The organism is Enterocloster aldenensis, assembly GCF_003434055.1.
Classification (GTDB): Bacteria; Bacillota; Clostridia; order Lachnospirales; family Lachnospiraceae; genus Enterocloster; species Enterocloster aldenensis.
Genome location: NZ_QVEX01000015.1, coordinates 57672 through 115342, shown reverse-complemented (window position 1 = coordinate 115342; position 57671 = coordinate 57672). Strand labels below are relative to the sequence as shown.

Below are 57671 nucleotides of genomic sequence, written 5' to 3'. Positions count from 1 at the left end.
ATGAAAGCTACAGGAATAGTAAGAAGAATTGACGATCTTGGACGTGTGGTCATCCCGAAGGAAATCCGCCGTACCCTGAGACTCAGAGAAGGTACGCCATTAGAAATATTCACGGACAGGGAAGGGGAGATCATCCTCAAAAAATATTCGCCCATGATGGAACTGACCACCTTCGCGGTACAGTATGCGGAAGCCATGGCCCAGTCAACCGGGCTGCTTGTCTGCATTACGGACAGGGACCAGGTCATTGCGGTTGCCGGCGGTGCAAAAAAAGATCTGTTGCAGCGCAACATCAGCCGTCAGTTGGAACAGGCCATCAATGAGCGCAACACGGTAATGGCCGGCAGGGAGGACAAGGCATTCATCCAGCTGGTGGATGAGGAGCTGGAAGGCGTTTCAGCCCAGGTGGTGGCTCCGATCATCTGCGAGGGAGATGCAATCGGCGCCGTGGCGCTGATGAGCAGGGAGCCAAGGGCCAAGTTTGGCGATATGGAAACAAAGCTGGCATTGACGGCAGCCGGGTTTCTGGGACGCCAGATGGAAGGCTAAAGGCTTATATAATCATGATAGGCAGGGGGATTCCCGGTACAGGAACATATGTGTCTGACCTGTACCGGGATTTTTCTGCCTGGTTTTTTGGGGCTTTTTTCCTGGTTACGTTTATGCTATACTGGCATTATCGGTATCTGGAATGTAATTTAAGGGCCAAGGGGTATACATAAGATTGAGATGAAAGTAAAGACACACTGGGGCAGGAGATGGATATGCCTTCTATGGGCAGGGGTTATGCTGCAGGCAGCCGCGCCTGTGGGACAGGCATGGGCATCACCGGTGACACAGGCGGAGCAGGAAAGGGAATCGGCCCGGGCAGAGGAGGAAAAGGCCAGGGAAGAGGCAAAGGCGCTGGAACAGAAACAGGGAGACGCAGAGTCCCAGGCCAGGAAACTGGACGATGAGCTGACAGGACTTCTCACCTTAAGCGACCTCCTTAAGTCCGATATGAAGGAATTGGAACAGCAGATAGGGACAGCGGACCAGGAGTATGAGGCGGCTAAAAAGGACCAGGAACACCGGTATGGGATGCTGAAAAGGAGAATCCGTTTTCTCTACGAGGAGGGCAATGTCACATACCTGGATATTCTGTTAAAGGCAGGGAGCATCGGGGAATTAGTGGACCAGACGGAGTATTTTGACCAGCTTTACCGCTATGACCAGAACCAGCTGATCCAGTATGAGAAGGTTAAGGCAGAAGTACTGGAAAGGAAGCGGCGGCTGGAGGAAAAGCGGTCTGAGATGGAAACCATGGAGCAGGAATATAAGGTCCAGCAGGCAGATATCCGCGCACTGATACAAACAAAGGAACAGGAGACAGCGGACTTTGGCGCCCAGCTGGCTGCTGCCAGGGAACGGGCTGCAAAGGCAGCCGATCAGGTAAGGAAGAAGAATGAGGAAATCCGCCGCCTGCGGGCGGAGGAGGCCAGGCGCAGAGAGGCAGCCAGGCGCAGCGCGGAAGCCGGGCGCAGGGAAGAGGCAGGGCGCGGCGCGGGATCCGGGAAAAAGGAGTCCATGTACGATCGGGAAACGGGGCCAGGCATCCCTCAGCCGCTTAAAAGCACCGGAGGCACTGCCTTTGGGCGCAGCGTAGCGGATTACGGCCTGCAGTTTGTGGGCAATCCCTATGTATGGGGAGGCACAAGCCTGACCTCGGGCGCGGACTGCTCCGGATTCACCCAGTCGGTCTACCGGCACTTTGGGGTGGATATCCCAAGGACATCCGCGGAGCAGGCCTGGTTTGGAAGGGAGGTTTCCTATGAGGACATGGAACCCGGGGATCTGGTCTGCTATTCCGGCCACGTGGCCATGTACATAGGCAATGGACAGATTGTCCATGCCAGTTCCAGAAAAGAAGGAATCAAGGTGGGCAATGACCCGGCCTACCGGACCATCGTGTCCATCCGCAGGCCGTGGCAGTGAACATACAATACGGACAGATGGGGTGAATGACAGTGATATCAGATAATAAGCGTACGGCAGGATGGCTGAAGGCCGTTGCTGCGGCAGTGATCATATTGGGGACATGGCTGGCCATGACCACGGCGGCATATGCAGATGAGGCCATCCGGTCCGTAACAGTGACGGTAACTTCCTCTGTCACTGCCAACGGGGATGGCGGCAGCGTGTCCGCCACAGCGGACAGCACAAAATACCATGTTGTTTCCTGTGATTTCATCAATGGGAAATCCCAATGGAAGGCAGGGGACATACCCAAGGCATCCATTGAACTGGCTGCGGATGAGGGATATTATTTTGGAGACATCCGTTCATCCGGCGCCCATATCCGCGGCGCGGACTATGTTACATGCAAGAAAAGCGATGCCAAGCGCAGCCTGACCATAACGGTTAAGCTGAAGGGGGTAAAGGGTACCCTGGACCGGGTAGAGGAGGCCTACTGGGAGGAAAAGCCCCTGGGCAAGGCCAGGTGGGCCAAGGTAGAAGGCGCCGGCTCCTATGAGGTAAAGCTGTTCTGTGATGGGAGCATGGTTTATCATGTGCCCAGGACCAATTCGGTGAGTTATGACTTTTTCCCTTACATGACAGATGACGGGGATTACTATTTCAAGGTCAGGGCGGTTGCCAGGACAGAATCCGAGGCAGGTTACCTGAAGGCAGGGGACTGGGCGGAATCCGATAATCAGGAGATTACGAAAAAGGATGCCAGGGCAGCTGACAAGCGGGCAGCCTCCGCCGGAATCAAGGGCGTCAACGCCAAGGACGGGACCGGCCCCATGGGCCAGGCGCCGGGGTGGGTCCAGGACGGCAGCGGCTGGTGGTACAGGAATGAGGACGGTTCCTATCCGGTGGGCAGCTGGAAAGCCATAGGGGACAAGTGGTACCTTTTTGACATGAACGACTATATGCTTACGGGCTGGCAGTGGAAGAATGACAGGGAATATTATCTGACCACCAACGGGGACATGGTTGCAGGATGGTTTCAGTACAACAGGATATGGTATTATCTGGACCCGGAGCAGGGGAAGCTTACCGGGCAGTGGCTTCAGCAGGGGGATCAGTGGTATTACCTGAACCCGGACGGAAGCATGGCAACGGGCTGGCTTCTGTCCAAAGGAAACTGGTATTATCTGGATCCCAGGAACGGGCAGATGGTAAAGGACCAGGTGGTGGACCAGTATTATATTAACCAGGACGGGATCTGGATCCCTTAACAGGAGGAGAATCACTATGAATGTTTGGAAAAAGGCAGCGGCGGTATCCGTGTGCCTGGCGGCCATGGCAGTATGTTCCTTGTCTGCGCTGGCAGCGGTCAGGACGGAGACAAGGACGCCCATTACCAGCGTATCCATCCGGGTGCGCTCCGATGTCCAGGCGGATTATGAACTGAATGAGGCCACTGTATATGCCACAACGGACAGCAGCCTGTACACTACGGGCGCCTATAAATGGGTCACTAAAAACAAGGAATACTGGGAACCCGGCGATGAGCCCAAGGTGCAGATTGAGATACATGCAAGAAGCGGTTATTACTTTAACCGTGTGACAGGACCAAGCAAGTTCCAGATTGACGGCGCCACCTATGCCTCCGTTAAACGGACCAATAATGACGAGACGCTCCTGCTGACCGTTAAGCTGACCCCGGCCTCAGGAATCCTTGAGATTCCTGAGAGCGTGGAGTGGATGGGATATCCTCCGGGCAAGGCCACCTGGGCAGCCGTGCCCTATGCGGGCGCTTATGAATTAAAGCTTTACAGGGACGGTCAGATGGTACAGGGCGTTCCTAAGGTGATTGCCACCACCTATGATTTTTATCCGGTGATGACCGTGGCCGGCACATACCAGTTCCGGGTCAGGGCCATACCTAAGGATTCGGAGGAACTGGCCTATATAACCGGCAGCGACTGGGTGTATTCCGATGAACTGGACATTGACGCGGATGAGGTGTGTACCCTGAACGGCGGGGTGACCGGGCCGCAGGAGGACAGGCAGCAGCTGACGCCTGCCCAGATCGGGTGGGTCAAGGATGATGAGGGCTGGTGGTACAGGAACGTGGACGGCACCTATCCCGCAGGCGCCTGGAAGGAGATTGACGGGAGCTGGTACCTGTTTGATTTCAGCGGATATATGCTGACAGGCTGGCAGCTTAAAAACGGAAGATATTATTTCCTGGATATGAACGGGGTCATGCAGACGGGATGGCTTCAGGATAACCGGAAGTGGTATTATCTGGAACCCGACGGGGCCATGCACACGGGATGGCTGGAAGCAGGAGAGGCCAGGTATTTCTTTGACCAGGACGGGGCCATGCACACGGGGTGGCTTCTGGATAACGGCACATGGTATTATATGAACCCGGACAACGGAACCATGGTAAGGAATACAACCGTGGAAGGCAGGTACCTGGATCCGGCGGGAATTTGGAGGAATTAATATTGTGCGGCCGGATTGGATAAGGCTTATTCATTACCGGCAGAAATGCCAGGGGCATGGCAGGATGGAGATGCAGGTTTCTCCTTCCTGCCATTTTTATGGACGGGGTCATCATAATGCGGGGAGGGGATATGGCAGAATTACAAAATGGTTACAAAAACGTTTATTTTTGTTGACGGAGTGACCGAAGAAGGCTATACTTGAGTTAATGACGAAAAGTGTAAATATTAGGGGATTACAGGGGGATTTTATGTTTATCGTTCCGATTACCAGAATGGATGGGATCATACCTTCCGACAGCCAGAAAAGCAGCCCTGCCAAAGGGCAGACCGGTCCGGTCCCATTTAAGGAATTCCTGAAGACTGCTGTAAAAGAAGCGGACCAGGCCATGAGGGAAACACAGGAGATGGATATAAAACTGGCATCCGGCCAGGTGGATAATCTTCACACGGCACTGATACAGGCCGAGAAGAGTGCTGCTGCAATTGAGTTCACTACTCAGTTATCATCCAAGGCAGTAAATGCATATAATCAGATCATGGGTATGCAGGTTTGATATTAAAACGAAAGATAGTATCGGTGGGTCATGGGGATTAAGGAAAAGTTGAAATCAGTATCCGGGGACAAAGGCGGCGTCAGCCGCATGCTTGATACTGGCAGGAAGAAGGCGGTGGCTGCAGGGATAACCTCAGCCGTAATCATAGCACTGGCAGCCAGCGTGCTGCTGAATACTAAGAAGGGCGGGAACTATGTAGCACTGTTCCCGGGAATATCCAAAGAGGAGAATAACGAAGTTCTTACGGTGCTCAACGCAAGAGGGGTTGAGGCCAGGAGGAACAGCGAGGGAGAAGTGACGGTTCCGGAAGACCAGTTGGGCGACATCATGCTTGATATGTCCGAATTGGGGTATCCGAAAACGGCACTTCCTTTTGACATTTTTTCAGATAACATGGGTTTTACAACCACTGAATTTGAGAAGCGCCAGTATCTTCTCATGAACCTGCAGGACAGGATTGAACGTACCCTTAAGGATATGACCGGGGTCAAGAACGCCATCGTCACCCTGAATGTACCGGATGAAAGCAACTATGTGTGGGATGAAGGGGATTCCAACAGCACGGGTTCTGTGTCCCTGACCCTGATGCCCTCCTATGAGCTTTCGCCTGAAAAGGTGTCGGCCATCAAGAACCTGGTGGCGGACAGCGTGCCAAGGCTGCTGCCTGAGAATGTGACGGTGGTCAATGCGCAGACCATGCAGGAGATGGTTGCGGATGACATCGGCACCACTGCATATGGCCTGAACCGCCTGGATTTTGAGGCCAAGGTGGAGGAACGGCTGGAGAATAAGATTAAGAATGTACTTACCCTGGCATATTCCCCGGATAAGCTGAGGGTGTCGGCAACCGTGGTCATTGATTACGACAGGATGATTACCGAGGACCTGCACTATGAGCCCCAGGACAATGGCCAGGGGGTGGTGGGGCAGTACAAGGAAGGCAGGAGCCTGAACGGAGGCGCTGCCGGCGCAGGAGGAATTGCCGGTGAGGAGAACAATACGGACATACCTGCCTATGGGACCGCAGGTACCGGCGGCGGAACAGGCGGCACCGGAGACTACTACAGGGATGTGGATTACCTTGTAAGCTACATCAAGAAACAGATAGAAAAGGATAATGTAAAGCTTCAGAAGGCCACCGTGGCCATCACGGTCAATGACGATAACCTGACCGATGCCAAGAAGCAGCAGCTCATTGACGCGGCCTCCAAGGCAGCCAACATTGCGCCGGAGGATATCGTGGTATCCAGCTTCCGGGAGATACCAAAGGAAACGGTCAAGAACGACAGGCCCGCACTGCCTGTACAGGCGCCGGCGCAGACAGGACCGGATTACCGTCTCATAGCGGCTGCGGCAGGCGTGGGCATACTAATATTCCTGCTGATCCTCCTGCTTTTCATGCGCAGCAGGAAGAAGCATTTAAAAGAAGACCAGATGCTGTTTGCGCCATTTGAAGGCGAAGATACACAGGAGCCGGTTCCGGCTGAACAGCGGGCGGGGGAGGATGCGGTGCAGAACAGCCTGGGAAGGATTCGGCCGGATTCTTCCGATCCCGTGGACCAGGTCCGTTCCTTTGCCCAAATGAATCCAGAGATTATTGCATCCATGATCAGTACATGGCTGAAGGAGGATAAGAAGTAAGATGCCTGCAGAAGAGAGAAGACCGGCCCAAAAGGCTGCGGCTGTCATATCCATACTGGGGAGCGAACGGGCATCCGAGGTATTCCGTTACCTGACAGAGAATGAGGTGGAGCAGCTCTCCATGGAGATTACAAGGCTGCCAAGGCTTACCCAGGATGAGCTGGAAGACATTGCCCAGGATTTTTATAATTGCTGCGTCACAGAGAAGGTCATAACCGAAGGCGGAAGGGATTATGCCAAAGAGGTGCTGGAAAAGGCCTTTGGCCAGCAGCAGGCCAAGAACCTGATGGACCGGGTCAGCAAGGCCCTTAAGACAAAGGCCTTCAGTTTTATCCGGAAGGTGGACTATAAGACATTGATGGCAGCCATCCAGAACGAACATCCCCAGACACTGGCCCTGATTCTTTCCTATGCAACCCCGGAACAGGCCTCAAAGATAATCGCAAACCTGTCCCAGGACACGCGGGTGGATGTGGTGGAACGGATTGCCAACATGGACCGCGCCCTGCCCATGGCAATCAAGATTGCAGAGGAAGTGCTGGAGAAGAAGATTGGCGCGTCCTCCTCTGAGGAAACCATGGAGGTGGGCGGACTGACCTATGTGGCTGATGTGATGAACCATGTGGACCGCAGCACGGAGCGGGATATATTTGACGAACTGAATATGAAGAACCCGCAGTTGGCGGAGGATGTGCGCAAGCTGATGTTTGTATTTGAGGATATTGCGTATCTGGATCCATTGTCCGTACAGCGTTTCCTGCGGGAAATCGATACAAAGGACCTGTCGGTAGCCCTTAAGGTGGCCCACAAGGATGTGACCAATACCATCTTTGCCAATATGTCGGGCAGGATGAGGGAATCCATACAGAGCGATATGGAATACCTGCATAACATCCGCATGAGTGATGTGGAGGAAGCCCAGCAGAGGATTGTGGCTGTCATAAGGCGGCTGGAAGAAGAAGGCGAGATTGTTATTTCCAAGGATGGAAAGGATGAGATAATTGTCTAGGATATTAAAACCGGCCCAGACCGTTGCGGGAAGCGCCATGGTCAGGCTGTACCAGCCCGCACCGGATACCGGGGCGCAGACAGGGCCTGAATCCGGGGGCGGCGCACCGCCGGACCCGGGAGAGGACCAGGGCGGCAGACGGTACGCTCTTATATCGGAGGAAAAGCGCAAGATACTGGAACATGCCAGGAACCAGGCGGAACAGGCAGCGGCCAGGATACTGGAAGAGGCCTATGCACAGAGGGACAATATAGTCAACACGGCCAGGGATGAAGCCGGAAGGATCCGGGAGCAGGCCAGGCAGGAAGGCTATGAGCAGGGACTTAAACAGGCCCTCTGCGGCATAGGGCAGGATATTGCCGGTATCCGTTCGTCCGTGGAAAGGATTGGCGGGGAATTCGGCGAATTTGAACAGAGGCTTGGCAGCGGGATAGCAGACCTGTCCTTTATGATGGCAGAGAAAATCCTCAGGAAGAAAGTGGAATATGACGAGACAGAGCTGGCGGATATGATTGAAAAGGCGGTGCTGTCAGAGCGGGACAGGGAGAATATCACCCTTCATATGCCGGCTCAGGCCGTGAAACTGATAGAGACGCTGGAGAAACGTCTGGAACCCCTGAGGGAAAAGGGGTTAGGGGGAGGCGGCGCCATAAGGATAAAAACAGAGGAACGGCCGCTGGGGTTTGTCCAGGTGGAGACAGAGGAAGGGATTGTGGACGCATCCCTGGATGTCCAGTTAGGGAACCTGAAGAAACATCTGGAGGCCCTTGGGGGCAGGCAATAAGGCGGTAACCATATGGAATTAGGGCAGATAGAACAGGAAATACAGAATGCGGATTTATACACCTACCTGGGCAAGATAGACAAGATTGTGGGGACCACGGTGGAAGCCATGGGACCGGCCTGCAGGCTGGGGGATGTGTGTACCATTGATGTGGTGGAGGGAACCAACCCGGTCAGGGCCGAGGTGGTGGGATTCAGGGAGAACCGGGTACTGCTGATGCCCTATGAGGAGATGGAGGGAATCGGCTACGGCAGCGCGGTGCGCAATACAGGGGAACGTCTCAGGATTGCTGTTTCCAACAAACTCATAGGCAGGACCGTGGACGCCATGGGCATGCCCATTGACGGCCTGGGGCCTGTGGAGGATGTCTCTTATTATCCCATTACGGGAAAGCCCTCCAACCCCATGGAACGCCCCAGGATTGATACCGTCATACAGATGGGGGTCAAGGCCATTGACGGGCTTCTGACCGTGGGCAAGGGACAGAGGATGGGGATCTTTGCCGGCAGCGGCGTGGGAAAGAGCACGCTGATGGGCATGATAGTCAAGAATGTGAAGGCGGATGTGAACGTCATTGCACTGGTCGGGGAGCGAAGCAGGGAGGTTGTGGAGTTCATTAACAGGGATTTGGGTGAGGAAGGATTAAAACGCTCCGTGCTGGTGGTGGCAACTTCCAGCCAGTCCGCCATGATGCGCTCCAAGTGCACCATGACAGCCACTACCATTGCAGAGTATTTTAAGGATCAGGGCATGGATGTGCTGCTGATGATGGATTCCCTTACCCGGTTTGCAATGGCCCAGAGGGAAGTGGGGCTCAGCATAGGGGAACCGCCGGTGGCCAGGGGGTATACGCCTTCCATCTATTCCGAGCTTCCAAAGCTTCTGGAGCGTTCCGGTAATTTTGAGGAGGGTTCCATTACCGGGATCTATACGGTGCTGGTGGAAGGCGATGATGCCAACGAACCCATATCCGATACGGTCCGCGGAATCATAGACGGGCACATCATGCTGTCCAGGAAGGTGGCGGCCAAGAACCGGTATCCGGCAATCGACATCCTGTCCAGTGTCAGCCGTCTGATGAACGACATCGTGACACCGGAACACAAGGAGGCCGCGGGGAAGCTGCGCAGGCTTTTGGCGGTGTATGAGAGTAACAGCGACCTGGTTTCCATCGGGGCCTACAAAAAGGGCACGAACCCGGAACTGGATGAGGCCCTGGAGCGCATAGACCGTATCTACGGATTCCTTCAGCAGAAGACAGATGAGAGTTTTTCCCTGGATGAAGCGGTAATCCAGATGATTCAGGTAACGGATTAAGGGGCAGATTATGAAGAAGTTTGTATTTTCACTGGAACGTATGCTTGTATACCAGCAGCAGAACCTGGAAAAGGAAAAAGGGATTCTCGGAAAGCTTACGGCTGCCAGGGATGAACTGGAGGAAATAAAGAATGGGCAGGAAACCAGGATAGCCCATATCCAGAAGGAGATTAAAAAGAGGCAGGCCGAGGGGACTACGGTATTCATCCTGAAAGGATGCTTTGCCGTCCTGGAGGGCGCCAGGCTTCAGCTGGAGGATACACAGAAGGAGCTGTCCCAGGCACAGGCCAGGGTGGAGAAACAGCGGCGCATTGTCACGGAGGCTTCAAAGGAAGTGAAAAAACTGGAGAAGCTGAAGGAAAATCAATTGGAGGAATATCACCATGACGAAGCAAAGGAGCAGCAGGACATGATTACGGAACATGTTGCCGGGGCTTTTGTCAGGAACGGTGTTTCCTAGGGTGTGTTTGGAATTCCAAATACAGCCTGGTACTGAAGGACAGTACTTATATAAAACGGCATATGTGAAAGGAGGTGAGAAGATGAATACAGGAACATTTACACAGATAGCAGCAGACAGCAGCTATAAAACAGCCCAGGCATCCGGTTCTTTGTCAGGAAGGGGAAAGCAGGCGGCAGCAGTTTATTTTGCGGATGTATTTGCCAGAAGCCTGCGGGATGACGGCAGGACCCCGGATACTAAGACATCTGCCGGGAAACAGGAACATGGATTGGACGCAAAAGCACGGCATACGGAAAAACAGGATCCAGTCAGGTCCGATGTCAGACGGCAGACGGCAGACCAGGATGGGAAGTCCGGGGGCGGCGCAGACCGGAACCTGGAGGATGGCAGCGGCGCGGCAGCAGATGCAGTGGATAAGACGGCAGCCGGTAATGCCGGAAATGACGGGGATGCACAGAACCGTACGGATGACGGCCTGAACCTGGAAGCGGCCATGAGCCTGCAGGCCATGATGGCCTTCCTGCAATATGGGGACCCGGATATACAGGACGGGGGAGCACAGACAGCAGGGAAAACGGACGGGCAGATTACGGTGCAGGCAGGAACGGTGCTGCAGACTGTCCGTGAGGAACAGGACATAAGTCCGGTGTTGGCAGCCATGGCAGGAGCGGATGACCAGGAAAGGGTGTCCGGCCAGGATATGCGCCGGGCGGCGGTATCCGGCGCAGAGGAACCTTCGGTGGGGCAGACAGCCGGGCAGGACCGGACAGAAGCGGACAGGACCGGGAGGTTTTCCCGTACCATGAAGGCGTCGGATGAAGCCGGCACCGCAGTCTGCGGGGAAGCATCTGTTAAGGGAAGTACACAGCCGCCCCAATCCGGTATAGAAAGCCATACCTTCCTGCAGGGAAGACAGGAACTGGTTAGGGCCATGGGCCAGGAACAGGAATTGTCAGCCGCAGCGGACGGGGACACCGGGACAGCCAACCAGGTCCTTGAGGAACTGAAGCGGAATGCAGAGGCCGGAGGACTGAATCTGACAGACCGGATGAACCAGAACCGTTTGAACCCGGGGTTTGGTATGAATCAGGTGAAAGAGGGGCAGGAACAGCAGGTTCCGGTTCTGGAGCAGCTTAAGACAGGCCTGGAACAGGGAATCAAGACCGGGATGAAGGAACTGACCGTGCACCTGAAGCCGGAAGGTCTGGGTGACATTGTCATCCATCTTGTGGGTACCGGGGAGAAGATGTGGGTGCGTATAGGTGTGGCCAATCCGGAGACAGAAAAGCTTGTCACCAGCCAGATGGAGAGCCTGAAGGATATGCTGAGGCCGCTGGATACAGAGGTGGCGGAGGTATACCATGACAGCCGGGGAACCATGGATTTTGCAGGTTATGACCAGCAGATGCAGGACCACCGCGGACAGCAGTCCCAATCCCATTACCGGTATTACGGCAGGGATGACAATGCAGGGCCGGATGAGGATTTCCTCATGGAAGCCGGGCGGATGACGGCGCAAAGCCGCATGAGCAGGCTGTATGCATATGTATAAGGCCTAAAACAGGAAAGGGAGATAGAGATGCCAGTACAGATTCCAAATTATACCTCGCCGTATGCCCTGGGTATGTCAGGGACAACAGGGCCGGGAACCACTTCCAGGGCGGCGGCGTCATCGGCGGGCAGCACAACGGGACCGTCGGCAGGCAGCAGGACGACATCGTCAGCAGGCAGCAAAACGGGACCGGGCGGCACGGACAGCCAGGATAAGACAGACACGTCTGGGACAGATGGGAGTTCCGGCACAGGCAATGTGATTGACGCCGTGTTTGGGGATGCGGATGACAAGATGGTCAGCATGGAGGATTTCCTTACGCTGATGGTTGCCCAGCTTAAGAACCAGGATTTCATGAATCCTGTGGATGATACCCAGTATGTGACCCAGCTGGCCCAGATATCCAGTATGCAGCAGATGGAACAGATGGCCTACAACGCCAAGAGCACATACGTGACAAGCCTTGTGGGGAAGTACGTATCGGCAGCCAAGTTTACGGTATCAGGAGAACTGAAGAAGTCGGAGGGACTTGTGGATAAGGTATCCCTCCTGGATGAAAAGTTTGTGATATATGTGGACGGTGAAGCGTACGACATGGATGAAATCATGGAAATCAAGACGCCGCCAGTCACCACCACTCCCAATGAGGACAATAAGGATGACAAGGATCCCGGGGATGACGGGGATTCAGGCAATCAGGGGGATGGAAGCGGCAAGGTGTAGAGTCGGGCAGGTTAACAGGAGACAGGGAAACACGAAAGATAGGGAAACACAGAAGATAGGGAAACACAGAAGATAAAGAAACACGGTCCGGAACAGGAGGATGAACAGTGGATTCAATGATTTATAATAAAATGCTTCATACCCCCATCTATACGGGGACCCCAGGCGGGCCGCCGGGAAACAGGCCCCAGGAAGCAGGAAGCAATGACAGCGCATTTAAAGAACTGCTGGAGCAGAGGATTAAGGAAGAAAGCCAGGTGTCGTTTTCCAAGCACGCCATAGAGCGCGTGGTGGAGCGGGGCGTGGATGTATCCTCAGAGAACATCGGCCGCCTCAATGAAGGCATCCGCATGGCAGAGGAAAAAGGCTTAAAAGAGCCGCTGATCCTTCTGGGTTCCACTGCCTTTGTTGTCAATGTCAGGAATAATAAAGTAGTTACAGTTGTGAATGAGGACAGCCTGAAAGGCACGGTCTTCACAAATATTGACGGAACCGTTATGATATAGCCGGTCCTTTGGGAGGCTATCCTTACCCCGAATGACGGACGGGTAAGGCGGTTTAAAAAGGAGAATTGAATATGTTAAGATCACTATTTTCAGCAGTGTCGGGCATGCAGGCCCATCAGACCAAACTGGACGTCATCGGCAATAATATTGCCAACGTGAATACGTATGGCTTTAAGTCAAGCCGCGCACGTTTCCAGGATGTTTATTATCAGACACTTCAGAGTGCCACCAGCGGAGACAACAACAGGGGCGGCACCAATGCCAGCCAGGTTGGTTACGGAGCGCAGCTGGCAGGAATCGACCTGAACATGGAACGTTCAGCCCTGCAGTCCACGGGAAGACCCATGGATGTGGCCATTACCGGCGAGGGGTTCTTCCAGGTGATGGACTCTGACGGCAATATATTCTATACCAGGGCAGGAAACCTCCAGCTGGATTATAAAAGCGGCAACCTGGTGGATGCCAACGGATACACGGTGCTGGGCGTCACAGGGGACCCCTTAGGCAAGGCTGCTGCTTCAGATAAGATACATTTAAGCATCCCATCCAAGAACAATGCCCAGTCCAGCAGCACCCAGGAAATCAATGGGGTTAAATACACCATAACATCCCAGAACGCCACAGGGGATGCCAATGTATCCATTTCGTTCAAACTGGATGAGACCCTTCCGGATGGCGCGGATGTGGTGGTCAAGGCCAGTGAGTTCAACACCTCCAGCATTGTGGTGAGGATCAGCGACAAAGCATCCTTTACCAGTTTGTCTGATTTCAATGAGAAAATGAACAGCGCCATTGCCCGGGCAAATAACGGCACGCCCCACCCGGCAGGCAATTTTACCATAACGGCCCAGCCAGCCCAGACCGGCGGGTTTACAGGCAAGGAGCTGATGGGGGAGAACTTCGGGATTAAGCCCGGTGAGCAGATATTTGCCGATGCTTATAAGGACAGCGGGATTTTCGGAGGCATCAAGCCTTCCAGCACCAGTACGGAACCGGTGTTTACGGCGTCAGGGGACGTGGAGTATACAATCGTGAAGGCAGGCACCAGCCCGGATGCATGGAAGCTGACCGCGACCGTGGAAAAGGATGGCGTAAAGAGGACATTTGAGGGCCTGATTTCAGAAAACAGCACGTCGGCCAACAGCGTGTGGCTGAAGGAGACCGGAACCCCGCCAAGCGGTGAGGAAGCCGGACAGTACATTGAAGTGAAGCATCCCGGCTACACGGCCATTGAAGATTATTTCAAAATAAATCCCACGGCTGATACAACGGTTGCGGCCGGAACCATTACCGCGGCCACCAATTCCAGGGATTTAGGTCTTGGCAGCAAGGCCTTCACCCTGACAGACGGAAGCGCAGGCGGGACCGTATCCCTTTCCGACGCAGGCGTCACCATCCTGGCAAACGGTATCATAGAAGCCAACCATCCGAATCTGGGAAAAATCCAGATAGGGCGTATTGACCTGGTAACCTTTGATAACCCCTATGGACTTGAGGGCGTGGGCAATTCCTATTTTAAGGCCACAGGCAACTCCGGCGACCCCAAAGCCTGCAAGGCAGGGGAGGACGGCACAGGCGCCCTGAAAACCTCATCCCTGGAGATGTCCAATGTGGATATTTCCACGGAGTTTGCGGATATGATTGTTACACAGAGAGGCTTCCAGGCCAACTCAAGAATCATCACCGTATCAGATTCCATCCTGGAAGAGCTGGTAAACCTTAAGAGGTAACTGCATGGATTTTCAATCAGGCCCTGGTGATAAGAAAACGGATAGGGCATCAGACAGGGCCTGATGACAGAACAGGAGGGCGGTATCATGATCATACTGAAAAAACTGAACGGGGAAGCCTTTGTGCTGAACTGTGACCTGATTGAAACAATTATGGAGAATCCTGATACCACCATACTCCTGACCAATGGAAAGCACATGATTGTAAGGGAATCCAAGGAGGAAGTGGTAAGTAAGGTAGTGGAGTTCCGCAGGGAGGCATTCCGTGGGATCATTGACCAGATAAAGGGCTGAGCATACGGGCAGAGTGATAAAAGTGGAGAAAAGGAAGTAGGGTTATGGATTTCTTGTCAATTCTAGGTTTTATATTAGCGGTGGGACTTGTGGGGTTTGGTATGACCTTTGATCAGGAGGCCATGAAACTGGTCTTTACCAATATCAAGGCGTTTGTGGATGTGCCGAGTATGGCCATTACCATTGGAGGGACCATCGGGGTCATGATGATATCATTTCCGGCAGGGGCCTTCAGGAAGATTGGCAGCCATCTGAAAATCATTGTAAGGCCCTATGCCTTTAATCCGGCGCAGTCCATAAGCCAGATTGTAGGCCTGGCCACTGAGGCCCGGATGAAAGGGCTTTTATCCCTGGAGGATAAGCTGAATGAAATCGACGAGCCGTTCCTGCACAACAGCCTGATGCTGGTGGTGGATTCCGTGGACTCGGAGAAGGTGCGTAAGGCCATGGAGACAGAGCTGGAGCAGCTGGATGAGCGCCATGCCCTGGACCGCCGCTTCTATGAAAAGGCGGCCAGCTATGCGCCGGCCTTTGGTATGATAGGTACCTTGGTGGGCCTGATCCTCATGCTGGGCAACATGTCGGACGTGGACGCCCTGGCAAAAGGCATGGCCGTGGCGCTTATTACCACCCTGTACGGTTCCCTGCTGGCCAACATCATATTCCTGCCCATGGCCAGCAAGCTGAAGGCCAGGCATGAAGAGGAATTCCTGTGCAAGCAGCTGGTGATGGAAGGCGTGCTGGCCATCCAGGAAGGCGAGAATCCCAAGTTCATAGAGGAAAAGCTGTTCAAGCTTCTTCCGGCCAGCTATAAGAAGGCAGAAGAGGACAAGGAAAAGGACGGGCAGCGGAAAAAGGATAACAAGAAACGCGGCAGAAGAAATAAGAAAGAGATTATGGAATAGAAGGAGCTTAAACCATGGCGAAGGCACAGGAAGGCCGGGATATCCAGGCAATGACGGACGGGCAGATGTTTGAGGAACTGATAAAGATACATGCGCAGGCAGCAGGGGAAGCTATTTCATCTATTTTAAAGGCGGATATAACCATAGGGGAACCCCAGATCCAGGAGATGACGGTAAAGGAAGTGGAATACAGCATCCTGGAACCTGCCGTCTTTGTGAAAAGCTGTCTTACCTCCCAGGTGGCCGGAACCGTTGTATTGATCCTTCGGCAAAGGGACATGCAGGTGTTTTTAAACGAACTCATGGGCGTGGACGACCTTCCTGACCCGGATTTTGTGTTTGACGACGTGGCGATGAGCGCCGCGGGGGAGCTGATGAACCAGATGGCCCACGCTTCGGCTGCGGCCATGGCCCAGTACCTGGGCGATACCATGGATTTTGCGGACAGCCAGCTGGTCCTGTCAGACGGCCGCCAGAACCTGTCCCCTGTCATCGGCGACCAGCCTGATTCCAAAATCATGGTTGTTAATTATACCATGCGGATAAAGGATATGGTTGAGTCGGAATTCATTGAGTGCATATCCGCTGCTGCCATAGACAGCCTGGCGCAGGAGATTCAGGCCAAACAGGAGGCAGAGGCCAGGGCAAGGCAGGAGGAAGAAGAGGCTGCCAGGCAGGCCCGCGAGATGGAGAAAAACGTGATTGTGGGCCAGGGAGCCGGCCGGGGACAGGCCGCGCCAGCATCAGGACGGACAGCGGACGCCGCAGTGCCGGCGGGCCCTTCATGGGGCGGTAATGCAGCCGGAGCCAGGTCCGCGACCGGGCCGGACGCCATGTACAGGAGTCCGGCCATAAACGGCAACCTGGGGCTTATCATGGATGTGCCCCTTAACGTGTCAGTGGAAATCGGCAAGACAAGGCGCAGGCTTAAGGATGTGCTGAATTTCAACAACGGAACCGTGGTGGAGCTGGATAAACAGGCTGACGCGCCTGTGGACATCATTGTCAACGGACAGCTGATTGCCAGGGGGGAAGTGGTTGTGATTGACGATAACTTCGGGGTACGCATCACTGAGATAGTAAATACAAGAAGCATTATTGGAAATGGTGAATAAAGTTGAAACGGTTTAATATCCTTGTAACAGCGGGAATCATCGGAATCATTTTCCTGATACTGATTCCCCTGCCCACACCCATACTGGACTTTTTATTTATACTGAACATAACATTGTCCTTGCTGATCCTTGTGATGACCATGTATATAAGGGAGACCCTGGAGTTTTCCGTGTTTCCTTCCCTGCTGCTGGTTACGACCCTGTTCAGGCTGGGGCTTAATATATCATCCACCAGGAAAATCCTCTTTGACAACGGTTATGCAGGGCAGGTGGTCAAGACCTTCGGACAGTTTGTCATCCGTGGCAATGTGGTCATTGGCTTTATTATTTTCTTAATCATTGTCCTGGTGCAGTTCATTGTAATCACAAAAGGTTCGGAGCGTGTGGCAGAGGTTGCTGCAAGGTTTACCCTGGACGCCATGCCCGGTAAGCAGATGGCCATTGACGCTGACCTGAACAGCGGCCTTATTGACGAACAGCAGGCCAAGGAACGGCGTTCCAAAATCCAGAGGGAAGCGGATTTCTTCGGTTCCATGGACGGCGCCACCAAGTTTGTCAAGGGAGATGCCATCATTTCCATCATCATTACGTTCATCAACTTTGTGGGCGGCGTTATCGTCGGCATCATGAACAGCCAGGGAAGCATGCAGGACATCATGCAGATTTATACCACCTCCACCATTGGGGACGGGCTGGTATCCCAGATCCCGGCCCTGCTCATATCGGTGGCAACAGGTATGATCGTAACCCGCTCCGCGTCGGAGAACAGCCTGAGCGAGGACCTGACACAGCAGTTCCTGGCCCAGCCAAGGGTGCTGATGACAGCGGGCGGCGCTGCCGCGTGTCTATGCCTGATTCCCGGATTTCCGGTGCCGCAGATACTGATGATATCCGCAGGCCTTGCAGGCGGGGGATATTACCTGTATAAACGCCAGCAGGACATGATGGCGGACACCGTGGAAGAGTTTGTGGAAACAGAAGTCACCAGCGAGGCATCTTATTACAAAAACATTGAAAATGTATATGGGCTTTTAAATGTAGAACAGATAGAAATGGAGTTTGGCTACAGCCTGATTCCGTTGGCGGACGAGAGCAACGGCGGCAATTTCATTGACCGGGTGGTCATGTTCCGCAAGCAGATGGCGCTGGACATGGGATTTGTCATTCCCTCTGTGAGGATTAAGGACAGCGGGCAGCTTAACCCCAACCAGTACAGCATCCTGTTAAAGGGTGAGGAGGTGGCCAGAGGGGATATCCTGATGGACCATTACCTGGCCCTGCCTCCAGGGGCGGATACGGATGATGTGCCTGGAATCGACACCATTGACCCGGCCTTCCACATTCCCGCCAAATGGATCAGCGAGGACAGGAAGATACAGGCCGAGCTGGCAGGATATACCCTGATTGACCCCACCTCCGTGGTGATTACCCATCTTTCCGAGGTGGTGAAGGAGCACCTGCATGAGCTTCTTAACCGGCAGGAGGTAAACAACCTCCTGGAGACACTGAAAAAGACCAACAGCAGCATTGTGGAGGACACCATACCGTCCATCATCACGGTGGGCGGTCTCCAGAAGGTATTGGCAAATCTTTTGCGGGAGGGGATTCCCATCCGCGACATGGAGACCATTGTGGAAACGCTCAGCGATTACGCGGGCCAGGTCAAGGACACGGATATGCTGACCGAGTATGTGCGCCAGGCATTAAAGCGCACCATCTCCCGCAGGTTCTCAGAGGCAGGGCAGATGAAGGTCATCAGCCTGGACGACAAGATAGAGAACATGATCATGTCCTCGGTCAAGAAGATGGACACGGGTTCCTATCTGGCCCTGGAGCCCGCTGCAATCCAGAGCATCGTGTCATCAGCCACAGCGGAGATCAACAAGATTAAGGACCTGGTAAATGTCCCGATCATACTCACCTCCCCGGTGGTACGGATTTATTTTAAAAAGCTCATTGACCAGTTCTGCCCCAATGTGGCGGTGGTATCCTTCAGTGAGATTGACAACAACATACAGATACAGGCATTGGGAAGCATTTCCCTGAGTTAGGAATGGCAGCAGAGGTAACAGGTTATGCAGATGGAACAGACAGACCATGAGGAAATGACCCGGGTCCTGGAGGCATACAGGAAAAACGGCAGCCAGGAGCTGAGGAATAAGCTGGTCCTACATTATCTCCCCATTGTAAGGTCCGCTGCAGTACAGATGCGGACCATGGCCGGGAGCCTTCTGGAACAGGAGGACCTGACGGACCAGGGGGTGCTGGCGCTGATGGAATGTCTGGACCGCTATGACCCCGGCAAAGGGGCCAGGTTTGAGACATACGCATTTGTGCGCGTGCGCGGGGCCATGATTGATTATATACGGAGCCAGGACTGGGTACCCCACCGGGCAAGAAATTTCCAGAAAAAGGTAGAAGCGGCGTTTTCCATCCTGTCCCATGAAAAAATGGGGGAGCCGGATGTGAAGGATGTGGCCGGGTACCTTGACATGCCCGTTGAAAAGGTGGAAAACCATATAAAATACATGAACCACGCATCCGTGCTTTCTTTTGAAGCAGTGCTGCAGGATATGACTGCCATATTTGCAAAAGGGGAGCTGGAGGCAGGGGACATGGATGGCAGGCCCGAGGAAAGCCTTTTTTACAGGGAGATGATGGAAATGCTCACGGCTGCCATTGATGACCTGGGGGAAAAGGAACGGCTTGTGATTACACTGTACTATTATGAGGAACTAAAATATTCAGAGATTGCAGAGGTCATGGGCATCGGACAGTCACGTGTATGCCAGATACATACCAAGGCAATCAGGAAGCTGAAAAGCAGTCTGGAAGAATATATGAGGGGATAAGGATATGTTTTCAGGATTTTATACAGCTGCCTCCGGCATGCTGATGAACCAGCGGTCACTGGACATGGCGGCCAATAACATCGCCAATGTAAAGACCAGCGGCTATAAGCCCAAACGCCTGGTGAAAACCACGTTCAATGAACAGCTGGTGCGCCAGATGAACGGTCAGACCCAAGGGCTGGGCCAGGGTTCCACCATCTCCATCGGGACAAAGGAGATGACCACCCATGGCCAGGCGCCGGTGGTGGATACGGGGCAGACCTATGACCTGGCGATTAACGGGGACGGATTTTTCGTCATCCAGGGCACGGACGGCCAGTACCTGACACGCAACGGACATTTTACAAGGGACGAGGAAGGGAACCTGATACTTCCCGGCGTTGGCCAGGTAATGGGGGACGGCGGCCCTGTGTATGTGGATGAGGGCGGGTTCCGGGTCGGCGCGGACGGGATTATCTATGACAATGAGGACGGGGAGCTGGACCAGATACAGATTGTGGAGCCGGATGATTATGACAGCCTGATCTTTTATGACAACGGCACCTATGGGGCAGGGGGAGGCGTGGCCCTTACCCAGGTCTATCCCACGGTCTGCCAGGGAAAACTGGAGCAGTCAGGCGTGAACCTGAACAATGAGATGACCAGGGCCATGGAGGTGCAGAGGGCGTTCCAGTCATGCGGCAAGGCCCTTACCATCATAGACCAGATGAACCAGAAGACAGCCAACGATATAGGGAAGCTGTAGGGGGATATAAGATGAATATTTCATATTACACAGCGGTCTCAGCCATGAATGCGTTTCAGCAGGATCTGGATGTGACTGCCAATAACATGGCAAATGTGGGGACCAATGGATACAAGTCCATGCGCAGTGATTTTAACGACCTGCTGTACACCCAGATGGATATGAGGCCAGAGGCCCAGGTGGGACACGGCGTGAAGAACAACGGACCGGGGACCGCCTTTGGGCAGGGGATTTTCCGCAAGACCGGGCGGGCCCTGGATTTTGCCGTGTCCGGCAAGGCATTTTTTGCCATCCGGACCAGCGAGGATGAGGAGGAACCGGCTTACACAAGGGACGGGGCCTTCCAGATATCTTCCACCGAAGACGGCAATTATCTGACCACCAGCGACGGAAGTTATGTGCTGGACTGGGACGGCGAGCCCATTGAACTGGAGTACAAGGCAGCAAAAGACAGCAGGGGGGATGACACGGGGGAACTGGACCTGGATTCCATAGCGGGCCGGCTTGGCCTCTTTGTGTGCGAGAACCCGGAAGGGCTTATCCACGCAGGGTCCAACCTGTTCCGCTCCGGCCAGACCTCCGGGGAATGGATGTCCATAGAGGATCTGGACGAGGACCAGGAGAAAAGCGCGGTCATGACCAGAACCCTTGAAATGTCCAATGCGGACATGTCCACGGAAATGGTCAACCTGATGCAGACCCAGCGTGCGTTCCAGCTTAACAGCAGGATTGTAAGCACTGCGGACCAGATGGAAGAGATGATTAATAACTTAAGGTAGTGACATCAGCAGATTGTGCTAAAAGGGGGTGCCCATGAACGAAAAAAGTCTGATTTACAGCTTGTTATCTAAATTTCTTGATGATGATCAGGAGGATGGGATTCCGGAACACGCGGGAGAGGATGAACGGGAAGGATTACGGACACAGGGGCAGCCCCATGACAATAAGGACAGGGCGGAGGATGGGCTGGCAGGACCAGGCAGTACCCAGGACAGCAGGAACCGGGAAGGCTGGGAACCGGGCGGCAGGAACCTGGACAGTGACCACCGGGTGGAAACCGTGGAGGACTGGAATGAGGCTGAGGTAAGGCGGAGGGAGCAGATGGAACGGGAGCTTCTGGGAAAGGAGCAGACCGGGGCGGATGGTCAGGACGGGTATGGCCAGGATTCATATGGCCAGGGCGGATATGGCCAGGGCGGATATGGCCAGGATACGTATGGCCAGGATGGATACGGCCAGGACAGATATGGTAAGGAAATGTATGGCCGCGGTGAGGATGCGCCGGCCGAGGAAACAGACCAGGATGCCTGGGTGGAGCTGATTGTGGCGGATGACAGGATGAGCGTCTCCATGATGGTGCACGGTCCCCGGGGAGGCGGACAGGATGTATCCAGGGCAATGATACATGACGCCCTGGAACAGAAGGGCATATGTTATGGCGTGGACGAGGAGAAAATAGGGACCATTGTCAGTGAAAGGCAGTACCTGCAGATGGCGGTCATTGCAAATGGGATGCCTGCAAGGAATGGGGAAGATGGCCGGATAAAGGATTATTTCCCCAGGAAGGCCCAGATAAAGTATGCTTCCAAGGGCAATGGAGGCATTGATTTTAAAAGCATGAACCTGATACACAATGTCCAGAAAGGGGATGTGGTATGCGATATCACCATGCCCACGGAGCCAGAGGACGGCGTGGATGTGTACGGTGAGCCTGTGCGGGGAAAGAACGGCACCATGCCGCCCATCCCCCAGGGAAGGAATATCGTATATAACCCGGAGCGGGATAAACTGGTTGCGGCATGTGAGGGCAACCTGACCTTCCGTTCCGGCCGGTTCAATGTGGAGAATATATTCTCCGTGTCCGGCAATGTGGACAACAGCGTGGGCAATATTGAATTTACAGGCAGTGTTGTGATCCGCGGGGACGTGCTGGAGGGATACCGGGTGATTGCCAAGGGCGACATCACGGTGATGGGAATCGTGGAAGGCGCTTACCTGAAGGCGGGCGGGGACATCCTGCTGCACAAAGGGATGCGGGGAATGAAAAGCGGCGTCCTGGAGGCGGACGGGGATATCACGGCCAAGTTCCTGGAGGACTGCAGCATTTACGCAAAAAATAACATACAGGCAGAGTACATCATCAATTCAGAGGTGTCCTGCGGCCATGACCTGACACTGTTGGGAAAACGCGGCGCGTTCATCGGAGGGAACTGTTCGGTTTATAACTGTATGAATGTAAAGGCCGTGGGTGCGCCCAGCCATATCACGACCTCGGTTACCCTGGGCCTGACTCCCCAGCTGATGGAGGAGATGGAGGCAGTGGGAAAGGAAATGCTCCTGCTGTCCAGGAAACTGACCGGGCTTAATAAGGATATATCATATCTTAACGGCAAGCTTAAGGAGGGCAGTATCACGCCGGCCCAGCGCGACCGTCTGGCAAAGCTTAAGCTGGAAGCCCCCATCAATTCGCTGAAGGAAAAGAAGCTGAAGCAGCAGGGCGCTGAACTGTCCCGGAAACTGCGTGAGGTTGGCAGGTCGAGGCTTACGGCAAGGGAGGTTTATCCCGGAAGTGTCATCAACATTGGGGATTGTAAGATGAGCATCACTAAAAAGGAGGATAATTGCACCTTCTACTATCTTGACGGGGAAATCAGGAAAGGAATTCGCTAATGGCAGACATCTTACGGGTGACTTCTCCGGTCATCAACAAGAATATCATACAGCCGGATAAGGCGCTGAAAGACCCATCAGTCCCCTTTGACATGCAGGAAATCCGGCATATCACCAAAAATCCCGAGGGCAGCGGCCTTCTGGGAAACCATAATGTGCTGGAGAGGGAAGCCGGGGCAGCTACCCTGATGAACCTGTTAAAGGATCCGGCTGTAACGGTCAACTACCTGAAGAATATATATATGCTGGAGGAAATCATCAGCCTCCTGCCTGTGAACAACAATACGGTGACCCAGGAAATAAGACAGCTTTTTGACGCGCTTTTAATCCAGCCCGAACACATTGTAGACGAATTGGTGGACCAGGAATACGCGTCCACGCTGTTTAAGGGGGAACTGTTTGACTTCCTGAGGAATCTGCTTGGGAATAAGCCGGAGCTGCGGATGGAGACAGCGGAGCTTTTAAAGGCAATGAACGGCAGTATATCCAGGCAGGACGTGCTGGACTCCGTTGCCAACAGCCTGGAGTACCTGTCAGAGCAGCTGGCCGGCAGCCGGACGCTGTCTGACCGGTTTGCCCGGCTGGCAGTCCGGGTCAGGGATGCCCAGGGAGGACAGGGGTTCGAGGAACTTAAAACAGAAGTGCAACAGGCATTAAGGGAGCTGGAGCAAAGCGTTCTCTACTCTCCCCAGACAGCCAGGGTCCTGCCCAATATCCTCTATAATATGTCCAGGTACCAGGACAATGACGCCTATCTCCAGGAAGCCCTGCTGAACCTCCTGATCCACGTGGACAACCGGGAGGATAAGGCGCGTCTCAGGGAAATGGTCCGGGATTACATAGAAAGTTTCCGGACGCCGGAGCGTCAGATGAACCGTTCGCGGATTATGGACACCCTGGCGGAAATCATTGCCAAGCAGGACAGGGAAACGCCTATGAACAGCCTGAACGGGGATAAGATTGATAAAATCATCACCAGCCTGCTGTCCTCGCCCTGCAATTACACGCCGCTGCTGCATTTTGTGATTCCGGTGGATTATCAGGGCATGAAGGCATTTTCCGAACTGTGGATTGACCCAAAGGATGAAGGCCAAAAAGGCGGAAGGGACAGCGCCGGGGATTCCGGCAGGACAGACCATGTCCATGTGCTCATAACCTTTGATATACCTGGAATCGGGCAGATGGAGGCGGAGTTCATGATGGCGGGCAGGGAACTGGGGTTCCATCTGTATTGCCCTGAGTCATATGCGGGCATATTTGAAGCGCTGGTGCCGGAATTCAGGAGCATCATGGAGGAGCATGGATACCGTGCAATGGACATAGAGGTGGAGCGCATGGACCATGTGCGTTCCCTGATGGAGGTATTTAAGAACCTGCCATTTAAAAGGACGGGTGTGGATGTCAAAATATAAGAAGAACAAGGCGGTCGCCTTAAAATACAATGCGGAGGAAGACACGTCCCCTGTGGTGATTGCCTCAGGTTATGGGACGGTTGCCGAGCACATCATAGACATTGCCGAGAAAAAGGGGATTCCTGTGTTCAAGGATGACAGCGCGGCTTCCCTGCTCTGCATGCTGGATGTGGGAGCCAATATCCCGGTGGAACTGTACGAGGTGGTTGCGGCCATTTACTGCAGGCTGATAGAAACCTCGGCTCAGATAAAAGGGGTGGAGAAAGCAGCCGCAGCCGCAAAGCCGGCGCAGCAGGGAGCAGGGAGCGGACGGCTGAGACGGAATCTGGTGTCCGGCCGGGATAAGAATCAGGAGTAATGGAGTATCGCCGGGCATGTGGTTAAGGACATGTTGCGGATAGCGGCATGGATGTAATGGCGTAGTGGAAGCAGAATGGATGGAACAGCATAGTGGCAGCAACATGATGAAAACAGGGGGGTGGGTATATTGGTTGATTTAGCGGATGGGTATGTGGGCTCATCATGTGTAATCAAAGCAAAGAACAATGACCTGATCAGTATGGGTGTCCTGCACCGCATCGGAAAGAATTTCGTGGATGTGGGCAGTTCACGCAACGAACTGCCGGGTATTCCATATAATCTTCTGATAAAGCTGGAAATATACAATACCCAGCTTGGGTTTAAGGTGCTTATTGGACGGCTTTACCTGTCTTCGCCAAAACTGGCCAGGATAATTGATTTAAACGAGGCTACCAATGACGAGAGACGGGAGTATTTCCGTATCAGTACAAGAGATATAGGCATCATCTATAACTGTATGCGCGGGGATGATGTGCTGGACATGGAAGAGGAACCAAAGGACGTCAATGGGATTAAGGTCCAGCTGGTGGATATCAGCCTGGGCGGCCTGATGTTCAGGAGCAGGGAAGAATTCAAGGTCAATGACCGCTTTAATATCGTGATACCCGCCATGGGGGACTCCATGCTGTACACCTGCGAGGTGCGCAGACAGGTACAGCGGCCGGAAGGCGATTACGGCTATGGATGCGAGTTCATGGAGATGGCTACCAGGCAGGAGGATTTGCTGTACCGGTATATACTGCGCAGGCAGGGGGACCAGCTCAGGCGCATCCGGTAGCGGGATGAGGCGGATGGGTGACGGGGCTGGCAGGATTGGATGTGGCTGGAAAACGGATGCTGCAGGATACTGCCAGGTAATCCCGAATAATGCCAGATATTGCCAGACAATGCAGGTAACGGACATCAGCGAAGTTATGTTTAGGAGGATGCAGGGACATGGCCCAGAGAAAATCACAGGACCGGCGGATGGTCAGGAACAGGCGGGTGATGATTTATACCTTCCTGATAATCCTGACCCTGTTTTATATATCGGCACACCGGAAGCTGGAATGGGAGCGGGCGTTAGACATGGCGGAGGCGGCGGGTTCCGGAAATGTGGCTGCGGCGGATTTTGCGGGAGCAGGGGAGAATCCTGAAGCGGATGGGAAAGGTACGGTTGTGGATGACCGGGGTACTGGAAAAGGGCATGGGCCGGAAAACGGTATGGAGGGTGAGCGTGCAGATGGCAGGCTGCTTTTAAGCGGACAGACAAATGAAGAAGCGGATTACACCGGTGGAATGGCTGGCACAGAAGAACTGTTCATCAGCCAGGATGATATGTGGTGCCTGATACTTACAAACGCAGAGTACCCGGTACCTGAGGATTATGAGGTGGGGTTAAAAACCATTCCGGGAACCGAACAGTCTGTGGATGAGCGGATTTATGAACCGCTGATGCAGATGCTGGAAGATATGAAAGCACAGGGGTTGTCGCCTGTCGTGTGCTCCGGCTACAGGACATTGGACAAACAGGAGAAACTGTTTAACAGAAAGGTACAGTCTTATGTGAGAAGCGGCCATACAAAAGAAGAATCATATATTCTTGCAAGGCAGACCATATCCATCCCGGGGTCAGGAGAACACTGCCTGGGCCTGGCGGTTGATTTTTATACGAAGAAGTATCATAAGCTTGAAAAGGCATTTGAGGACACGCCGGAGGGCAGATGGCTGATGGAACACGCCCAGGATTATGGTTTTATCATGAGGTATGGGGAAAACAAGACGGATATCACCGGAATTGAATATGAGCCGTGGCATTACCGCTATGTGGGCGTGGAGGCTGCCAGGTATATAAAAGAGCATGGCCTGTCGCTGGAAGAATTTTATATTGAACAAAGTCTATATGGATAAAGTGCACAGAAATCAGCAATGATTTTTGTGCACTTTTTTGGTGAATAAACAGGAAGGGGCGTACGATATATATTACAGAGCGGAAGGGATGGTATGTTCCGGAAACTTGGTCCAGTGTCAGACAGGGCCCGTCCGGCATTGGGAAACAGTATGAAACGAGGGAAAAGGAATTCCCGGAAAATTATAATTACATGGAGGTAATTAGTATGAGGATCCAACACAATATCATGGCACTGAATTCCAGCAGACAGCTGGGCGTGAACAACAGCGCGGTATCTAAGTCACTTGAGAAACTGTCATCTGGTTACAGAATTAACCGTGCAGGTGATGATGCAGCTGGTCTGGCTATTTCTGAGAAGATGAGAGCACAGATTAAAGGTCTGACAGCAGCAAGCGATAACTCCCAGGATGCGATTTCCCTGGTACAGACGGCTGAAGGCGGACTGCAGGAAGTTCATTCCATGCTGAACCGTATGCAGGAACTGGCTACCAAGTCTGCAAATGGTACTTATACGGACGATGTGGACAGAAGAGCGTTGCAGGATGAAGTTAGTGCCTTGAAAGATGAGATTAACCGTATCGCAGATAGTACTAATTTTAATGGGATTAAGTTGTTAGATGGTTCTATGGGGAATGGTACCACAGGTGTAGAGGTAACAAGTACAAAGAATACAGCAGCGGATGCCGGTAACTTTACTGGGGCAGTTAATTTCACTGTTTCTGGGTTAGAAGCAGGAAAGACAATAACCATAAATACTGTAAAGAAAGGTGATGGTTCCAGCGTAACAGCAGACGCAAGTGGTAATATTACACTGTCTTTAGATGCAACTGCTGGTAAAAAGTATACCCAAGCCGATATTGATAAACTTATCAGGGATGCTACACTTCCTGCATCTGCAAGTGGTCTGAAAATCAGTATTGATAAAGACATTGAAATTGGTACAACTGATGGTACAACTACTGTTGAGCAAGTAGCGGCTACTGCAGTTGCTAAAGCTGAGAATGCATCTAGAAAGGCAACTACAACAGGTGGTGTTGATGTTACTATAGCTTCAGGTACGGCAGGTAACGATGGTAGGACGATTGGCTTTAATGGTACTACCAGCGGTGTGGAGATTACTGCTTCAAATGGAAATGTATTAGTAGGTTTAGACCAAACAAAGTCGTATACAGCAAATGATGTGAATGCTATTCTTGCAAAAGCTGGTGCTAATATGACGGTGGCATTCGATGGAAGTATCAGTGGTGCAGATTTAGCTACAATTACTCCGGCTGCGTTGACCGGTGGTAAAGGCCTTGCTAGTGGCGGTGGATTAAATTTGCAGATTGGTGATACGAATGACTCCTGGAATCAATTAGATTTATCAATTTCTGATATGCATGTAAACGCTCTTGGTATAGGAAGTCTTGATATCGGATCCAGAGAAGGAGCATCCGCAGCCATCAGCAAAATCACCGACGCCATCAACCAGGTATCAACCAGCCGTGGTAAACTGGGCGCTATCCAGAACCGCCTTGAGCACACCATTAACAATCTGGGTGTTACGACAGAGAACATCACAGCTGCTGAGTCCCGCATCCGTGACGTAGACATGGCAAAAGAGATGATGGAATTCACAAAGAACAGCGTTCTGATGCAGTCTGCCCAGGCTATGCTGGCACAGGCTAACCAGCAGCCACAGTCAGTATTACAGTTATTACAGTAAGCTATAGGTTGAATACGTAGGATTTGATAGAAAAGTTTTATAAGAGAGGCATTGCATAATGGCGGGTAGTGATTACCGGCCAGGAGGCAATGCCTCCTTTTTCTCCATTTTAGGTTTTTTACAACCGTGAAATTCTATATTGCTTTTCTGCCCCTTCTATTTCCAAGGCAGTGTGTTGGGGGAGGCGGTGGATTGTGCGGCGGAAGAATGTATACGCGATGGTATCCTGTCGGAGCTTTTGTCAACACACAGGGCGGAGGTGCGGGATTTGATTTGGACTGAGTATAATGAACAGGAGCATCTGGCTATGGAGCGGAAAGCGGCCAGAGAAGAAGGATGGGAAGAAGGATGGAAAGGCGGCCAGACGGAAGGCAGGATTCTAACATTAATCAACTTAATCGGAAAGATGACGGCAAAGGGCATGTCTATAGAAGAAACAGCAGATTTGCTGGAACAGGATACAACGTTTGTTAAGAGGATTCATGAGATGGTTCATAATCATCCGGAATGGGACAATCGCAGGATATATAAGGAGATGTGACTGACCCAATCAATCCAATATGACCTTTGGCTTGGGGCGCTGCGGTCGGGCTGTCGTCAGCCAGGGGGCAGCGCTTCGGTTTTGCGCCCTTATGGCTGAAAAGAAAGCAATAATAACTTAAGGTAAAGTGCAAATAGGATATTGGAAGGAAGAAAAACCCAATTGTCTCAACCCCAATTTCCTGATATAATAAAAACCATAATATAACAAATGAGGAACAATTGGGTTCCCGGGGGAGTACATTATGGCGGTAACCATTGCGTTGTCTAACCAAAAGGGCGGTGTGGGAAAGACTACATCAGCCTATGTGATTGCAACAGCGTTAAAGGAAATGGGCTACAGGGTCCTTGCAGTGGATATGGATCCGCAGGGAAACCTGAGTTTTTCATTGGGGGCGGATACGGAGAGCGCCACCATCTATGATGTCCTGAAGGGGGAGTTAAAGCCCAGATATGCGGTTCAGAAGTCCACATTGGTAGATATCATCCCGTCCAACATCCTTCTCAGCAGTATTGAACTGGAGTTTACAGGAGTCAGGAGGGAGTTCCTTCTAACAGAGGCCCTGGGTTCGCTGAAGGGTCTTTATGATTACATACTCATTGATTCGCCGCCCGCCCTTGGTATTTTGACGGTAAATGCATTTACGGCGGCTGACTATGTGCTGGTGCCCATGCTCTCGGATATTTTCAGCCTGCAGGGAATCACCCAGCTGGAGGAAACCATACGCCGTGTCAGGAATTACTGCAATCCTGATATCCGGATCCTGGGGGTGTTCCTTACCAAGCATAATCCCAGGACCAGGTTCAGCAAAGAGGTGGAGGGGACGCTCAGGATGGTGGCAGAGGATCTGCAGATGCCTGTGCTGGAAACATTCATCCGTGAGAGCGTTGCGCTCAGGGAGGCCCAGTCCCTGCAGTGTTCCGTGCTGGAGTATGCGCCTGACTGCAATGCGGTGCGGGATTACAAGAGCCTGATTCAGGAATTGATGCAAAGGGGGCTTAAGGCAAATGGCTAAGACCAGGACAGAGATTGACAAAGAAATGATGTACCGCAAAATCATGCCGTCTGCCGCAAAAAAGGATACGCCGGATCATGCAGGGGATATGGGCAAAGACGGTGGTGTTTGTGAAGCATCCGCCAAAACGCCGCAGGAAGCAGAGGGCGCTGCGTCCGGTATGTCCGGCGCGCCGGGATTTGGGTCCTTAACGCCGCCCACGGCAGCATCCATGGCAAAGGCCTTAAAGCGCAATCCGGTTACCCTGCCGTTTAAGGAAGAAAATAATATGGTGCTTGTTAACCTGATGGAGGAACTGGTCATATCGCGGCTGGATTCCACCCTGGACAGGTTTAACTGCTGTAAATGCGACAAATGCAAAAAGGATATTGCGGCCCTGGCCCTGAACCGTCTGAAACCGCGCTATGTGGTGATGAAGGAAGGGGACCAGGAAAAACGTGGTAAGGCAGAGCTTGAGAATGGTTCGGAGGTTACCGGGGCCCTTGTACAGGCCATCCTGGTGGTGAAAAAAGAACCATGGCATTAAAAAGCAGTATCTATAATGGAATTGAAAGATGAAAAGCCGTCAGGGCAGTGGCAGGAATGGCATCATTCCAGGCCGCGGTCCGGCGGCTGTTTCTTTGCAAAAAAATATTAAAAATTATTTTTGCCCTGTAAAGTTTCCATCCTGGCGTTCGATAAGTAATATAGGGTTATTAGAATCAGGATATAAGTATTACCATACAGAGAGCACCTAAAGAAAGGAAGCCGGGCTATGGATATGAAGATTACGAGAAATTACGCAGCGTACCAGAACGCTGTAAGCAGTGCAAAACACACGGAGAAAAGTGTTCCCCTGTCTCCCAAGGCAGCCGGTAAGGCCAGGGGGGACGCGGTCTGCATCAGCAGCGAAGGCGCAAAGAAAAGCGATGCTTCGTCCTTTGCCGCGGCATTGGCCAGGTCGATGCAGGAAGGCACCCCGGCAGAGCGGATATCTGACCTGAAGCAGCAGGTACAGGACGGCACATACCAGGTTTCGGCAAAACAGATTGCAAGGCGCATGATGAGCGGTCTGTAGGAAGGGGAAGCAATTGGAAGATATCATTGATTTTCTATTGGAATATACAGAGGCCCTGGAGGCCATGGAGCAGAAACAGGTTGAGAAACTGGGACTTCTGATGACCAGGAAACTGGATAAGGTGGAGCAGACCATCATGATGCAGCAGGCCATGGATAAGAAGCTTGAGAACCTGGAACGCAGGCGGCAGGAGCTGTTCACTGCCCATGGGCTGGATGGCAGGACGTTGAAACAGATTGCCGGTGAGGCAAAGGACAGTGAGCGGAAAGTGCTGCTGGAGCTGTACCGGAGGATTGACGGTTCCATCGGCAATATCCAATATTATAACAAGAAGGCGGAGACACTTGCGAAGTCTGAGCTGGAACGCATGGGCATTGATTCCAGGATGGTGGGGAACCCCACAGGAATCTATGGCCGTCCGTCCGTACAAAAGGGAAGTAAGCTGGAGAAAAAGGCCTGATATCAGGCAGGTACAGGGAGAGTGGCAGATTGAGACCGACATTTATGGGGCTGGAGACAGCTAAGAGGGGTATCATGGTGAACCAGAAAGCCATTGATATCGTTGGAAATAATATAAGTAATGTTAAGACAAAAGGATATACCAGACAGCGCCTGGATTCGGTAAGCGTCAATGTCTATGGCAGCAGCCAGTTCAACTACAGCTCCATACCCCTGGCAGGACAGGGCGTGGATGCAAAGGGAGTGGCCCAGATACGCAATCCGTACCTGGACGCCAAGTTCAGGGAGCAGTACAGCGATGTTGGGTATTTTGACCAGAAGGCAGCCATCCTGGACCAGATAGAGGGAATCATCAGTGACCCGGAAGTGGAAGGCACCGGCATTAAGTCGGCCCTTACCTCATTGTCCCAGTCCCTGGCGGATTTCAGCCAGAATCCATACCAGGAGACCAATGCCAATATTGTCATGCATGCGTTTAAGGCCGTGACCCAGGTCCTGAATGAATATGACGCCAATTTACAGACATTGATGGAGCAGACCAGGAATGATTTCTCCATTGCGGTACAGGACATCAATACCAAGCTGAACCAGCTGTCGGAGCTGAACCGGTCCATTGCCCATGAGATATTTGCAAACAGTGATTATGACGGGGTGAATTATGGACCCAATGATCTGCTGGACCAGCGCAATACCATCTTGGACGACTTATCCAGATACGGTTCTGTCCAGGTCACGGATCTGGATGGAGGCGGGGTCCAGGTTAAGTTTAACGGCAAGGTGGTGGTGGATGTGTCAGGGGCATCCTACACCAACGACCAGCTTATGATAGGCAGCGACGGCGCCAGCCTTACATGGAACAGCAACGGCAAGACGGCTAATTTGGGCAGCGGGGCCATCAAAGGCTTTACCGATATGCTTACGGGCAATGATTCCGTTACGGCAGGCATACCCTATTACCAGTACCAGCTGGATAACCTTGCAAAGACCCTTGCGGACGTGTTCAATCATAAGGTTCACGCAGATGACCCGGATTTCCCGGATAAGTATAAGGAACTTCTCAGCGGGGATGGGAACGGGAATATCACGGCCGGGAACATTTCCATCAGTGATAAGTGGGCGGCGGATTCCTCTTATATCATCAGGGATAAGAATCCGGACGGGGATTTGGACAATACGGATATCCTGGATATGAAGGCGGCCCTGGAACAGGATTTTAGTTTTGGCGGTGAGTTTTCAGGCACATTCAGCGAGTTTATCACCAAAACCACCAATACCCTGGGAAGTGAAATCAAGACCAACAGTTCCAGGATGCAGGCTTCCCTGTCCATTGCGGAAAGCGTGGAGTCGGAGCGCATGGGTGTATCCGGCGTTTCCCTTAATGAAGAGGGGATTAATATGATGACATATAATAAAGCGTATCAGGCCCTGGGGCGTCTTATGACAACCATGGATGAACAGCTGGATATGATTATTAATAAGATGGGTATTGTGGGACGTTAAGGAGGAGCATATGAGAATCACTGAAAATATGATGACAACTTCATATAATAAAAATCTACAGAGGAATATTTCTAATCTGGCGTCCTCCAATCTGAAGCTGGCATCCCAGCGGCAGTACAACCATGTATCCGAGGACCCGGCGACCGCGTCCAAGGCATTTGCAATCCGTGACCAGATTGCAAGGACCGAAGAACATATCAATGTGGTGAAGAATGCCACGGGGGAACTGGAGACAGCGGATTCCAACATACTGACCCTTAACTCCATCCTTGAGAATATTTATGAGAAGGCCACCAAGGCAGGGGGCGCCAGCAGCCAGGATTCCATGGACGCCATTGCGGAGGAACTGAGCGGTCAGATGGAGGAACTGCTTCAGACCATGAACGCCAGGTACGGGGACAAATTCCTGTTCTCCGGATCAGCCAACAGCCAGGCGCCGTTTACCCTGGACACGGATGGGAACCTGCTGTTTAACGGGAAGTCCGTGGATGCTTATGATAAGAATGATCCGGATACGTATTTTAGTGAAAATAAGCCGGTTTATCTGGACATTGGCTTTGGGACCTATGCCACGGGAACTAATACGGCTAAGACGGGAATTAAGATATCCACCTCGGGCGTGGATGTGCTGGGATATGGAAAGGACGAAAACGGGATGCCCAATAACCTGTACAGTCTCATAGGGCAGGTGAGGGACCAGCTAAAGGCCGGGGATAAGGAAGGCGCAATGGATACCCTGTCCCAGCTAAAGAAAAAACAGAGCAATATTTCCATTGCCACATCTGAGATAGGAACCAGGGAGAAGATGCTGGAGCGAACCCAGGACAGGCTGGAAACAAGTCTTGTGAACCTGCAGAAAAGCCAGAAGGACCTGGAAGCGGTTAAGGTGGAGACAGAGGCTGTGAACAACAAATCTGCGGAGACAGCCTGGATGATTACCCTGCAGCTGGGGTCCAGCATCATACCGCCGTCCATATTTGACTTTATGAAATAAGTTGAAACGAGGTGTCTGAGGATGAATGTGTTAAAAATTACAACAACTCCCATTAAGCTGTCCATGACCTCCCAGCGGGCCAGGCTTGAGAGCAGGATGCCTGACCCGGAAGTGGGTATCATACAGAATCCTGGCAGACTGAATATGAAGTCAGAGAATATCAAAGTGGATATTGACACGTCCCGCTCCAGGGGCAGCATGGGGTTCAGGACAGCCAGGGGAATCATGAGGGACGGGGCCCAGGCAGGCCTTAAGGCGGCAGCGGACGCCACGGCCCAGTATTCCAGGGTGGGCAATCAGATGATGCAGATACAGGACGGAATCACGGTGGCAGATATCATGAAGAACCAGATGATGGCCCAGACCAATATTACCACCGGGATAGCGTTCATACCATCGGTTGGGCCGGACATTTCCTGGAAACCGGCGGATTTATCCATTGATTATACACCGGCCCAGGTGGAATTCAAACCACAGGTGCAGGAACCGCCGGCCGCCTATGTGCCGGGAGAACTGAGGGTGGATGTGGAGCAGTATCCCAAAGTGGATATTGAATATATGGGCGAACCCATGTATGTGCCGCCCAGCGCCAATCCGGCCCATGAGGCGGTGGCGGAGTAGGGATTTGATGGAGGGATACATTTGAAGATTGAGACGCGGGATTTCGGAATCCTTGATATTGAAGAGAAGAACATCATAACATTTAAGCAGCCCGTTTTCGGCTTTGAGGAATATACCCAGTTCGTCCTTGTAAATGATTCCAATATGGGCAGCGGAATCTGCTGGCTCCAGTCCATTGAGCAGAAGAATATCTGCTTTATCATGCTGAACCCGTTGGAGGTAAAACGTGATTACGCCCCGGTGGTGATGCAGGATGTTTTAATCCTTCTGCAGGCAGTGCCTGAGGATGACCTGGACTGCTGGGTGCTCATGGTCATCGGGGAAACCTTCCGTGATTCCACCGTGAACCTCAAGAGCCCTGTCATCATTAACCATAAGACAAATCTGGCCGTCCAGGTGATTCTGGATCAGGATTATCCCATACGGCAGACTATATTCAGCCAGGGAGAGAGGGACGGCCTATGCTGATATTATCCAGAAAAAAGGGTGAATCCATTAAAATCGGAGATGATATCGAGATATTCGTGGCTGAAATCAAAGGCGACAAGGTGCGCCTTGGCATATCAGCCCCGGACGACATGAAGATATGCCGCACGGAACTCTACCTTACTGTGGAGAATAACAAGGAGGCGTCCGATAAGGTGGACCTTCTGAAGGTATTCCAGCTTTCCAGGAACTTAAAAGCCCTTGCGCAGGATAGCGCCCGGGAGGAAAAGGAGGGCGGGGATGGACACCATTGACCAGATGAGGATGCTGCTTCGGGAAAAGACCATCCTGCTGGGGCAATATGGGCAGGAGACCATGAGGTTAGATACGGACGATTCCGAGGCAGTGGATGAAATCGTGGCTGCCGTGGAGGCCAGGCAGGCCCTCATAGACAAGATTAACGGGCTTGACAAACAGATGGAAGGCCTGAGGGACGGCTCGGCTTATGGGAAACGCTGCTACAGCATAGGCAGGAACCGTTGTGATTACAGCAGCTTGAATGAAGGGGAACAGGGACTGTTCCGGGACGGCCAGGCTGTTTTTACCATGATAACCAGGATACAGGAGCTGGAAGCAGGGCTGCCGGAGAAGATGGCGGCGATTCAGGCACGGCTTCAGGAAAAGATAAAGCAGAACAATGTAAACGGTAGGTTTACCGGGTACTTAAAGCAGATGAATCAGGGGAGCAAAGGCGTGCTCTATGATAAAAGGAGATAGGGGGATAGGCCATGGCATCGGCATCATCAATTAATACAGTCAGCGCAGCCGGAAATAAAAACTACATATCGGGCCTTGCTTCCGGCATGGATACGGACAGCATCGTAGAAAGCCTGCTGATGGGTACCCAGACCAAGATTGATAAACAGACAGGACTAAAGCAGCAGCTGGAGTGGAAACAGGAAACTTACAGGGATTTGATTGGAAAGATCAATACCTTTGGCGATAAGTATTTCTCTTATTATGGTTCAGGACAGACCAACCTGATGAGTCCAACCACCTTTAAGACCATGACAGGACTTAGCAGCAACAGCGCCATTAAAATCAGCTCGGTTTCTTCCAATGCGGTCAGTTCCATGAAGGTGGATGCTGTTAAACAGCTGGCCACGGCCTGTACGGTGAAGACGGCGGGGACGGTGACAGGGGAACCGGTGGGGAATGTTGTGGATTTCTCCCAGTTTGCGGGCAAGATAGGAAAGACCCAGGCCTTTACTGTTACCTTAGATGGGGTTAGTAAGACGATTGAATTTGAGGTGGAAGAGGCAGCCGGACCAGGTGTTGCATCTGGTACAGTGGATGCGGATAAGACGCTTGCTAATATTAACCAGGCATTATACCGCAATTTTGGAACGGCAGTCGGCATGAAGCTGGAGCCCAACCCCGACCCTTCGTTAAACGGCACTCAGATCATGAAGCTGGTACAGCTTAAAACGGACGGGACTCCTTCAGATGAAGCGGTTAACTCTACGAGAAGGGTTATTATAGAGACAGCGGGAAGCAGCAGCGAGGCCAAGGCAGTCATTGCCAATTTAGGATTTAAGGGTGGGTTTTCTAATAAACTGGATTACGGGACCTCTCTGAAAAACATGAATTTTGCGACACCGTTACAGGGCGGCAGGTATGAATTTGAGATTAACGGGGTGACGATTAAAGGGTTGACCGAAGACTCTACCCTTAGCGATGTAATCAGTGCTATTAACAGCAGTGATGCAGGGGTGAAGGTTTCTTACTCATCAGCCTCTGATAAATTTATAATGCATTCGTCTTCCACCGGTGAAATATCCAATATTGATATGAAACAGACATATGGAAATCTGCTGACTACCATGTTTGGCGTGGAAGCCACCGGGTTCCAGTCATCTCTGTTTTCAGAAGAGCTGAAAGGTGCCTCCGTTAACCTGGAATCAATTGTAAATGATTTGAACAGCGGGAAGAACCAATCCTTAACCTTGGAAGTGGATGGGAAGGATTTTGTCATCAACCTGGAAGGGAAAACAGGAAGTGAGAAATATAAAGATACTGAAAGTGTAATTGCTGCCATAAATTCTAAACTTGATAAAGAGTATGGTTCACAAAGGATTAAATTTTCTTTGGAGCAAGATGCGTCAGCACCTCCCAATCAATTTGTTGTAATCGAATCCTCAAACCATAAAGTGGGTTTTACAGCAGACAACCTGGTCCAGGGGATTACCAATCAATTTGGTTTTACCGCTGGCCAGAATAATGTGATTGAAGGCAGCAGGAAATTAGCTGATTTAGGCATGACCGGAGAGATTTATTTAAATGGTGTTCCATTCCAGATAGATGCTTCTGCGGATTAGGACCTGGATTGGCTGGCTGGGAAATTAGGCGGGACATACGATGGCGGAAGGATTAATATAACAGGAAAGTCAAGTGGATTCAGTATCAGCGGAACAGCTGAAAGAAACGGGAATAATCTTGTCGAAAGCCTGTTTGGTAGTAAATCTGTTACATTAACAGCGGGTACGAATACAATAACGTCAAAGCAGGTGGCGGATACGGGAATCCTAAAGGGGAACCTGAAACTAACCCTGAGTGACGGAACCGCTAAGGCAATCGACCTTGGTGCAATGGCGTGGACATCAGGCAACCCCAATTTCGCTGATCTGGCTGCAAAAATAAATAGTGAATTAGGAGGGGGAAGCGGAGTCTCGGTCATTTATACTGCGGATCATAGGATACAGATACAGGGCACATCCCAGGGCTTTACCATAGAGGGAACGGATGCGGACGGAACCGCGCTGGTGAATAACCTGTTTGGCAAGGATGAGATGTTATTTTCATCCAGCCCTTCCGTCACCTCCGGCCAAAACGCCATCCTAACCGTCGATGGCACCGACATCGAGCGCAACACCAACACCTTTGAGCTGGATGGAATTACCATGGAAATCACTTCCACTTATGACGCTTTGAACGGTCCAATCAGCTTGACGACATCCCGTGATACTGATAAAATAATAGATAGTCTGAAGAGTTTTGTAGATGATTACAACACCCTGATTGAAGAGCTGAACAAGCAGCTGACAGAGACTGCCAATTACAAGAAATACGCCCCTCTCACGGATGCGCAGAAGAAAGAGATGAGTGACAAGGAGGTTGAGCTTTGGGAGGAAAAATCCAAGCAGGGACTCCTTCACAATGATTCCAATATCTCCAGCTTCCTGGGGGACATGAGGATGGCCCTCTACAGCAGCGTGGAAGGCGCCGGACTGTCATTGTACGATATCGGTATCGAGACATCGGATAACTGGCGGGATAATGGAAAACTGGTAATTGACGAGGACGCCTTAAGGTCTGCGGTGGCCACCAATGCAGATGCCATTGGAGCCCTGTTCACGGACAGGGACCAGGGACTGGGCGTTAAGATGCAGAATACCATCAAGGCAGCGGCCAATGTAAGCAGCGGAAGCCCGGGCAGCATGGTGCGGTATGCGGGTACCAAGGATGTGCTTACCACAAGCAATACCCTCTATGAGGAGATGAAGCACATTACAGAGACACTTTCCAACTTAAACACTAAGTATCAGTTGGAGAAGACAAGGTACTGGAAGCAGTTTACCGCCATGGAACAGGCAATTTCCAATATGAACAGCCAGAGTTCATGGCTTACCCAGCAGTTCTCATCATGATGAAGGAGTAATCAATATGCAGAATCCATATGCAAAGTATAAACAGCAGTCCGTTATGACCATGACCCAGGGAGATATGATTAACCTGTTGTATGACGAGATCATCAACCGTCTGAACAAGGGGCTTTTGGGGCTGGAGGTCAGGGACTTTGAAGCCAGCAATACCCATTTTAAGAAGGCTCAGGCCATTATCAGCCATCTGGAGTCCACACTGGACAGCCAGTATCCGGTTTCACGGAACCTGTCCTCTCTTTATGAGTATTTTAATCATCAGATCATCCAGGCCAATGTCAGGAAGAGTCCTGACCCGGTGCAGGAGGTACTTCCCATGATAATGGAACTGAAGGAAGCATTTGCCCAGGCGGATAAACAAGTTCGCATGAGCCATACGGGATGAGATAAGGGGGATGGGATATGCCGTTATTTGACGACAGGGCGTTAGGGGCCCTGGAACGGGGAATGGATGCCATGTGGCTGAAGCAGCAGGTTTCGAGCCACAACATAGCCAATGTGGAGACGCCCGGGTTCAAGGCCAAGAAGGTGGAATTCAGGGACGTGCTGCGTGAGACGGAGCAGGGCGCGGAGCGGATTGCAAAGCCGGTGGTGGAGGAAGACGCAGCCACCCAGGCCAGGCCGGACGGCAACAATGTCCAGGTGGAAAAGGAAGAACTGGAATTGTGGAAGGCGTATAGCCAGTATTCAGCGCTGACCATGCGGATGTCAGGCAAACTGTCCACGCTGCGGTACGTGATTAATAATACAGGTAAGTAAAGGAGCAGGCAATGGGGTATTTGGATTCACTTAATATAACAGGTTCCGCCCTGACGGCGGAACGGTTCCGCACGGACATCATCATGCAGAACCTGGCAAACCAGAACACCACCAGGACAGCTGACGGCGGGCCCTACAGAAGGAAACAGGTGGTGTTCCGCGAGAATTCACTGAATTTTAAGAATGAACTTGGCAAGGCCATGACCCGTGCAAAGGATGGCGGCGTGTATGTGGAGGAAGTGGTGGAGAGCCAGAATCCCCTGGTTCCTGTTTACGACCCGGATCATCCGGATGCGGATGAGGACGGTTATGTGATGATGCCCAATGTGAACAGTGCGGAGGAGATGGTGGACCTGATGGCTGCCAGCCGCGCCTATGAGGCCAATGTCACGGCCCTCAATATTGCAAAGAGCATGGCTTTAAAGGCCCTGGAGATCGGTAAATAAATGAAAAGGCAGATGGATGAAGAAGGAGGCCAGGAGTGGTTAAATACCTATGCGGATATGATAACCCTTGTCCTGACCTTTTTCGTATTATTATACAGTATATCAAATGTGAATATCAGCAAGCTGGAGGAGATTGCCACGGCCATGCAGCGGCAGCTGGGCATTGAGGTGCAGACGGATATTGAGGATGTGCCTCAGGATTTAAAGTATCCCGTCATAGGGGAGAACACTAAAGAAGCCATCCAGGTACCCGCCGGTTCCCAGAACACCCAGGCGTCAGCCAGGGAGATGGCCCGGATGGCCAGGGACATACAGACTTACTTTGATACCGAGAACCTGGATGCCATGGTGTCCAACAGCGAGAACGCGGTGTTCATCCGCTTTAAGAATGACCTGTTATTTGACCCTGACAGCGCGGTCTTGAGGGCGGACAGCAGGTCCATGCTGGATGCGGTGGGAATCATGTTAAAGGAAAAGCAGGATGATATCCTTGCGGTTTACATAAACGGGCACACGGCCCAGGCAGCCAACTCCCTGATCAATGACAGGCTCCTGTCCTCGGAACGGGCGGACAATGTGGCGATTTACCTGGAAGAACAGGTGGGGTTTGACCCTAAGAAACTGATATGCCGCGGCTATGGCAAGTATTATCCTATTGCGGATAATGCTACCAGGGAGGGGCGCGAACAGAACCGCCGGGTGGATATAATCATCCTTGGAAATGGATACAAGCCAGAAGATACCATAGACGGGGTGGAGACAATGGACCCTCTGTTCCCGGTAACCATGCCGGGAGATAAGGCCATGATGCAGGAAGGAACAGGCAGTGATTAAGAGTTACGATTTTAAATCACCTAAGAAATTTACAAAAGAGCGCATGAGCACGGTGGAGAATCTGTATGACAGTTTTGCCCGTGCCCTGGCGCCGTATCTCACAGGCCTTCTCCAGTCCTACTGTGAAATCAGCATCAACGGGATTGTGGAGAAGCGTTATCAGGAGTTCAGCAATTCAGTGCCGGACCGCTCCCTGTTTGGGATGATTACGCTGAGTCCGGCCAATAAGGATTACAATGAAGCGCCTCTGACCATGGAAGTGGATACCAGGCTGGCGTTTTTTATGATTGAGCGCCTTCTGGGCGGCGTTGGTTCGGAGTATGAGCTGACCAGGGATTTCACGGATATTGAAAAGGCCATCCTCCAGTATGTCCTGGGCAAGATAACCGAGTTCCTTGGGGAGTCCTGGGGGCAGTACCTGGATGTGCAGGCGTCCCTGACAGGGCTGCAGACCAATCCGCATCTTCTGCAGATGAGCGCCCAGGAGGACGTGGTCATCCAGGTGGAGCTGGAGGTGGTCATTGACAAGCTGTCTGCCCGGCTTAACATGGTCATGCCTGCGCCTAATGTGGAAGAGCTGACATCCAAGTTCGGCTATTCCTTTGCGGCCAGCCAGAAAAAGCAGGATGAGGAGAAAAAGAAGTCCAAACGGCATTATATTGAACAGCATCTTTTGGCGTCCGAGGTGGAGCTTAGGGCCATCCTCCATGAGTTTACCCTGGATGCCCAGGATATACTCCAGCTTACGCCGGGGGATGTGATTCCCTTAAACAAGAAAGTGGACAGCGGCATTTCCGTATATGTGGAGGATGTGGCCTGTTTTGAGGCAAAGGCAGGACATACCAGGCTGCGCAAGGCAGTGGAAATCAGCAATGAGCTGTAGCCGGGAGGAGTGAGTATGTTAAACATGGATAAGGATGCCATAAAGGAACTGCTGGAGATGGAGGCAGTTCCAGTGTGCAATATATTAGGTTCCCTTCTTGGCAGGAACGTTAAGATAGCCGTGTCCAGGGTGGAGGAGACAGACACGGATGGGCTGGCAGGCTGCCTGCCTCATTTTAATGTGGTCATAGAAGGGCGCAGGACAGCCAATGGGCTGACAGCGGACCAGCTTCTGGTTTTCTCCAAGGAAGATATGGTGCGGCTGACCAACTATATCATGGGAGTGCCCGTTGACACGGACAGTCCCATGGATGAGATTGCCCTCAGCACACTTAAGGAGGTTGCGTCCCAGTGCATGACGGCTGCCGTGGCTGAACTCAATGATTTCCTTGGGCGTGACATGGGGGAATTCATTACCGGGATATCTGCATACGGCAACACGGAGCGTGTCCAGGACCTGACCAGGGTGTGGGGGACGGGCAGCCGGTTTGTGATGGTCCGCCTTCACTATGTCATTGACGGGGTGGTGGAGTCGGATGCCTTCATCCTTGCATCCCGGGCAATGAAGCAGGTGCTTGGCATACCGGACATTGAGGAGGTGCCCCTGTCCGGGATCCAGGAACATATGGAGAAGCCGAAGCCGGCAATATCGGTCCAGGAGGTGGCGTTTCCCGAATTTAAGTACACGCCCCTTCAGTATGACAGGGAGCAGATCGGCGATGACAAGAAGAAGCTGATGGACATGACCCTGGATGTATCGGTCAGGATTGGAAGTACGGTGTGCAGTGTGAAGGACGTGCTTTCCTTTAAGGAAGGACAGGTCCTGGTGCTGGATAAGCAGGCGGGCTCCCCGGCCGACGTGGTGGTGAACGGGGAACTGGTTGGCAGGGGCGATGTGCTGGTAAGCGGGGACCATTTTGGCACCCGTATCATAGAGATCATGGGCAAGAGGGATTGATATGGCATTTTTGAAAATACTGTTTTACCTGATTGTCCTTATAGTGGTCCTGTTCCTGGCCTATTACACAACCAGGATGCTGGGGCGTGGCATGAGCCTTAAGCAAAGGTCTGCGGGCATGCAGGTATTGGACCAGATGACGGTTGGACGTGACAGTTTCCTCCTTGTGGTAAAGGTACAGGAGGAAATCCTGCTGTTAGGGGTTTCTCCGGCCGGGATTACCAGGCTGGAGAAACTGGATACATATGAGACACTGGCGCTGGCGGAAACGACGCCGGATTTTGCCGCTGTCCTCACGTCCCGGTTAAAGGCGCGCAGGAACAGGGATGAGCAAGGAAAAAGAGGCGGGAGAGAAACGCAATGAGTGGAAGCAGTACAAGACTGGGAAGGAATATGGGCCGTATCCTGGCCGTGGCCGTATCCGCCGTTACATGGGCAGGCAGCGCAATGACTGCCTATGCAACGGATGTATCCGTGACCCTTCAGGGGTCATCGGGCACTGGAAAGCCCATGGACATGCTGGATATCATGTTCCTTTTCCTGTTTCTGGCCGTGGTCCCGTCCCTGATCATCATGATGACCAGCTTTACCAGGATTGTGATTGTCCTGTCCTTCCTGAGAAATGCCTTAGGCACCCAGCAGTCCCCGCCCAACCAGATACTGGTAGGGCTTGCGCTTTTTCTGACCCTGTTCATCATGGCGCCGGTATTTACCTCTGTTAATGTACAGGCGTACCAGCCATACAGGTCAGGGGTCATTACCAGGGAAGAGGCATTTGACCGGGCCCAGGAACCCATGAAGGAATTCATGCTGAAGCAGACTGAGAAAAAGAGCCTGGATCTGTTCCTGTCCATATCAAAGACAGATCCGCCGGATACGTCCCAGGGACCGGAGGGGTATATGGAACTGGGGCTGACCACCATTGTGCCGTCTTTTATCCTGAGTGAGCTTAACAAGGCATTTACCATGGGATTCCTTATATTCATCCCATTCCTCATCATAGACCTGGTGGTATCCAGCACACTCATGTCCATGGGAATGGTCATGCTGCCGCCTACAATGATTGCGCTGCCATTTAAGATCATGATGTTCGTGCTGGTGGATGGATGGAGTCTGGTCATCAAGACGCTGGTACAGAGTTTTCGGTAAGGAGGTATTCGGTTGAACGCGGAGCAGGTTATGGAAATTATGAAGGAAGCCATGCTGGTGGCATTTGAGCTTGCGGGCCCGCTTCTGATTGTCAGTATTGCGGTAGGCCTTCTGGTGGCCATTTTCCAGGCCGCCACACAGATTCATGAACAGACCCTTACATTCGTGCCCAAGCTTCTGGTCATTGCACTGGTGCTTCTGGCCCTGGGTTCCTGGATGAGCAAGGTCATGAATGAATTTGTGGTGGAACTGTTTGCAATCATGGCATCCCTTTAAAGCCGGGGGTGGGTGATGGACAGCAGCGTTTTGGGTTATTTTGATATTTTCCTTCTTGTGTTTGCCAGGATGGGAGGTATGATCTTCATCAATCCTGTGTTTGCCAGGAAGGGTGTGCCGCTTATGGTGCGTACCGGCCTGACGCTGGCGCTGAGCCTTCTCATTGCGCCCGCAGCCAGGGCCGGGGGACAGGCAGTGTTTTTGTACTCCGCCTTGGATATGGCCGCGGCCCTGATCCGGGAATTGATTCTGGGAGTGGGTATCGGGTGTGTGTTCCAGATATTTTTTTATATGCTGTATGTGGCCGGGGACCTTTTGGATACGGCTTTCGGCCTGGCCATGGGCAAGGTCATGGACCCCATGAACGGGGTGCAGACAGCAATCCTGGGGCAGTTTGTGAATATATTCTTTTTCCTGTACTTTTTTGCCACTGGCTGCCATCTGCTGACAATCCGGCTGTTTGCCTATACATATGAGGTGATACCGGCGGGGGCAGGGGTGTTCTTTGGAAGGAAGGTGCTGTGGTACTTCATCACCATGACGGCAACCGTGTTCCTGATGGTGATTAAGCTGGCATTGCCCTTTGTGGCGGCTGAGTTTGTGCTGGAGATGACCATGGGTGTTCTGATGAAGCTGATTCCCCAGATCCATGTTTTTGTTATCAATATACAATGTAAGATTTTGCTGGGAATCCTTCTTATGATCCTGTTTGCCTATCCCATGGGTGCGTTTATGGATGGGTATGCAGAGGCCATGATGAAGGAGGCCCAGAATATAATCATGATGCTGGGGCGTGGCTGAAGAACTGGTTTTGCCCCGCTTCGCGGCATATTTGGTCCCAATCCGGTTAACGCAGCCCGCTGCGCCTCCCTTATCAGGACCAGATTTCCCACGAAGCGGGACGCATATCCGACGGGTGGGGAGGGGTGCTGCTTTGCGCGGCATCCCTTTTGTAAAATGTGATGAAACCTGTCAAAGGCAAACCCATGGAAGGGAGGTGGTGAACCGTGCCTGCAGATGAAAAGACTGAGAAAGCAACACCGAAACGGCGTCAGGATGAGCGGAAAAAGGGAAATGTGTTCCAGAGCAATGACGTGGCCGCTGTCTGTTCCATGCTGGTCCTGTTCCACTCCCTGAAGGCCCTTGCGCCCCATATGCACCGGAATTTCCGGGATGCCATGTACCTGTTTATGGGTATGGCCGCTGATTCGGACAGCTTTTATCAGGAGGCGGGCAGGGACATGCTGGTAAAGGCCATGCTGCTGTTCCTGGAGTCGGCCCTTCCCCTTCTGTTCATCGGGGTCCTCACGGCTGTGGCGGTCACATTTTTCCAGACCAGGATGGCATTTTCCCTGGATGTGCTGAAGTTCAAGATGGAGCGCGTCAGCCCCCTTAAGGGCTTTAAGAGGATGTTTTCCATCCGCTCCGTGGTGGAACTGATTAAGGCGCTTATTAAGATTACCATACTTGGATGGGTGGTCTATGTATTCCTGAAGGGCAGGATGGAGGAGCTGTCCAGGCTGATGGAGGGAACGGTGGAGGGCGCCCTTATCTTTACCGGTAATACCGTGCTATCCCTGGTGGATACGGTTGGGGCCGCGTTCATTTTCCTGGCTTCCATGGATTATCTGTACCAGTGGTGGGAGTATGAGAAGAACCTGCGCATGAGCAAGCAGGAGATAAAGGAAGAGTATAAGCAGACCGAAGGAGACCCCCAGATTAAAGGGAAAATCAGGGAAAAGCAGCGTCAGATGGCTTCCATGCGCATGATGCAGAACGTGCCCAAGGCAGATGTGATCATCCGTAACCCCACCCATTACGCGGTGGCGCTGGGGTATGACACGGACAAGGACCGGGCGCCGGTGGTGCTGGCCAAGGGCGCGGATCATCTGGCCCTGAAGATTGTGGAGGTGGGGGAGGCAAACGGCGTCTATATCCTGGAGGACAAGCCCCTTGCAAGGGGGCTGTATGCAAGCGTGGAAGTGGATATGGAGATACCGGAGGAGTACTACCAGACCGTTGCCAAAATCCTTGCATTTGTGTATAAGCTGAATGATAAAAAGCTTTGATTGTTGATAACATGGGATAAAAAGGGGAATACAGTGGATAACAGCATGATTGTTTTTGACAAGGTGACAAAGATATACGGAAAGGGAGAAAAAGCCCTGGACCAGGTCAGCTTCCAGGTGGATAAGGGAGAATTCGTGTTCCTGACCGGCAACAGCGGGGCAGGCAAGACCACCATGCTGGAACTTATATTAAAGGATACGGATCCGTCTGAGGGAAATATAAGGGTCAATGGGATTGACCTGGGCTGCCTGCGGGAGCGGCAGGTCTACCGTTACCGGCGCTACATCGGGATGGTGTTCCAGGATTTCAGGCTGTTTCCTGACTTTACGGTCTATGAAAATGTTGCCTTTGCCCAGAGGGTGGTTGAGGCGGATAAAAAAGTGATGAAGCGCCGGGTCATGGAGGTGTTAAGCCAGGTGGGTCTGGAAGGGAAGGCCCGCTGCTACCCATCCCGCCTATCAGGAGGGGAGCGGCAGAGGACCGCCCTTGCCCGGGCAGTGGTGAATCAGCCCGTACTGCTGCTGGCGGATGAGCCCACAGGCAACCTGGACCAGAAGAACGCGGAGGAAATCATGCGGCTGCTGGAAAAGGTGAACCGGCAGGGGACCACGGTGCTGGCCGTGACCCACAACCAGGAGCTGGTGAAATACATGCACAAGCGCCAGATTGTGCTGCGCTACGGCAAGGTGGTCCGGGACCTTGCAAGGGAGGGACTGGCATATGCGCGTTAGGACATTGCTGTACCTGTGCAGGCTGGGGCTTAAAAACCTCTGGCACAACCGGGTGTATTCGGCGGCTTCCATCATCACCATGTCGGCCTGCATTTTCCTGTTCGGGATTTTTTACCTTGCAGTGGCCAATGTGGACGCACTGGTCCAAAAGACAGAGAGGGACGTGTACGTATCCGTGTTTTTTGACGAGGACGTGCTGCCTGGACGTGTGGATGAAGTAGGGAAGCTGATTCAGGACAGGCCGGAGGTGCTGCGGACCGTATATGTGTCGGCAGAGGAGGCCTGGAGCGGATTTAAGGAAGATTATTATGGGGACGGGGAAGTCCTGGACGGTATATTTAAGGATGATAACCCCCTGGCAGCCAGCGGCAGCTACCAGGTGTATATAGACGGGGCGGATTGGCAGGAGGATTTCGTGGATTATGTGTCCGGGCTTTCCGGCGTCAGGAAGGTAACACATTCCGCGGATACCATCAGGGCCCTGCAGCAGATTAAGTCTGCCTCATCCCGGCTTATTGCCGGAAGCGCTGCGGTGCTGGTGGTGATATCCGTCCTGCTCATCCATAATACCCTGGCTGTTGGGATTGAAGCCCAGAAAGAAAAGACCAGGGTAATGCGCCTCATGGGCGCCAGGGAAGGATTTGTTAAGATTCCTTTCCTGGCACAGGGAATCGTGATGGCGGTGGCAGGCGTCTGCATCCCCCTGGTCCTGCTGCTGGTATCCTACCGGTGGGGGACGGGCCTGGCAGTCCCTGGACTGGGGATTTATGCCGGCCAGGCGGGGCTGCTCAGTGAGGCGGTCGTGTTTCCGGGGCTGGTAAGGGCGTCGGTGTGCCTTGGGCTTGTTACCGGGGGCCTGGGAGGGGCGTCGGTCATGGGGAAGCTGAACCGGAAATAGGGATGGGTTACTGCTGGTTCTGCCGCACCAGCCACTCGTTAAAGTACGGCTTGATTACGCTGAAGGGCGCGGGGCCGATGTCCAGCAGGAAACGGTTGAATTCCATATCCGTGTATCGGCTGCCAAGGGTTTTCTTGGCCTCGCGCTGCAGGTTGATGATCTCCAGGTAGCCCACATAGTACTCCAGGTAGTTGGCCGGATTCTCCGCAATGTCATAGTAGATGGTGCTGATGACAGAGGTATCGCTGATGCGGAAGTACAGGTTTAAGTAATCCTCTACCTGCTTTAAGTCCCAGCCTTCATAGTGGATGTTCACATCCAGGATGGCATAGAGGGCCAGGGTAAATGCCGCGTTGTGGCGGAGCAGTTCCCCAAGCTCCGGGTCCAGCCCATTGTCCAGGGTATAGGCGTAGTATTCCACGTAAGTGGCCCAGCCTTCGGAATAGCTGCTGAAACTGAGAAGCTTCCTTATGTTGTAGTCATTGCTGCGGTTAAAGTACAGGGTCTGGTACATGTGTCCGGGATAACCTTCGTGGGCCAGGGTGGTGTACAGGTTCCTGGCGGTATTGGTGCTTCCGTTGTTGATGTAGATGGAATTATCCTGGGGACGGTCAATGGGCACGGTCAGGTAAAAGGCAGGGCTCAGCGTGGATTCCAGGGCAGCCGGCACATCCTTGATGTTGCAGACATAGTCCTCAATGGCAGGAAAGTCCTTGGCGCACTGTGTGCGCAGGTTTTCCAGGATTTCATTGGGGTCTGTCAGGGTAAATGAATAGGAGTACAGCTTTTTTGCCAGAAGGGGGTTTTCGGTAAGCAGCTCATCCATGGCTGTCAGGTCATCCATCATCTGGTCGCTCATGGCCTTTTTCAGCGACGGGATATCCTGGTAGGACGTGCCTGTATATGCATTTACCAGGTACTGGTAATACTTTTGGCCCTCGGGGAAATAAAACAGCCCCTTGTCATTGGTCCCGGTGCCTTTTAGCGGGGTCAGCCCTTCTATGAGCTTCTGGTAGGCAGGAACAAAATGCTCATTGATGGCAGCGTGGTTCCTGGCATTATAGTCCGCTTTTTCCTGATCGGTCAGCCCCTCCACCTGGTTAAGCCTCTGGGAAAATGTCTCTGCCATGAAGCTGTGGTCCGCGTCCAGGAGATATGCGTTGCAGGACTGGATGATCCGGTCAATGGCAGTGTCGCACAGTCCAAGTCCTGCTTCTGATTTCTGCTTTTCATATTCCACAATACTCTCATAGTAGGTATCAATGGAGGACAGCAGGGAAAGGTAATCCTCCACATCCTGTCTGGTATAGAAAACATATTCAGACAGCAGGATGGGAAGCTGGGACTGGATGCCGAGGGAGGAGGAAAGGGGCTGGTCGTACAGCTCCATGCCTTCGCTGTCCAGCATGGTATTCAGGTACGAGGACAGGATGGTATATGTAAGCAGCTGGTCCTCACGCAGGTAACGGCTGTCAATGTCATTCAGTTGTACTTTCAGGGATTTTGCATCATTCAGAGCCTGTTTCGTATCCTCCAGGGAAACGGTCCCCAGGGTTTTATCATAGTCAGTGATGCCGAAGGCGGCCGGATCGGCCAGGGTGTAGTGCAGGGTAATCAGGGAATTGTCCACTTCGTCCAGGAACAGGTCGTTCATCATCTGGTCAAAATGTTCCTGGGTCTCCAGCGTGGCTTTCTCATACTTTTCGTAGGATGCCGGACTTTCTGCCGGTGTTCCTGCCTGGTCAGGGCTGTCTTTGCCTGGCCTGGGACCCGGGGCCACACATCCGGTTACCAGCGTGGCGGTCAGGATCAGGGATAAGATAAATTGGAAATATATGTTCTTAAACTGTTTCATTCTACAATCATTCCTCCGTCAGGTTGTATGCGTTTCGTTGGCCTGTGGCACTCGGACCATTATATAGTATATGTAGGGAAATATCAACTTATGTGTCAAAGAAACCCTGTATGAAAGGGAAAAACCGGGCTCATGTCTTGACGGATAAGTGGGAAAAGCTTATACTTAAAACTATTACAGAAAAAGAGGGAAATGATTATGTGTCAGGATTGTAAAAAACCATATTATATTACCACAGCCATTGCCTATGCCTCCGGAAAACCCCACATTGGCAATACCTATGAGATTGTTCTGGCTGACAGCATTGCCAGGTATAAAAGGGAACAGGGATATGATGTATTCTTCCAGACCGGAACAGATGAGCACGGTCAGAAGATTGAGGAGAAGGCCCAGGCCGCAGGAGTGACCCCGAAGGAATTCGTGGACAGGGCTGCCGCTGAAATCAGGAGGATCTGGGACCTGATGGACACTTCCTATGATAAATTCATCCGTACCACGGATGCCGGACACGAGGCCCAGGTGCAGAAAATCTTCAAGAAGCTTTATGACCAGGGGGATATCTATAAGGGCTACTACGAAGGGCTTTACTGCACTCCCTGCGAGTCCTTCTTTACGGAGTCCCAGCTGGTGGACGGCAAGTGCCCTGACTGCGGGCGCGAGGTGAAGCCGGCCAAGGAGGAGGCTTATTTCTTCCGTATGAGCAAATATGCCCCGAAGCTGATTGAACATATCAACCAGCATCCTGAGTTCATCCAGCCTGTTTCCAGGAAGAACGAGATGATGAATAACTTCCTGCTGCCGGGGCTTCAGGACCTGTGCGTGTCCAGGACCACCTTCAGCTGGGGTATTCCGGTTGACTTTGATCCAAAGCATGTGACTTATGTATGGCTGGACGCGCTTACCAACTATATCACGGGCATTGGGTATGACTGCGGCGGCAGCAGTACGGACCAGTTTAAGAAATACTGGCCTGCCGACCTGCATCTGATCGGCAAGGATATCATCCGTTTCCATACGATTTACTGGCCCATCTTTTTGATGGCGCTTAACGTGCCCCTTCCAAAGCAGGTGTTCGGACATCCGTGGCTGCTTCAGGGCGACGGCAAGATGAGCAAATCCAAGGGCAACGTCCTTTACGCAGATACCCTGGTGGACTTCTTTGGCGTGGACGCGGTGCGCTACTTTGTGCTTCATGAGATGCCATTTGACAATGACGGCGTGATTTCCTGGGAGCTGATGGTGGAGCGTATGAACTCTGACCTGGCTAATATCCTGGGTAACCTTGTGAACCGCACCATTTCCATGAGCAACAAGTACTTTGACGGTGTTATCGCGGATAAGGGCGCTGCCGGGGAAGTGGATGAAGACCTTAAGAAGGTGGTCCTGGAGGAAGTCAAGAAGGCGGATGCCAAGATGGAGCAGCTGCGTGTGGCAGATGCCATGACGGAGATTTTCAACATTTTCAGAAGATGCAACAAGTATATTGATGAGACAACGCCATGGACCCTTGCCAAGGATGAGGCGCAGAAGGACAGGCTGTCCACCGTGCTTTATAACCTGACGGAATCCATTGCCATCGGCGCGTCCCTTCTGTATTCCTTCATGCCCGGGACAGCAGGGAAAATCCTGGCACAGCTTAACACGGTTAAGCGGGAGCTGTCCCAGATGGATTCCTTTGGGCTGTATCCGTCCGGCAGCAAGGTGACGGACAAGCCGGAAATCCTTTTTGCCCGTATGGATGTAAAGGAAGTGCTGGATAAGGTGGAAGCCATGCAGGCTGCCCAGGCAGCAGGCAGCGCAGCCGCAGACGGCGGTGCACAGGGTATGGACGCCGGTGCGGATGGAAGCAGCGGGGCCGGGGATGACGTCATCGATATTGAGGCCAAGCCGGAGATAACCTATGATGATTTTGCAAAGCTTCAGTTCCAGGTAGGGGAAATCATCCAATGCGAGGCGGTTCCAAAGTCCAAGAAGCTGCTTTGCTCCCAGGTCAGGATAGGAAGCCAGACACGCCAGATTTTAAGCGGCATCAAGGCTTACTATTCACCAGAGGAGATGGTGGGTAAGAAGGTCATGGTGGTGACCAACTTAAAGCCTGCAAAGCTGGCAGGCATGCTGTCAGAGGGGATGATCCTGTGCGCTGAGGACGCAGAGGGCAATCTGGCCCTGATGAAACCGGAAAAGGATATGCCGGCCGGGGCTGAAATCTGTTAAATATAATATGGACGGGAGCGGGACAGATAATAGATGTCCCGCTCTTTTTGCATGATTTTGGACCTGAATGGGGATGAAATAGGTAATAAATGGGAGAATATATGCATTTTATATGGAAAACAAGACCAAAAGTGGGAGAAACTTGCATTTTTTCCCATTTTGCAGTATGATAAAAAGACACGAAAGACCAGGGGCATGATAAACACAGGATTGAATGGGGAATGGGAATGAACACAGGAACTGGCAGCTACAGGCTGTACACAAGCAGGTCATATGGAAACCGGCGCCGCGGACTTACAGGCAATCAGCTTAAGGTTCTGGGCATAGTGGCTATTTTGATTGATAATGTGGGGGCAGTGCTTATACAGGGAGGTATACTGCACGCTGCGGACCGGACGCTGTACCAGGCCATGATTGCAACCCGGTCCGGGCATATATGGATGATTGCAGGACAGGCCTGCCGTTACATGGGCAGGCTGGCCTTTCCTATTTTTGCGTTCCTGGTAGCGGAGGAATTTGTCCGGACCAGGGAGCGGGGAAGGTATGCCCTGCGTATGCTGCTTTGCGCTGTGGTTTCGGAAGTCCCCTTTGACCTGGCCGTATACCACAGGGTGTTTTATCCTTATTACCAGAACATGCTGTTTACATTGTTTATCGGAATCATGGTCATCATGGTCATGGAATATACCAGGAACCTGGGTATCCAGCTGGCGGCCCTTGGGGCCGGATGCGCGCTGGCCTGGGTGTGCCAGGCGGACTACAATGTGATTGGCGTGCTTTTGATTACTGCCATGTACTGGTTCCGCCACAATGATATTGCCCAGCTGGCGGTGGGGGTGGTGCTGTGCGCCCTGGAGAGCGTAAGTTATTATTGTGTTTCCGCACTGGCATTTGTGCCGGTTGTGCTGTATAATGGCAGACGCGGGGCATTTCAGTTAAAGTACCTGTTCTATGTGTTTTATCCTGTACACCTGCTGGCGTTATATGGGATTGGACAGTATGTGCTGAAGGCATAGGTTCTGCGGATGGCGGGAGTGGATGGCCCGACATGGCCTGTCAGGATACAGTACAGGACAGAGGATTAAAGGAGCTTGGGATATATGATTTTTGACACACATGCCCATTATGATGATGAGGCGTTTGAAGAGGACCGGGAGGCGCTTTTGGAGAGCCTTAAGGATGGCGGCATCGGAGCGGTGATGAATGTGGCCGCCAGCCTGGAAAGCTGCAGGACCACCCTGCTGCTGGCCGGACATTATGACTGGATGTACGCTGCCCTGGGAGTCCATCCCAGCGGGACGGCAGAGCTTGACGAGGCAGGACTTAAGTGGATGGAATTCCAATGTTCCCACGAAAAGGTCAGGGCAGTGGGCGAGATTGGCCTGGATTATTACTGGGAAGAGCCGGAGCACTCCGTACAGAAGATATGGTTCGTGCGCCAGCTGGACCTGGCCAGGAAAGTGAAGCTTCCTGTGATTATCCACAGCAGGGACGCTGCCAAGGACACGCTGGATATCATGAAAGCGGAAAAAGCCGGTGATATGGGCGGTGTGATCCACTGCTTTTCTTATGGGAAGGAGATTGCAAGGGAGTACCTGGATATGGGATTCTTCCTGGGGATTGGAGGCGTGTCCACCTTTAACAATGCTAAAAAGCTTAAGGAAGTGGTGGAGTATGCACCCCTTGAGTCCCTGGTGCTTGAGACAGACTGTCCGTACCTGTCGCCTGTGCCCAACCGGGGCAAGCGCAATTCATCCCTGAACCTGTCCTATGTGGTGGATGCGGTCAGCGCGCTTAAGGGCGTGGACCGGGAGACTGTTATCCGGGTGACATGGGATAATGCATTGCGACTATATGGGATGCAGCATTAGGGCGTGTCTGGAAAATTGCTTTCCGTCAGCTGTGCGGCCCACCTTGTGGGAATGAATTTTCAAACACACCCTAGATATATTATGTTCTTAGGGAAGTGCCCCTGCGATTCCTGAATGGGAGGGCAGGGGCACTGCTTTATTATTTTAATCAAAGACTCATTTAGATTTGCAGCCTATCTTAAACTTAAGGTGACGGTATCGACCCGTGGATTACTCCAATTCCACATTTCCTTTATCTGTATTGTAATATCACTCATATCTGAAATCCTGTAAGCTTGAGCAACATTGATCGTTGTACCGGTTGTGACCTTCTTAGTGTAGTTGTCAAATGCTTCTTCCCTTTCATCGTAAGACAAAAATGCGGAATCACATTCAACGCCGTTTTGGAATACCGTGATATAATAATCTGCTAAATATGCGCCAGTAGGCTCTGCATCCTTATTTGTGTAATCATAGTAGAGCGCAACGCAGGGATACCCATCGTAGTCAAAGGAAAATACTTTATGGCCGGTGTACTTTATGGAACAGGCAGCGATTGAAAAGTCGAATTTGGGGGCCTCTTGACCGGCAATCCACGCGCCGTCTGCTCCCACATAATAACCATCCGGCGTTGTGGTGTTGGCGAGCATTATGCCATTGGCGTCCAGGTAGTAGCTTTTACCGCCATCTTCAATCCACCCGGTTGCAAAGCTGCCATCATCATTCTGATACTTCCATTGTCCATTATCCTGGGCCTGCCAGGTTCCGGCCAGGGAAGTGCTGCTCAGGAGCATGGACATTGCCAGTGTGGCGATAAATAATTTTGTTTTTCTCATACGTAAACCCTCCTTAATTTAGGCTCTCTGAGGTGACCCTGCTTATGGAAAATATTTTACCGCTAAAGATAAGAAAAGTCAAACCATGGCAGGTGCAGGTAAAGCTGGAATAAGGAGCATATCCCGGATGGCGCAGTACCCGCCGTTTTGTATTGACTTTTGACCTTCAATAGGATACCATAATTTTAAAAGATAAAAAGTAGGTAAATTCCACATGGAAAAAGATTTGGGCAACCCGAAACAAACCATTGAAATCATACAGAAATATCAATTTGCATTCCAGAAGAAATTCGGTCAGAATTTTCTCATAGACACCCACGTACTGGACAAGATCATAAGCGCCGCGGGAATCACAGGAGAGGACTGCGTGCTGGAAATCGGGCCCGGGATTGGGACCATGACCCAGCACCTGGCGGAACACGCGGGACGCGTGGTGGCGGTGGAGATTGACACCAACCTCCTGCCTATCCTGGACGAGACTTTAAAGGGATACGACAATGTAACCGTAATCAACAGCGATATACTGAAGCTGGATATGAATGAACTGGTGGATGTGTATAATGGAGGAAGGCCCATCAAGGTGGTGGCCAACCTGCCTTATTATATCACCACCCCTATCATCATGGGGCTGTTTGAAAGTGACGTGCCCATTGACAACATAACGGTCATGGTGCAGAAGGAAGTGGCGGACAGGATGCAGGTGGGGCCGGGTTCCAAGGATTATGGTGCATTGTCCCTGGCCGTGCAGTACTATGCCCAGCCTTACATCGTTGCCAATGTGCCGCCTAACTGCTTCATCCCCCGTCCCAATGTGGGCTCAGCCGTCATCCGCCTCACCAGGTACAAGGAACCGCCTGTCAAGGTGAAGGACCCGAAGCTGATGTTTAAACTGGTAAGGGCCTCCTTTAACCAGCGGAGGAAGACGCTGCAGAACGGCCTGAACAATTCGCCGGACATACCCTACACCAAGGAGCAGATCATAGAGGCCATAGAGAGCCTCGGGGTATCGCCGTCCATCCGGGGCGAGGCGCTGACCCTGGATCAGTTTGCCAGGCTGTCCAATTATTTTACGGAAAATGCATAAAATAGGAATATTATTCTTGGATATCTGAGAATCTATATATAAGCAGAAAGGAAGGGATAGCAATGAACAAGAACATGAAGAAAGCCCTTGCAGCAGCGGCTGTGGGAGCGGCAGCGGGAGTGGCGGTTAAGAAGATGCGCGACAGCCGTAAGGAGCAGGAAGACGCAAGGATATCAGCTATCGAGGAAGCAGTGATGAATAACCGTGAATACGGTGACAGGAAGGCGTACCTGGTGGGCGGGGGACTGGCATCCATGGCAGCTGCCGCATATCTGGTAAGGGACTGCAGGTTCCCGGGCAAGCAGATTACCATCTACGAGGGGATGCATATCCTGGGCGGAAGCAATGACGGGATCGGAACCCCGGAAAAGGGATTTGTGTGCCGGGGCGGCCGCATGCTCAATGAAGAGACATATGAGAACTTCTGGGAACTGTTCAGCTCCATCCCGTCCCTGCGCCAGCCCGGCCGCAGCGTGACAGAGGAAATCCTGGATTTTGACCATGCCCATCCTACTTGCGCAAAGGCCAGGCTGGTGGACAAGGACGGCAATATCCTGGACGTGAAGTCCATGGGCTTTAACCAGGCAGACCGCATGGCGCTGCTGAAGCTTCTCATGACAGATGAGAAGAAGCTGGACAACCTGACCATCCAGGACTGGTTCAAGGAAACGCCCCATATGTTTGAGACAAATTTCTGGTATATGTGGCAGACCACATTTGCTTTCCAAAAATGGAGCAGCCTTTATGAATTCCGCCGTTATATGAACCGCATGATATTTGAGTTCAGCCGCATTGAGACACTGGAAGGCGTGACCAGGACCCCTCTGAACCAGTATGACAGCGTCATCCGTCCCCTGGAGTCCTATCTGAGGAAGGCCGGGGTCAGCTTCATGGAGAACTGTGAGGTTACGGACATTGACTTTGAGGACGGCCATGGGATTACTGCCAGGACCCTTTATCTGAAGCGCAAGGTGGAGGACACGGACGACACCGGAGAGAATGGGGATGCTGTCAAGGATTCCTATGTATTTGAGACCGTGCAGTTAGAGAAGAATGACATCTGCATCATGACCAATGCATGTATGACCGACAGCGCCACCCTGGGTGATTTCCATACACCGGCGCCGGCTCCTGAGCAGAAGCCGATCAGCGGGGAACTTTGGGCCAAGGTTGCTGCCAAGAAGCCGGGACTGGGGAATCCGGAACCCTTCTTCACAAAGCCCCATGAGACCAACTGGCTCAGCTTTACCGTGACCTGCAGGGGCGATGAGATCTTAAAGACCATTGAGAACTTTACCGGCAATGTGCCGGGCAGCGGCGCCCTGATGACATTTAAGGATTCCAGCTGGCTGATGAGCAGCGTGGTTGCTGCCCAGCCCCATTTTGCGAACCAGCCCATGGATACCACCATTTTCTGGGGATATGGACTGTATACGGACGCGGTGGGCGACTATGTGAAGAAGCCTATGAAGGAGTGTACGGGCCAGGAGCTTCTGAATGAATACCTGCACCACCTGCATATCCCGGAGGACCGGATTGCAGAGCTGATGAAGACCGTGATTAATGTAATCCCGTGCTACATGCCTTACGTGGACGCCCAGTTTGAGCCGCGCAAATACAGCGACAGGCCTCCGGTAATCCCGGCCGGCTCCACCAACTTCGCCATGGTCAGCCAGTTTGTGGAGATACCGGACGACATGGTGTTTACAGAGGAGTACTCCGTGCGCGCGGCAAGGCTGGCAGTGTACGGGCTTATGGATGTGAAGAAGAACATCTGCCCGGTAACGCCGTACAACAGGCAGCCTAAGATCCTGTTAAAAGCCC

Annotated in this window: 60 protein-coding genes and 1 pseudogene (1 of these 61 only partly in view); 59 read left to right on the top strand and 2 right to left on the bottom strand. The window is 52.3% G+C overall.

Annotated elements, in window-relative coordinates:
* From spoVT to DWX59_RS22235, 54 genes and pseudogenes are all read left to right on the top strand, one after another.
* Entirely contained in the window at positions 1-549 is a 549-nt protein-coding gene (spoVT, locus tag DWX59_RS22490; protein WP_117561667.1) for a stage V sporulation protein T, read from the top strand.
* Between the two features lie 180 nt (positions 550-729).
* The gene (locus DWX59_RS22485; protein WP_117561664.1) at positions 730-1974 is read left to right on the top strand and encodes a C40 family peptidase; all 1245 of its coding nucleotides are present in this window, start codon (positions 730-732) and stop codon (positions 1972-1974) included.
* A gap of 26 nt (positions 1975-2000) precedes the next feature.
* Positions 2001-3224, top strand: a complete 1224-nt coding sequence (locus DWX59_RS22480) for a PspC-like choline-binding domain-containing protein (RefSeq protein WP_117561662.1) — start codon at positions 2001-2003, stop codon at positions 3222-3224.
* A 16-nt stretch (positions 3225-3240) separates the two neighbouring features.
* Positions 3241-4443, top strand: a complete 1203-nt coding sequence (locus DWX59_RS22475) for an N-acetylmuramoyl-L-alanine amidase family protein (protein WP_117561659.1) — start codon at positions 3241-3243, stop codon at positions 4441-4443.
* A gap of 250 nt (positions 4444-4693) precedes the next feature.
* On the top strand, positions 4694-4999 hold the full coding sequence (locus DWX59_RS22470) for a flagellar hook-basal body complex protein FliE (RefSeq protein WP_117561657.1): 306 nt from the start codon (positions 4694-4696) through the stop codon (positions 4997-4999).
* A 30-nt stretch (positions 5000-5029) separates the two neighbouring features.
* Positions 5030-6640, top strand: a complete 1611-nt coding sequence (gene fliF / locus DWX59_RS22465; protein ID WP_117561654.1) for a flagellar basal-body MS-ring/collar protein FliF — start codon at positions 5030-5032, stop codon at positions 6638-6640.
* 1 nt (position 6641) lies between these two features.
* A complete protein-coding gene (gene fliG, locus DWX59_RS22460) occupies positions 6642-7649 on the top strand; it encodes a flagellar motor switch protein FliG (RefSeq protein ID WP_117561652.1) in 1008 nt (335 codons plus the stop codon).
* Positions 7642-8433: a FliH/SctL family protein gene (locus DWX59_RS22455; protein ID WP_117561650.1), complete on the top strand. Its 792-nt coding sequence runs from the start codon at positions 7642-7644 to the stop codon at positions 8431-8433. The genes fliG and DWX59_RS22455 overlap by 8 nt, the downstream gene beginning before the upstream one ends.
* Positions 8434-8445: 12 nt before the next feature.
* Entirely contained in the window at positions 8446-9750 is a 1305-nt protein-coding gene (locus tag DWX59_RS22450; protein ID WP_117561647.1) for a FliI/YscN family ATPase, read from the top strand.
* Between the two features lie 10 nt (positions 9751-9760).
* Positions 9761-10210, top strand: a complete 450-nt coding sequence (locus tag DWX59_RS22445) for a flagellar FliJ family protein (RefSeq protein ID WP_117561644.1) — start codon at positions 9761-9763, stop codon at positions 10208-10210.
* 82 nt (positions 10211-10292) lie between these two features.
* A complete protein-coding gene (locus DWX59_RS22440) occupies positions 10293-11765 on the top strand; it encodes a flagellar hook-length control protein FliK (protein ID WP_117561641.1) in 1473 nt (490 codons plus the stop codon).
* 27 nt (positions 11766-11792) lie between these two features.
* Complete coding sequence (locus DWX59_RS22435) at positions 11793-12488, top strand: flagellar hook assembly protein FlgD (RefSeq protein ID WP_117561639.1); 696 nt, start codon at positions 11793-11795, stop codon at positions 12486-12488.
* Between the two features lie 107 nt (positions 12489-12595).
* Positions 12596-12994, top strand: a complete 399-nt coding sequence (locus DWX59_RS22430; protein ID WP_117561636.1) for a TIGR02530 family flagellar biosynthesis protein — start codon at positions 12596-12598, stop codon at positions 12992-12994.
* A gap of 71 nt (positions 12995-13065) precedes the next feature.
* Positions 13066-14724, top strand: a complete 1659-nt coding sequence (locus DWX59_RS22425) for a flagellar hook protein FlgE (RefSeq protein ID WP_117561634.1) — start codon at positions 13066-13068, stop codon at positions 14722-14724.
* 87 nt (positions 14725-14811) lie between these two features.
* The gene (locus DWX59_RS22420; protein WP_117561632.1) at positions 14812-15018 is read left to right on the top strand and encodes a flagellar FlbD family protein; all 207 of its coding nucleotides are present in this window, start codon (positions 14812-14814) and stop codon (positions 15016-15018) included.
* Between the two features lie 44 nt (positions 15019-15062).
* Complete coding sequence (locus tag DWX59_RS22415) at positions 15063-15923, top strand: motility protein A (protein ID WP_117561630.1); 861 nt, start codon at positions 15063-15065, stop codon at positions 15921-15923.
* A gap of 14 nt (positions 15924-15937) precedes the next feature.
* Positions 15938-17038: a flagellar motor switch protein FliN gene (gene fliN, locus DWX59_RS22410; protein WP_117561627.1), complete on the top strand. Its 1101-nt coding sequence runs from the start codon at positions 15938-15940 to the stop codon at positions 17036-17038.
* Between the two features lie 2 nt (positions 17039-17040).
* Positions 17041-19089, top strand: coding sequence for a flagellar biosynthesis protein FlhA (flhA, locus tag DWX59_RS22405; RefSeq protein WP_117561625.1), 2049 nt, complete (start codon positions 17041-17043; stop codon positions 19087-19089).
* Between the two features lie 24 nt (positions 19090-19113).
* On the top strand, positions 19114-19890 hold the full coding sequence (locus DWX59_RS22400) for a sigma-70 family RNA polymerase sigma factor (protein WP_117561622.1): 777 nt from the start codon (positions 19114-19116) through the stop codon (positions 19888-19890).
* A gap of 4 nt (positions 19891-19894) precedes the next feature.
* The gene (locus DWX59_RS22395) at positions 19895-20635 is read left to right on the top strand and encodes a flagellar hook-basal body protein (RefSeq protein ID WP_117561619.1); all 741 of its coding nucleotides are present in this window, start codon (positions 19895-19897) and stop codon (positions 20633-20635) included.
* An 11-nt stretch (positions 20636-20646) separates the two neighbouring features.
* Positions 20647-21414, top strand: coding sequence for a flagellar hook-basal body protein (locus DWX59_RS22390; protein WP_117561617.1), 768 nt, complete (start codon positions 20647-20649; stop codon positions 21412-21414).
* Between the two features lie 34 nt (positions 21415-21448).
* Positions 21449-23305: a flagellar assembly protein A gene (locus DWX59_RS22385; RefSeq protein WP_117561614.1), complete on the top strand. Its 1857-nt coding sequence runs from the start codon at positions 21449-21451 to the stop codon at positions 23303-23305.
* A complete protein-coding gene (locus DWX59_RS22380) occupies positions 23305-24717 on the top strand; it encodes an antitoxin (RefSeq protein ID WP_117561612.1) in 1413 nt (470 codons plus the stop codon). Before DWX59_RS22385 ends, DWX59_RS22380 begins: the two co-directional genes overlap by 1 nt.
* Positions 24704-25075 carry an EscU/YscU/HrcU family type III secretion system export apparatus switch protein gene (locus tag DWX59_RS22375; protein ID WP_117561610.1) on the top strand — a complete coding sequence of 124 codons (372 nt, stop codon included), beginning with the start codon at positions 24704-24706 and terminating at the stop codon, positions 25073-25075. The genes DWX59_RS22380 and DWX59_RS22375 overlap by 14 nt, the downstream gene beginning before the upstream one ends.
* Positions 25076-25204: 129 nt before the next feature.
* Positions 25205-25855 (top strand): PilZ domain-containing protein, encoded by a 651-nt coding sequence (locus tag DWX59_RS22370; RefSeq protein ID WP_117561607.1) that lies wholly within the window; start codon positions 25205-25207, stop codon positions 25853-25855.
* Between the two features lie 158 nt (positions 25856-26013).
* Entirely contained in the window at positions 26014-26967 is a 954-nt protein-coding gene (locus DWX59_RS22365) for a M15 family metallopeptidase (RefSeq protein WP_117561604.1), read from the top strand.
* A gap of 206 nt (positions 26968-27173) precedes the next feature.
* Positions 27174-28673: a flagellin N-terminal helical domain-containing protein gene (locus DWX59_RS22360; RefSeq protein WP_117561602.1), complete on the top strand. Its 1500-nt coding sequence runs from the start codon at positions 27174-27176 to the stop codon at positions 28671-28673.
* Between the two features lie 268 nt (positions 28674-28941).
* Positions 28942-29214: a hypothetical protein gene (locus tag DWX59_RS29075; RefSeq protein WP_207660458.1), complete on the top strand. Its 273-nt coding sequence runs from the start codon at positions 28942-28944 to the stop codon at positions 29212-29214.
* Positions 29215-29458: 244 nt separating this feature from the next.
* Positions 29459-30229, top strand: a complete 771-nt coding sequence (locus DWX59_RS22350) for a ParA family protein (protein WP_117561599.1) — start codon at positions 29459-29461, stop codon at positions 30227-30229.
* Positions 30222-30755, top strand: a complete 534-nt coding sequence (locus DWX59_RS22345; protein ID WP_117561597.1) for a late competence development ComFB family protein — start codon at positions 30222-30224, stop codon at positions 30753-30755. The genes DWX59_RS22350 and DWX59_RS22345 overlap by 8 nt, the downstream gene beginning before the upstream one ends.
* A gap of 228 nt (positions 30756-30983) precedes the next feature.
* The gene (locus tag DWX59_RS22340; protein ID WP_117561594.1) at positions 30984-31286 is read left to right on the top strand and encodes a flagellar biosynthesis anti-sigma factor FlgM; all 303 of its coding nucleotides are present in this window, start codon (positions 30984-30986) and stop codon (positions 31284-31286) included.
* Between the two features lie 13 nt (positions 31287-31299).
* A complete protein-coding gene (flgN, locus tag DWX59_RS22335; RefSeq protein ID WP_117561592.1) occupies positions 31300-31746 on the top strand; it encodes a flagellar export chaperone FlgN in 447 nt (148 codons plus the stop codon).
* A gap of 29 nt (positions 31747-31775) precedes the next feature.
* Positions 31776-33245, top strand: a complete 1470-nt coding sequence (gene flgK, locus DWX59_RS22330; protein ID WP_117561589.1) for a flagellar hook-associated protein FlgK — start codon at positions 31776-31778, stop codon at positions 33243-33245.
* A 10-nt stretch (positions 33246-33255) separates the two neighbouring features.
* Positions 33256-34239 (top strand): flagellin N-terminal helical domain-containing protein, encoded by a 984-nt coding sequence (locus tag DWX59_RS22325; protein ID WP_117561586.1) that lies wholly within the window; start codon positions 33256-33258, stop codon positions 34237-34239.
* Positions 34240-34260: 21 nt separating this feature from the next.
* Entirely contained in the window at positions 34261-34860 is a 600-nt protein-coding gene (locus DWX59_RS22320) for a DUF6470 family protein (protein WP_117561584.1), read from the top strand.
* 21 nt (positions 34861-34881) lie between these two features.
* On the top strand, positions 34882-35328 hold the full coding sequence (gene fliW, locus DWX59_RS22315) for a flagellar assembly protein FliW (protein ID WP_117561581.1): 447 nt from the start codon (positions 34882-34884) through the stop codon (positions 35326-35328).
* Positions 35322-35600, top strand: a complete 279-nt coding sequence (csrA, locus tag DWX59_RS22310; protein WP_117561578.1) for a carbon storage regulator CsrA — start codon at positions 35322-35324, stop codon at positions 35598-35600. The genes fliW and csrA overlap by 7 nt, the downstream gene beginning before the upstream one ends.
* Positions 35587-36063 carry a hypothetical protein gene (locus tag DWX59_RS22305; protein WP_117561576.1) on the top strand — a complete coding sequence of 159 codons (477 nt, stop codon included), beginning with the start codon at positions 35587-35589 and terminating at the stop codon, positions 36061-36063. Before csrA ends, DWX59_RS22305 begins: the two co-directional genes overlap by 14 nt.
* Before the next feature lie 11 nt (positions 36064-36074).
* Positions 36075-37664: a flagellar cap protein FliD N-terminal domain-containing protein gene (locus DWX59_RS29700; RefSeq protein ID WP_268878122.1), complete on the top strand. Its 1590-nt coding sequence runs from the start codon at positions 36075-36077 to the stop codon at positions 37662-37664.
* 189 nt (positions 37665-37853) lie between these two features.
* A complete protein-coding gene (fliD, locus tag DWX59_RS29695) occupies positions 37854-38993 on the top strand; it encodes a flagellar filament capping protein FliD (RefSeq protein WP_268878121.1) in 1140 nt (379 codons plus the stop codon).
* Positions 38994-39009: 16 nt separating this feature from the next.
* Complete coding sequence (gene fliS / locus DWX59_RS22295) at positions 39010-39390, top strand: flagellar export chaperone FliS (protein WP_117561574.1); 381 nt, start codon at positions 39010-39012, stop codon at positions 39388-39390.
* Between the two features lie 17 nt (positions 39391-39407).
* Complete coding sequence (locus tag DWX59_RS22290; protein WP_117561571.1) at positions 39408-39764, top strand: flagellar basal body rod protein FlgB; 357 nt, start codon at positions 39408-39410, stop codon at positions 39762-39764.
* A gap of 11 nt (positions 39765-39775) precedes the next feature.
* Positions 39776-40210, top strand: a complete 435-nt coding sequence (gene flgC, locus DWX59_RS22285) for a flagellar basal body rod protein FlgC (protein ID WP_117561568.1) — start codon at positions 39776-39778, stop codon at positions 40208-40210.
* Positions 40211-41044, top strand: a complete 834-nt coding sequence (locus DWX59_RS22280) for an OmpA/MotB family protein (RefSeq protein ID WP_117561566.1) — start codon at positions 40211-40213, stop codon at positions 41042-41044.
* Positions 41037-41927 carry a flagellar motor switch protein FliM gene (locus tag DWX59_RS22275; RefSeq protein WP_117561563.1) on the top strand — a complete coding sequence of 297 codons (891 nt, stop codon included), beginning with the start codon at positions 41037-41039 and terminating at the stop codon, positions 41925-41927. The genes DWX59_RS22280 and DWX59_RS22275 overlap by 8 nt, the downstream gene beginning before the upstream one ends.
* A gap of 15 nt (positions 41928-41942) precedes the next feature.
* On the top strand, positions 41943-42884 hold the full coding sequence (locus DWX59_RS22270; RefSeq protein ID WP_117561561.1) for a FliM/FliN family flagellar motor switch protein: 942 nt from the start codon (positions 41943-41945) through the stop codon (positions 42882-42884).
* Between the two features lies 1 nt (position 42885).
* Positions 42886-43248, top strand: coding sequence for a FliO/MopB family protein (locus tag DWX59_RS22265; protein ID WP_117561559.1), 363 nt, complete (start codon positions 42886-42888; stop codon positions 43246-43248).
* A gap of 83 nt (positions 43249-43331) precedes the next feature.
* Entirely contained in the window at positions 43332-44033 is a 702-nt protein-coding gene (fliP, locus tag DWX59_RS22260) for a flagellar type III secretion system pore protein FliP (RefSeq protein ID WP_459208982.1), read from the top strand.
* A 12-nt stretch (positions 44034-44045) separates the two neighbouring features.
* Positions 44046-44309 (top strand): flagellar biosynthesis protein FliQ, encoded by a 264-nt coding sequence (gene fliQ / locus DWX59_RS22255; RefSeq protein WP_117561554.1) that lies wholly within the window; start codon positions 44046-44048, stop codon positions 44307-44309.
* 15 nt (positions 44310-44324) lie between these two features.
* Positions 44325-45110, top strand: coding sequence for a flagellar biosynthetic protein FliR (locus tag DWX59_RS22250; protein WP_117561552.1), 786 nt, complete (start codon positions 44325-44327; stop codon positions 45108-45110).
* A 24-nt stretch (positions 45111-45134) separates the two neighbouring features.
* Positions 45135-45272 (top strand): annotated as a pseudogene (locus tag DWX59_RS30110) (hypothetical protein); the annotation flags it as partial.
* Positions 45273-45316: 44 nt separating this feature from the next.
* Positions 45317-46378 carry a flagellar biosynthesis protein FlhB gene (gene flhB, locus DWX59_RS22245; RefSeq protein WP_117561550.1) on the top strand — a complete coding sequence of 354 codons (1062 nt, stop codon included), beginning with the start codon at positions 45317-45319 and terminating at the stop codon, positions 46376-46378.
* A gap of 45 nt (positions 46379-46423) precedes the next feature.
* Positions 46424-47110 carry a cell division ATP-binding protein FtsE gene (ftsE, locus tag DWX59_RS22240; protein WP_117561712.1) on the top strand — a complete coding sequence of 229 codons (687 nt, stop codon included), beginning with the start codon at positions 46424-46426 and terminating at the stop codon, positions 47108-47110.
* Positions 47100-48008, top strand: a complete 909-nt coding sequence (locus DWX59_RS22235; protein WP_117561548.1) for a cell division protein FtsX — start codon at positions 47100-47102, stop codon at positions 48006-48008. Before ftsE ends, DWX59_RS22235 begins: the two co-directional genes overlap by 11 nt.
* Before the next feature lie 7 nt (positions 48009-48015).
* Here DWX59_RS22235 and DWX59_RS22230 read toward each other — a convergent pair whose 3' ends face one another.
* A complete protein-coding gene (locus DWX59_RS22230; protein ID WP_117561545.1) occupies positions 48016-49863 on the bottom strand; it encodes a DUF885 domain-containing protein in 1848 nt (615 codons plus the stop codon).
* Between the two features lie 198 nt (positions 49864-50061).
* Here DWX59_RS22230 and metG point away from each other — a divergent pair, with 198 nt between their 5' ends.
* The 3 genes from metG (at position 50062) to DWX59_RS22210 (ending at position 53948) form a co-directional block, all read left to right on the top strand.
* Positions 50062-52077, top strand: a complete 2016-nt coding sequence (metG, locus tag DWX59_RS22225; protein WP_117561543.1) for a methionine--tRNA ligase — start codon at positions 50062-50064, stop codon at positions 52075-52077.
* A 227-nt stretch (positions 52078-52304) separates the two neighbouring features.
* Positions 52305-53093 (top strand): TraX family protein, encoded by a 789-nt coding sequence (locus DWX59_RS22215; RefSeq protein ID WP_117561710.1) that lies wholly within the window; start codon positions 52305-52307, stop codon positions 53091-53093.
* Positions 53094-53177: 84 nt separating this feature from the next.
* Positions 53178-53948: a TatD family hydrolase gene (locus DWX59_RS22210; RefSeq protein ID WP_117561538.1), complete on the top strand. Its 771-nt coding sequence runs from the start codon at positions 53178-53180 to the stop codon at positions 53946-53948.
* A 173-nt stretch (positions 53949-54121) separates the two neighbouring features.
* On the opposite strand, the gene DWX59_RS28870 is transcribed toward DWX59_RS22210, so the two are convergent.
* Positions 54122-54763, bottom strand: coding sequence for a DUF5067 domain-containing protein (locus DWX59_RS28870; protein ID WP_165642974.1), 642 nt, complete (start codon positions 54761-54763; stop codon positions 54122-54124).
* Between the two features lie 214 nt (positions 54764-54977).
* Here DWX59_RS28870 and rsmA point away from each other — a divergent pair, with 214 nt between their 5' ends.
* Together rsmA and DWX59_RS22195 are read left to right on the top strand one after the other, a co-directional pair.
* The gene (gene rsmA, locus DWX59_RS22200) at positions 54978-55847 is read left to right on the top strand and encodes a 16S rRNA (adenine(1518)-N(6)/adenine(1519)-N(6))-dimethyltransferase RsmA (protein WP_117561536.1); all 870 of its coding nucleotides are present in this window, start codon (positions 54978-54980) and stop codon (positions 55845-55847) included.
* Between the two features lie 62 nt (positions 55848-55909).
* Positions 55910-57671, top strand: partial view of an oleate hydratase gene (locus DWX59_RS22195; RefSeq protein WP_117561533.1) — the 5' portion only. 20 nt of this gene lie beyond the right edge of the window; only the first 1762 of its 1782 coding nucleotides appear in the window; it begins with the start codon at positions 55910-55912; its stop codon lies off the right edge, out of view.

Excerpts from the sequence above, each read along its gene's own strand:
- metG (WP_117561543.1), top strand. The coding sequence starts at position 50,062 with ATGTGTCAGGATTGTAAAAAACCATATTATATTACCACAGCCATTGCC.
- DWX59_RS22265 (WP_117561559.1), top strand. The coding sequence starts at position 42,886 with ATGGCATTTTTGAAAATACTGTTTTACCTGATTGTCCTTATAGTGGTC.
- flgC (WP_117561568.1), top strand. The coding sequence starts at position 39,776 with ATGGGGTATTTGGATTCACTTAATATAACAGGTTCCGCCCTGACGGCG.
- DWX59_RS22350 (WP_117561599.1), top strand. The coding sequence starts at position 29,459 with ATGGCGGTAACCATTGCGTTGTCTAACCAAAAGGGCGGTGTGGGAAAG.
- DWX59_RS28870 (WP_165642974.1), bottom strand. The coding sequence starts at position 54,763 with ATGAGAAAAACAAAATTATTTATCGCCACACTGGCAATGTCCATGCTC.
- DWX59_RS22435 (WP_117561639.1), top strand. The coding sequence starts at position 11,793 with ATGCCAGTACAGATTCCAAATTATACCTCGCCGTATGCCCTGGGTATG.
- fliG (WP_117561652.1), top strand. The coding sequence starts at position 6,642 with ATGCCTGCAGAAGAGAGAAGACCGGCCCAAAAGGCTGCGGCTGTCATA.
- DWX59_RS22425 (WP_117561634.1), top strand. The coding sequence starts at position 13,066 with ATGTTAAGATCACTATTTTCAGCAGTGTCGGGCATGCAGGCCCATCAG.
- DWX59_RS22210 (WP_117561538.1), top strand. The coding sequence starts at position 53,178 with ATGATTTTTGACACACATGCCCATTATGATGATGAGGCGTTTGAAGAG.
- spoVT (WP_117561667.1), top strand. The coding sequence starts at position 1 with ATGAAAGCTACAGGAATAGTAAGAAGAATTGACGATCTTGGACGTGTG.
- DWX59_RS22395 (WP_117561619.1), top strand. The coding sequence starts at position 19,895 with ATGTTTTCAGGATTTTATACAGCTGCCTCCGGCATGCTGATGAACCAG.
- DWX59_RS22445 (WP_117561644.1), top strand. The coding sequence starts at position 9,761 with ATGAAGAAGTTTGTATTTTCACTGGAACGTATGCTTGTATACCAGCAG.
- fliF (WP_117561654.1), top strand. The coding sequence starts at position 5,030 with ATGGGGATTAAGGAAAAGTTGAAATCAGTATCCGGGGACAAAGGCGGC.
- DWX59_RS22215 (WP_117561710.1), top strand. The coding sequence starts at position 52,305 with ATGAACACAGGAACTGGCAGCTACAGGCTGTACACAAGCAGGTCATAT.
- ftsE (WP_117561712.1), top strand. The coding sequence starts at position 46,424 with ATGATTGTTTTTGACAAGGTGACAAAGATATACGGAAAGGGAGAAAAA.
- DWX59_RS22385 (WP_117561614.1), top strand. The coding sequence starts at position 21,449 with ATGAACGAAAAAAGTCTGATTTACAGCTTGTTATCTAAATTTCTTGAT.
- DWX59_RS22415 (WP_117561630.1), top strand. The coding sequence starts at position 15,063 with ATGGATTTCTTGTCAATTCTAGGTTTTATATTAGCGGTGGGACTTGTG.
- DWX59_RS22480 (WP_117561662.1), top strand. The coding sequence starts at position 2,001 with ATGACAGTGATATCAGATAATAAGCGTACGGCAGGATGGCTGAAGGCC.
- fliS (WP_117561574.1), top strand. The coding sequence starts at position 39,010 with ATGCAGAATCCATATGCAAAGTATAAACAGCAGTCCGTTATGACCATG.
- fliP (WP_459208982.1), top strand. The coding sequence starts at position 43,332 with ATGACTGCCTATGCAACGGATGTATCCGTGACCCTTCAGGGGTCATCG.
- rsmA (WP_117561536.1), top strand. The coding sequence starts at position 54,978 with ATGGAAAAAGATTTGGGCAACCCGAAACAAACCATTGAAATCATACAG.
- csrA (WP_117561578.1), top strand. The coding sequence starts at position 35,322 with ATGCTGATATTATCCAGAAAAAAGGGTGAATCCATTAAAATCGGAGAT.
- DWX59_RS22360 (WP_117561602.1), top strand. The coding sequence starts at position 27,174 with ATGAGGATCCAACACAATATCATGGCACTGAATTCCAGCAGACAGCTG.
- DWX59_RS22365 (WP_117561604.1), top strand. The coding sequence starts at position 26,014 with ATGGCCCAGAGAAAATCACAGGACCGGCGGATGGTCAGGAACAGGCGG.
- DWX59_RS22485 (WP_117561664.1), top strand. The coding sequence starts at position 730 with ATGAAAGTAAAGACACACTGGGGCAGGAGATGGATATGCCTTCTATGG.
- DWX59_RS22235 (WP_117561548.1), top strand. The coding sequence starts at position 47,100 with ATGCGCGTTAGGACATTGCTGTACCTGTGCAGGCTGGGGCTTAAAAAC.
- DWX59_RS22420 (WP_117561632.1), top strand. The coding sequence starts at position 14,812 with ATGATCATACTGAAAAAACTGAACGGGGAAGCCTTTGTGCTGAACTGT.
- DWX59_RS22290 (WP_117561571.1), top strand. The coding sequence starts at position 39,408 with ATGCCGTTATTTGACGACAGGGCGTTAGGGGCCCTGGAACGGGGAATG.
- DWX59_RS22345 (WP_117561597.1), top strand. The coding sequence starts at position 30,222 with ATGGCTAAGACCAGGACAGAGATTGACAAAGAAATGATGTACCGCAAA.
- DWX59_RS22270 (WP_117561561.1), top strand. The coding sequence starts at position 41,943 with ATGTTAAACATGGATAAGGATGCCATAAAGGAACTGCTGGAGATGGAG.
- DWX59_RS22380 (WP_117561612.1), top strand. The coding sequence starts at position 23,305 with ATGGCAGACATCTTACGGGTGACTTCTCCGGTCATCAACAAGAATATC.
- DWX59_RS22305 (WP_117561576.1), top strand. The coding sequence starts at position 35,587 with ATGGACACCATTGACCAGATGAGGATGCTGCTTCGGGAAAAGACCATC.
- DWX59_RS22320 (WP_117561584.1), top strand. The coding sequence starts at position 34,261 with ATGAATGTGTTAAAAATTACAACAACTCCCATTAAGCTGTCCATGACC.
- DWX59_RS22400 (WP_117561622.1), top strand. The coding sequence starts at position 19,114 with ATGCAGATGGAACAGACAGACCATGAGGAAATGACCCGGGTCCTGGAG.
- DWX59_RS22470 (WP_117561657.1), top strand. The coding sequence starts at position 4,694 with ATGTTTATCGTTCCGATTACCAGAATGGATGGGATCATACCTTCCGAC.
- DWX59_RS22440 (WP_117561641.1), top strand. The coding sequence starts at position 10,293 with ATGAATACAGGAACATTTACACAGATAGCAGCAGACAGCAGCTATAAA.
- DWX59_RS22250 (WP_117561552.1), top strand. The coding sequence starts at position 44,325 with ATGGACAGCAGCGTTTTGGGTTATTTTGATATTTTCCTTCTTGTGTTT.
- DWX59_RS22475 (WP_117561659.1), top strand. The coding sequence starts at position 3,241 with ATGAATGTTTGGAAAAAGGCAGCGGCGGTATCCGTGTGCCTGGCGGCC.
- DWX59_RS22230 (WP_117561545.1), bottom strand. The coding sequence starts at position 49,863 with ATGAAACAGTTTAAGAACATATATTTCCAATTTATCTTATCCCTGATC.
- DWX59_RS22280 (WP_117561566.1), top strand. The coding sequence starts at position 40,211 with ATGAAAAGGCAGATGGATGAAGAAGGAGGCCAGGAGTGGTTAAATACC.
- DWX59_RS22340 (WP_117561594.1), top strand. The coding sequence starts at position 30,984 with ATGGATATGAAGATTACGAGAAATTACGCAGCGTACCAGAACGCTGTA.
- DWX59_RS22390 (WP_117561617.1), top strand. The coding sequence starts at position 20,647 with ATGAATATTTCATATTACACAGCGGTCTCAGCCATGAATGCGTTTCAG.
- DWX59_RS22325 (WP_117561586.1), top strand. The coding sequence starts at position 33,256 with ATGAGAATCACTGAAAATATGATGACAACTTCATATAATAAAAATCTA.
- DWX59_RS22450 (WP_117561647.1), top strand. The coding sequence starts at position 8,446 with ATGGAATTAGGGCAGATAGAACAGGAAATACAGAATGCGGATTTATAC.
- DWX59_RS22375 (WP_117561610.1), top strand. The coding sequence starts at position 24,704 with ATGTCAAAATATAAGAAGAACAAGGCGGTCGCCTTAAAATACAATGCG.
- DWX59_RS29700 (WP_268878122.1), top strand. The coding sequence starts at position 36,075 with ATGGCATCGGCATCATCAATTAATACAGTCAGCGCAGCCGGAAATAAA.
- fliN (WP_117561627.1), top strand. The coding sequence starts at position 15,938 with ATGGCGAAGGCACAGGAAGGCCGGGATATCCAGGCAATGACGGACGGG.